This window comes from Cyanobacteria bacterium QS_8_64_29, assembly GCA_003022125.1.
Classification (GTDB): domain Bacteria; phylum Cyanobacteriota; class Cyanobacteriia; order Cyanobacteriales; family Rubidibacteraceae; genus QS-8-64-29.
In genome coordinates this window covers 1-56078 of sequence record PXQH01000064.1, presented here as the reverse complement: position 1 = coordinate 56078, position 56078 = coordinate 1, and the positions used below count along the sequence as shown (strand labels likewise).

Sequence of the window (56078 nt, the reverse complement as noted above, 5' to 3'; positions counted from 1 at the left end):
TCGGCTTGGGCGAGCGCTCGGAACGCTTGCTGGCTCCAGCGTGCGGCTCGCTCGGGCAATGGTGCTGCTTGCAAAAGGGCCGCGATTGCAGCCCAATCCCGTTCGTGCGTTTCCGCCTTGCCGACAGCGACCGTAACCTGGGTGGCGGCCTGCCCGCGGGCATGCGTCGTTTCGGCTCGCAGTTGCGGCGCCGCTGCCAGATTGAGCTGGCGCAACTGCGCGTTCAGATACCCCAGGGGCACGCCCGCATCGACGAGCGCCCCCAGGCACATGTCGCCGGCAATGCCGCTGGGGCAATCGAAGTAGGCCAACCGGGGCATGGCGAGACGGGCCGAGCAGCATCCCAGATTCCAGTAACTGCCCCAAGACTGGCACTGTCAACCGCGCAATCCCGCAAACGATCGAGCTCGCACGCACCCGGCGCGCGCCGCGTTCGCAATTCTTAGCGTTTGGCTGGACGCTGCAGGCGTTGGGGTTCAACCGCACCAGGGCAGCCTTCCGCCCGCTCGGATCGGGCCTGCCCCCAACGGCGATGCGGCTGTACTGAGCGGCGCTGCTGCCCGGCCGAGGCTGCGATCGCCGCACTGGCGCCTCAGTGCCCCTAGGTACGGAGTTTTAATTAAGATACGTAACAAAAATGCGGGCTCAACCCCCATGACGCCGTTGGACGCACCTCAATCGCGCCCCAAGCTTAAAATTTTTAAGCATTGACAACCCCACCCCGTCGCGGATGAGAATAGTTCGACCCATTGGCAACCCGCTCGTCTGAGCGCGAGCGCACCGGCTGGCAGATCGCCCGGCACGGGGGCATATTGGCTTTTGCCGAGCGGACGCGTCACGGCGCTATCCCGCGTGCGGGGTGCCGAGGCAAGCGCGACTGAGGCAACCAAGGTCATCATGAGTACCACTGTCAGCATCCTGGCCGAAATTCCGGAGGACCTGTACCACTCGCTCCAAAACTATTTGGAGGCCCAGCCCAACTGGGATCAAAACCGCGTTTTTGCTGCCGCGCTGTCGCTGTTTCTGCTCCAGAATGGCAACCGCCAAGCCGGCCAAACGGCCGAGAACTACCGGGCCTGCGCCGAGACCTATTTGGAAGCGCTGTTTCGCGAGGGCAACTGAGCTTGGGCCGGCGGCAATGGCTTACGATTGCCCTAGACGGCACCCGGAGGAACGCCCGTGCTGGATGCGTTAGTCGTGGGCGCTGGCATCAGCGGTTTGAGCTTGGGGCGCACCCTGCAGCAGCAGCAGCACTCGCTGCTCGTGGCCGAGCGCCAACCCCAGGTTGGGGGCAACATTACCACCAGCAGCACTGGCGAGTTTTTGTGGGAGGAAGGGCCCAACAGCTTCTCGCCGGCGCGAGAGCTGCTTGAGCTTGCCGTCGATGCTGGCCTGCGCGAGGAGCTCGTGCTGGCCGACCGACAGCTGCCGCGCTACATCTACTGGCGGGGGCGACTGCAGCCGGTGCCCATGCGCCCTTCGGCCGCGCTCAAAACGCAGCTGCTGAGCCCTAGCGGCAAGCTGCGAGCGCTGGCCGGGGCGCTGGGATTTGTCCCCCCGGCGGTGGGCGAGGCGGTATCGCAGCAAGGCGGCGAGGAAACGGTCGCGCAGTTTTTCCAACGCCATCTGGGGCGCGAGGTTACCGAGCGTTTGGTCGCCCCGTTCGTCTCGGGCGTTTACGCCGGCGACGTCCGCCAGTTGAGCGCCCAGGCCGCCTTCCGGCGCGTCACGCAGCTCGCCGATCGCGGCGGCGGCCTGCTCCCCGGAGCGCTTCTGGGGCGGCAGGCGGCCCCGCAACGCCCGGCTACCAGCCAGACGCAGCTCCCCCAAACCCAAAGTGGGGAGCTGGGCTCGTTCCGCACGGGCTTGCAGGCGCTTCCCAACGCCATTGCCGAGCGCTTGGGGGATGCCCTGCGCTGCAACTGGGCGCTATCGCAGCTGCAGCGCACCGAGCGCGACAGCTATTTGGCCACCTTCCAAACGCCCCAGGGGCCGCAGCAGGTTGAGGCGCGTGCGGTGGTGCTCACCACCCCAGCCTATACCAGCGCCGAGCTATTGCGCCCGCTGCACGCCCGCGCCAGCCAGCGGCTGGCTGCCATTCCCTACCCGCCGGTGGCTAGCGTGGTGCTGGCCTACCCGCAGCAGGCGTTGGGCGGGGCCCTGCGCGGCTTTGGCAACCTCAACCCGCGCGGTCAAGGCATTCGCACCCTGGGCACGATTTGGTCGTCGGCGCTGTTTGCCGGCCGCGCGCCGGCTGGTTGGGAAATCCTGACTAGCTTTATTGGGGGCGCCACTGACCCTGAAATCGCTCGCCTGGATGAAGATCGCATCGTGCAAGCCGTCCACGCCGATTTGCGCCAGGTCCTGCTGGCGCGCTACGTGGCACCCAAGGTGCTGGCCGTGCGGCTCTGGCACCGCGCCATTCCGCAGTACGCCATCGGCCACCAGGCCCAAATGCAAGCCCTCGAAGCCGAGCTAGCCGAGCTGCCGGGGCTGTTTCTGTGCAGCAACTACCTCGATGGGGTCTCGCTGGGCGATTGCATCCGCCGCGGCTTCGAGCGGGCGCACACGGTTTCGCACTACTTGCAAGCGCCTGCGGCAGCTCCAGCGGCCTGATGCCAGCTGAAGGTCCCATCCAGCTCATTGTCGGGTTGGGCAATCCCGGCCCCCGGTACGCGCGAACGCGCCACAACATTGGCTTTGAGGCTGCCGATGCGCTCGCGCGCGCCTGGCAAGCCCAGTGGCGCCACAGCCGCCGCTTCAAAGGTGAGTGGACCGAGCTACCGCTGGGCGAGTGCAAGTTGCGCTTGCTCAAGCCGCACACCTACATGAACCGCTCCGGCGAAGCCATACGCGCGGCCCTGGATTGGTACAAGCTGGCACCGCAGACCGTTTTGCCCATCTACGACGACATGGATTTGTCCGTGGGGCACCTGCGGCTGCGCCCGGCCGGCTCGGCGGGCAGCCACAACGGCATGAAATCGGCGATCGCCCATTTGGGCACGCAACAGTTCCCGCGCCTGCGCTTGGGCATCGGTTCCCCCAGCCCCGGGCAAGACAGCGTGGCCTACGTCCTGGGGCGCTTCTCGCCCCAGGAAATCCCGCGCATGCGCCAAGTCCTCGATCGAACGGTGGCGCTGGTGGAGCTCGCGCTCGAGCGGGGCTTGGAGCCCGCCATGAGCCGCTACAATGGTCCTGTTGCCGACGCCTAGGCCCAGCCCATGGCCTGCCAGCTCTCGCTGCAACAGCTCAGCGCCATCCTGGGGACCGCGCCCGAGCGCTTCGATCCCGATGCGATCGCTACCGGCGTCACCACCGATACCCGCCAGCTGCGCGGGGGCGAGCTCTTTATCGCACTGACCGGCCAGCGCTTCGACGGGCACGCCTTTCTCGCCCAAGCGGCGCAGCGCGGTGCTGTAGCGGCCGTCGTCGCGCGGCCTGTCTCAGTGGAGCTGCCGCAGTTTTGCGTGGGCAATACGCTCGCGGCCTATCAGACGCTCGCCCGCTGGTGGCGCGATCGCTTTGCCATCCCCGTCATCGGCATTACCGGCTCGGTGGGCAAAACCACCACCAAAGAGCTGCTGGTCGCAGCGCTGGCCCAGCACGGCACCGTGCTCAAAACCGCTGGCAATGACAACAACGAAATTGGGGTCCCCAAAACGCTGCTAGCCCTAGACAAGCACCACGAGTTCGCGGTCATCGAGATGGCGATGCGCGGGCGCGGCGAAATTGCGCAGCTGGCGCGGATCGCGCGCCCCACGGTTGGCACCATCATCAACGTGGGCACCGCGCACATCGGGCGCTTGGGCTCTGAGGCCGCCATTGCCGAGGCTAAATGCGAGCTGCTGGCGCAGCTGTCGCCGCAGCAAGGCTTGGCCGTTCTCAATCAGGACAATGCTCGCCTGATGGCGACCGCTGCCCGGGTGTGGCAGGGCCCGACGCTCACCTACGGCCTGGAAGGCGGCGATGTCTGCGGCACCCTGGTTGCGGGCGACGAGGCGATCGCGGTGGACGGCCGGCAGTTTCCGCTACCGCTGCCGGGGCGCCACAATGCCCGCAATTATTTGGCTGCGCTGGCCGTCCTGCGCGGTTTGGGGTTGGACTGGCAGCCGCTGGCAGCGGGCCTATCCGTGGATTTGCCCGGCGGGCGAGCGCAGCGCTACCAGCTCCCCGGCGATATCATCCTGCTCGATGAGACCTACAACGCCGGGGTGGAGTCCATGGTGGCGGCCCTGCAGCTGCTGCGGGACACCCCTGGGCAGCGCCGCATTGCCGTGCTGGGGCGCATGGCGGAGCTGGGCGAGCGGGGGCCTCAGCTGCACGCGCGCGTGGGCGAGGCCGCTAGCGAGCTGGGACTGGACGCGCTGCTGGTGCTGGCCGACGGAGCCGAGGCGCGCAACTTGGCAGCAGCCGCGGGCGGCGTTGCCACCGAATGCTGGCCGGACCGGCAATCACTGCTCGAGCGCCTGCAAGGGCTGCTCCAGCCTGGTGATCGGGTTTTGCTCAAGGCCTCCCACTCGGTGGGGTTGGGGGAAGTGGTGGCGGCGCTGCGCCAGCCGGCCGACTCGCATCGCTAACGCGCGATCGCGCGCGCGATCGCCGCTTGCAAGCCCTCGCGGCTCAGCTCGGTTACGATAAAAACTTCCTGAACGCTTTTGCCGTTGCGCGCGATCGCCTTGAAACCGCCGTGGATGGGGACCGAGACCTTTAGCTGCAGCTTGGGGCGGTGCCCTTTGGCGCAGCCGAGCTCGCCCGGGGTTACGGTCCGCACTCCCTCGCAAGCCGCCAGCCGCTTGAGCACGGGGACTAACTCCGACAGGTGCGTGGAGTGGTTCCAGACAATGCGGCCGCCCTCCCCCATGGGATCAAGCTTCCTCCAGCGGCGCCATGGTCAGGCCTTCGCGGCGAAGCTGTTGGTGGTAGAGCTCGGCCGCCTCTTTGGGCCCCACCCAGACGATCGCCTGGCCTTCGTAGTGGACTTGCTCGGTCAGCTCCCAGGCGCGATCGCCGGTCATGCCGGGAATGTATTTCTGCAGGCAGTTGGCGACGTGCTGGAAGGTGTTGACGTCGTCATCGAGCACGATCACTTTGCAGTTGGGATAGGGCTGGCGCTCGGTCGCGCGCTGCTGGGCCGGCAGGGCCGGCGCCGTAGCGGTTTGGTGGGAACTCGCCCAAACGACCATGTCTCCCCCTGGCAAACGCCGCGTGCATCCCATTCAGTAAGGTATTTTAATGCAGCGGCAGCCGGCTTTTGCTGGTTGGGCCCGCTGCGGCAGCGATAAGCTTGAGTCGAACTGCCGGCGACCGCCCGCGCTCCCATGGCAACCGCTCTGGATTTTCTCCACCAGCTCAACCCGGCCCAGCGCCTTGCGGTCGAGCACTACTGCGGCCCCCTGCTGGTCGTTGCCGGGGCTGGATCGGGCAAAACGCGGGCGCTGACCTATCGCATCGCGCACCTGATCCTGGCCCACCAGGTCCAGCCCGAGACCATCCTGGCGGTCACCTTTACCAACAAGGCGGCGCGGGAGATGAAAGGGCGCATCGAGGGCATCTTTGCCCAATACCTAGCCCAGCAAGCGCACGGTCAGCCGCTGGAGAGCCTGTCCGAGGGCGAGCAAACGCGGCTGCAGTCGCGCGCGTACAAAACTTATACCAAGCCGCTCTGGATCGGCACCTTCCACAGCCTGTTCGCGCGGCTGCTGCGCTTTGACATCGACAAGTACCGCGACGAGCGCGACCGGCAGTGGCGCCGCAACTTCACCATCTACGACGAATCGGACGCCCAGGGCCTAGTCAAAAGCATCGTTACCAAGGAACTCAACCTGGACGAGAAGCAGTTCAACCCGCGCAGCGTCCGCTACGCCATTGGCAACGCCAAAAACCGCGGCCTCTCTCCTCACGAGCTGGAGCGGGAGCAAGCCAACTACCGGGGGCGGACCATCGCCGAGGTCTACAGCGCCTACCAGGCGCAGCTTGCGGCCAACAACGCCCTGGATTTCGACGACCTCATCTTGGTGCCGGCGCGCCTGTTCCAGCAGAACGAATCCGTGCTGGGCTACTGGCACCGGCAATTCCGCCACATCCTAGTCGACGAGTATCAAGACACCAACCGCATTCAGTACCAGCTCATCTCCCAGCTCGCCACCAACGGCGAGCCTGATCGGTGCGCGTGGGACTGGCGCGATCGCTCCCTGTTTGCCGTGGGCGATGCTGATCAATCCATCTACTCGTTCCGCATGGCCGATTTCACCATCCTGCTGGATTTCCAACAGGACTTTGGCGACGGGCTGCCGGACCAAGACACCCGCACCATGGTCAAGCTGGAGCAAAATTACCGCTCCCGCGCCCACATCCTGCAGCTGGCCAATGGCTTGATCGCGCACAACACCGAGCGCATCGACAAAGCCCTGCGCCCCACGCGCGAGCCGGGCGAGCGCATCGACTGCTACCGGGGGGATAACGAGCTCGCCGAGGCCCGCTTCGTGCGCGATCGCATCCTGGCGTGGGTGCAGCGCTACCCTGAGCTGGATTGGGGCGACTTTGCCGTGCTCTACCGCACCAACGCGCAATCGCGCGCGCTGGAGGAAGCGCTGCGCAACGACATCCCCTACACCATCATTGGCGGGCTCAAATTCTACGACCGCAAAGAGATCAAAGACCTGCTGGCCTACCTGCGCGTGCTGGTCAACCCGGCCGATACGATCGGCCTGCTGCGCATCATCAACACGCCCCGGCGCGGCATCGGCCAGACCACAGTGGATGGCTTGGTGGGCGCGGCCCAGGAGCTGGACGTGCCGCTGTGGGAGATCCTCAAAGACAAAACCGCCACCGATACAGTGGCCGGCCGCTCGGCCAAGGCCGTGCAGCGCTTCGCCGCGCTGATCGCGCGCTGGCAAGCCCAGCTGCAAGCCCAGTCCGCGACCCAGATCCTGCAGGGGATCGCCAACGAATCGGGCTACGTCGCCGAGCTGCAAAAGCAGGGGACCGACGAGGCAGCCAACCGCCTGGAAAATATTAAAGAGCTATCCAGCGCCATGGTCCAGTTCGCCGAGGAAAGCGGCGATGGCAGCCTGGAGGCCTTTTTGGCCAACGCCGCGCTGGCCTCGGATCTGGACAATTTGGCCCAGCAGCGGGCCGTGTCGCTGATGACGCTGCACGCGGCCAAGGGGTTGGAGTTCCCGATCGTGTTTTTGGTGGGGCTGGAGCAGGGGCTGTTCCCCCACGCGCGCACTCTCGACGACCCGGCAGCGCTGGAGGAAGAGCGCCGCCTCTGCTACGTGGGGCTCACGCGCGCCCAGGAGCAGCTGTGCCTGACCCACGCCCAAGAGCGCCGGCTTTGGGGATCGCGCGAGCCGGCGGTGCCGTCGCAGTTTTTGCAAGAGCTGCCCGAGGAGCTGCTGGCCGACCATACTGAGCCGGTTGCCGCGCCGCGCCCGCACCGCGATCGCATTGCCGCTGCCACCTCGCGCCGCAACGATGCCCAGGTCTGGGACGTTGGCGATCGCATCTACCACCCCAAATTCGGCCGCGGCGAAATCACCCACGTCCTGGGCTCGGGGGCCAAAACCACCCTGGCGGTCAAATTCCCGGGCCAGGGCAAAAAGATCCTCGACCCGCGCGTGGCGCCGCTGGAGCGCGCGGATTAGGGCGCTAGCGGTCCGCCTCTAGCGGCACCGCATGCACCCAATCGCGGTACGCAGCGTCGCGGTTTTCCATCACGGCCTGGAGCTTTTGGCGCAGCTGCTCGGTGAGCGGGTTGCGCTCGGGCAGCGGATAGTTTTCCACGCTCTTGACGGGGGTAATGCGGGCGGCCGTACCGCTTAGGAATAGCTCGTCGGCCACAAACAGCTCGGATTTGTCGATGGCGCGCTCGCGCACCGGAATGCCGGCATCTCGCGCCAGGTGCAGGATGCTATTGCGGGTAATGCCCTCCAGAATGTCCTGGTCGAAATCCGGGGTCAGCAGCTGCCCCTCCCGCACCAGAAAGACGTTCATCCCCGAGGCTTCGCTGACTTTGCCCTGGGCGTTGAGCAGGATGGCCTCGTCAAAGCCCGACTCGACCGCCTCGGTTTTGGCCAACGAGGAAGCAATGTAGGCGCCGCTGATTTTGCCGCGCAGCGGCAGGCTGCGGTCCTCTTGCCGGTGCCAGGAGCTGATGCGGCAGCGCACGCCCTCGGTGGGCAGGTAATCGCCCAGCGCCAGGCCGTAGACAAAAAAATCCTTTTCCACGTTGTGGAGGCGCGGCGAGATGCCCAAATCGGAGGTGTAGACAAACGGGCGGATGTAGAAGGGGGCGCTGGGCTGGTTTTGCTGCACGAAGCGCACCAGGATGTCCTGGATGCGCTCGGCGGAGAGCGCGTAGTGCAGCAACCGGGCGCTGTTGCTCAGGCGCTGGCAGTGCCGCTCCAGGCGAAAGAGCAGAATGCGCTGCGGATCCTGGGGATCGGGGATGCCGCGCAGCCCGCCAAAGGCCCCCGTGCCGTAGTGCAGCGCGTGCGTGGCAATGGAGAGCTTGGCCTCGTCAAAGGGTACGAACTGCTCGCGAAAGTACGCCACCGGCAAAAACTCTGGCATGGGCCGCGCGCGATCGCTGCTGGGCGACCACTATAGGCCCGCACTCGCGCTGGGTCAAACCGCCCCGGGCAGCGGGCAAGCCGCGAGGGCGGCCCTCGCGCTGCTAGGCTTTAGACACACGCCCGCCCCCGATGCAAGGAGGGTCGCTTGTGGGAGACGCCCCCACCGTTGCCGCCGAGCGATTGGACCGGCAGAGCACGGACGCGCTCAAAGCGCGGCTGCTCGAGCTCACCCGCCATCGGGACAGCGAGCCGGTAGCCGCCAAGGTCAAGTTCGCCCAGCGCGAGCTCATGCCGTGGTTCCAGGAGCTGAGCCGGCGCAATCCCTACCCGCAGCCGGCCGATCAAGCCGCCCTTGCCGTTGGCATCTGGCAACCAGTGTGGTCCACGATCCCGTTTCAGGACATCCTGCCGGGCCGACAACGCCAGCAGTCCTACCAAATCTTTCGCCCGGATGGGCGCTACGCCAACATTGCCCGCTACGCGCCGGGCAATGAACTGCCGCTTTTGCGGCGGCTGCCGGCGATGCTGCTGGCCTACGACCTCATGCTGGTGCAGCAATACGACACGCAACAGGGGAGTTGGGCGATCCAAAACGTGGGCATCCAGCAGTCGCTGCGGTTGGGGACAGCCCCACTGACTGGGGAGCGGGCCCAGCGCTGGTTCGATCGCGTCGCGCGCCCCCAAGCGACCCAGCCGACGGCCGGAGCTGCCCGGTTCCGGTTGCCGCTGCCCAAAAAACTGACCCAAAAGGCCACCAAGCAGCTGCAAGGGGCTTCCCAAGCCACCCCCCAATTCGAGCACCTCTACTGCGATCACGAGTTTCGGCTGGTCAAAACCAAGCGCGATCCCAAGCAGCGCCCCTCCTACACCATTGCCGTGCGCTATGCCGAGCAGCACTGACCCCTGCAGCCGCCCGTCCCGCCGTTGCGCTCGGGGGGCATGTTAGGCTCGAGCCGCTTTGCGCAGGGGAGGTCTATGGCCGGGACGCCCGATGAGTACGCCGTTCACCTGTTCCTGAGCAGCGGTGATCGCGAAGAGATCCGCTTCGACAGCCTGCAAGCCTTCCAGCAGTGGTATGCCAAAGAACTCAAACCCAACGCCAGCTCCCAGGGCTTTATCAACGTGCCCATCCGCGAACGCCAGGGCGAGTACATGGTCGTGCGGCCGGCTAGCGTAATCGCCATTCGCGTGGAACCGTTGTTTGCTGGCAGCGTCGAGCGCTATTAACCATGAGCAAGCTAGCTAGCACCATCGCCCAACGCGCGCTGCTATCGCTGGGCGTGGGGATGCTCGCGATCGCCGGCAGCGCGATGGCAGCCCCCACCCAACCGCTGCAGCCGGTCCCGGCGGAGCGCGAGCGCGAGATCCTGGGCCGCGATCCGCAACTGTGGCGCGATCGCCAGCCGCTGCTGCAGGCCATCAGCCACAGCTTAAGCTATATCGAGACCTCGAAGGCAGCCCAGGACTATCCCATCGCCGGCATCAGCCGCGATCTGGTCCGCCGTTCGCTGCAGCGCCTGCAAGCGCTGGTCCGCCAGGCCGAGAGCTCGCAAGCCCTACAAGCGGTGATCGCGCGCGAGTTTGCCCTCTACCGGGCGGCCGGTACTGACGGCAAAGGTCGGGTCGAGTTTACCGGCTACTACCAGCCCATCTATCCAGCCAGCCGCACCCGCACAGCCGAATTTCGCTACCCGCTCTACCGCCTCCCGCCTGATTTCGAGAACTGGGACAAGCCCCACCCCACGCGGGCGGAGCTGGTCGGCCGGGACGGCCTGGGGACCGACAGCCCCATTGCCGGCAACGAGTTGGTGTGGCTGCGCGATCGCCTCGATGCCTTTTTGGTCCAGGTGCAAGGCTCGGCCCAGCTGCAGTTGCGCGATGGCAGTACCCTGGCCGTGGGCTTTGCTGGCAAAACTGATCGGCCCTACACCAGCATTGGTATGGAGTTGGTCCGCGATGGCAAGTTCTCGCGCGAGAACTTATCGCTGCAGCGGGTCCTGGCCCACTTTCGCCAGCATCCCGAGCAACTGAGCGAGTACTTGCCGCGCAACCAGAAATACGTCTTTTTCCGCGAGCGGGAGAGCGCTCGACCGCGCGGAAGTTTGGGCGTTCCCGTCACGGCGGGACGCTCCATTGCCACCGATCGCTCGCTCATGCCGCCCGGCGCGCCGGCGCTGATCCGCACCCAGATTCCCTACGTGGGCGAGGCGGGCAAACTTACCAAACCCACCGAACACCGCTACGTCCTGGATCAGGACACGGGCAGCGCCATCCAGGGACCCGGCCGCGCCGATCTGTTTATGGGAACCGGCGAGCGCGCTCGCAAGCGGGCTGGGGCCATCGATTGGCCGGGGTCGCTGTACTACTTGCTGCTGGAGTCGTGCCCGTAGCGGTCCCCGAGCGGCTTAAGGCGCAACCCCAAACTCGGGCAGCGAGGCCGGCGCGTCGCATTCCTCGGTGGGGGCCGTGGAGACCATGGCAGCCGTTAGCTGCTCTGGGGTAACGGCAAACGGGAGCTCGTGCAGGCTGGAGTCCGGCCGGCAGGCGATCGCGGCAGCACGGCGCAGCTCCCGCAGCGGCACTTGGGCTAGGCCCAGCTCCTCCAGCGAGCAGGGCAGGCCCATGTCGCCGTAAAACGGCAGCAGCTGCTGCCGCGCCGAAGCTGCCAGTCCGTCGCTGCGAACGGTTTCCTCCAGCCGCAGCTGCACCAGAATGCCGTACGCCACCTTTTCCCCGTGTAGGGAGCCGCGTGCCGCCGGCAGGTGGGTTAGGCCATTGTGTACCGCGTGCGCCGCCACTGTCCGGCAGCGGGCACCGCCCAAGCCGCCAACGGCCCCCGCCAGCAGGACCGTGGCATCGACGGTATCCTGCCAAGCCTGGCTGCCAGGGGCCTCCAGGGCAGCGCTCGCTTTTTGCAGCAGAATGTCGCGCAGGACGCGCGCTTGCTGCACGGCTGCCACCGTTAGCGTGTCGGTGGCCTCGCCACCGCTGACTGAGGCTTCGTACCACTTGGCCAGCGCGTCACCAATGCCGGCGACCAGCGTCCGCTGCGGCGCCGTGCGGATGGCGGCGTAGTCCAGCACTACCCCATTGGGGCAGCGCTCGAGCGGCACGTCGTAGCGAAACGCGCCCCGGTCGGTGTAGACATTGGCCAGCGCTGTCCAGGCGGCACAGGTCGCCGCCGAGGTGGGGACAGTTACCACCGGCAGCTGGCGGCGTTGGGCCAGCAGCTTGGCAGCATCGAGCGCCTTGCCCCCGCCCACCCCGACAATGCAATCGGCGCCGTGCTGGCTGGCGCGTTGCTGCAGGGCGGCCAGCGAGGTCTGGGAGCTATCAGGGCGGTAGTCGGCCTGCTGCCACGCCAGGCCCTGCTGCTGCAGGCTCTCGGGCAGGGCCGGCGAGGCGGCGGCGAGTGCAGTTTCGCCAGCCACCACCAGCGGCCGCTGGCCCAGCGGCGCAATCGCCTCCCCCGCTCGGGCGAGCGCGCCCTCGCCGCGCAAGACTTGCGCCGGCGCGACCAGCAGCGGCGCTGCCGCCACCGTGCTGTCAGCAGCAGGGGCTCGTTCGGACATGGCCGGATGGCAGTTACGGTGCAGCCTCGCCCGTGCGGTAGTCGGCAAGGCGGGCGAGCGGTTGGGCAAAGACCTCAACTTGGGTGCTGGTGCCCTCGCGCTCGCTCAGCGATCGCGCGGCCCGCCCCAAATACAGCGGTTCCGAGAGGTCGGGTTGGGGATGGATGACCGTTCGAGCGCGCACTATCAGGTGATCGTCGCCGCCGCGACCCAGGCGGCCGTAGGAAAACAGATCGGCGGCTGCCTTGCGCAGGGTTGCTTCAACCTCCGACTCGTCCACCTCAGATGGCAGGACAATCACGGCGCGATTGGCGCCGTCGTCGTAGGCCAGCGTAAAGTTGACGGCGCCCGGAACTTGGGTGTAGTTAAACACGCCCAGGCTGAGGCCAAACAGGCCCACTGCTAGCACGCCCATAAAGCCGGTGATGCCCACCAGGCGGAAGCGGATGCCCCAACGCCCGACAAAGCCCAACGCGGCCAGCACGGCCGCAACGGTAGTCAGGATGCCGGCCCACTGGGCAAAAGGGGCAAATTCGCTGGGAGATGGCATGGCGGCGCGCGCTTGCAGCAGGGGCCTCAGCACGAGGCCTTCCGTCGCGATCCGATTATAAGCGCTAGTGTCCCCGTTCCGACAGCGAGGCGGCCCCGCTCGAGCGCCGGGACCGCGCCAGGGGAACGACATGGGCCTCGCTCCCCTCACGAGCGGCGCGCACCAGCAGCCCAGCCAGGACCAAGCTCGCCACCATGGCATTGCTGCCATGGCTGACGAACGGAAACGGCAAGCCGGTGGTGGGCAGCACTCCCAGCGCCACGCCCATGTTGATCAGGGCTTGGCCCACTAAAAACAGCGTGGCGCCCACAGCCACTAGCGCCACGACCGGCGAGCGCGCCTTGGCTGCAACGTGCAACCCCAACCCGGCATAGCTCAGCAGCAGCAGCAGCAGCAGCAGCGTTCCGGCCAGTCCGCACTCCTCGGCAAAAACGGCAAAGATAAAGTCCGTGCTTTGGATGGGCAGATAGGATAGCTTTTGTTGGGAGAGCCCCAGGCCCGTTCCCCACGTTCCGCCCGAGCCCACTGCCAGCAAGCTCTGCACGAGCTGGTAATTATCGCCTTGGGGCTGTTGCCAAGGCTGCAGGAACCCCAACATGCGCTCTTGCTGGTAGGGATTGCGCCAGAGGCTGACTAGCGCCACGGCTGCGCTGGCGAGGGCCGCACCGCCCAAAAAGCGCGCCGGCAGCCCCGCAACCAGCGCCAGCGACCACAACACCAGCCCGCACAGGGCTGCCGTGCTCAGATCGGGCTGGGCCAGGATGGCAACGAGCGCCCCTACAAAGACCGCCAGCCAACCCATGCGAACGCCCGCTCGCAAGCGCTGCCATCGGCCGAACAGGCAAGCCCCTTGCAGCACCAGAAAGGGCTTGATGGCCTCTGAGGGTTGCAGCGGCCCCAGCCAGCGCGAGGCGCCGCCCACCTCGCGTCCGAGGCCGGGCAACAGCAGCACGAACAACAGCAGCAATAGCAGCAGCACCGCCCAGGGTGCCAGGCGCAGCCATCGGCACAACGGCCACTGCAGGGCGATGCCAAACCCAAGCCCGCCCAGCGCGATCGCCACGAGCTGCTGCCGGATGGCGCTCAACTCCTCGGTGGGATAGGAGGCCGAGAACAAAACGACCGCCCCGATCGCGACCCACAGCAGGGTCAGCCAGCCCAGCAAGCGTGCCTCTAGCGCCCAGCTGCTGCGCTCGGGGATCAGTAGCGGAACGACCGTTTGGCGGATGGGACGCACGGCTGCGCTCCCCTGCGATGTTCCCTACATCCCGTCATAGCACTTGCCCGAGCATAAAAAAAGAAGTCGCAAGCGACCTCAGCCAGGCGAAGGTCAATGGCGTATGGGGTAAGGATTGCCGCCGCGATCGAACTACGACAGGCCCGCGTTAACGCCCTGCTTGCCCGTTGCCAGCTCGACCTTGACGATCTTGCCGCCCATTTTCATGATCCGCTGCTGCTCGCTAAACCAATTGTTGTAGGGAACGAGCTTAGTGAAGTAGGTATTTTGCAGCTCGCGTTGCGTCCGGATGCGCGTCTGGCTGGGCACGCAAGCTGTGATTTTAAACATCCGCATGGTATTGCCTCCCAATCGGCCCACTCTGGCGGGCAGGTGCCGAACTCGGGGAGGCCGCGCAGGGGGGGCGGCCTCCCCGAGTTCGCGACGCGAGCGGCTTAGCTCAAGCCGGAGCAGATGTAGTCGAAATACACGCCCATTTCCTTGCCGGCTTCCGGACCGACGAGGCCGGAGGTGACCTCCTTCATGGCCTGAATGGCCTGGACGGTGGCGTTGATGGGCACGCCGAGCGAGTTGTAGGTCTCTTTGAGGCCATTGAGGACCCGCTCGTCCAGAATGGAGGGATCGCCGGCCAGCATGGCGTAGGTGGCGTAGCGCAGGTAGTAGTCCAAATCGCGAATGCAGGCGGCATAGCGGCGCGTGGTGTACATGTTGCCGCCCGGACGCGTAACGTCCGAATACAGTAGCGATTTGGCAACGGCTTCCTTAACGATGTTGGCCGCATTGGCGCTAATGATGCTGGCGGCTCGGACCCGCAGCTGGCCGGTCTGGAAATAGCTCTTGAGCTTTTCCATGGCATCGTCATCCAGATATTTGCCCTGGACGTCAGCGGAGTTGATGACGGAAGTGATGGCGTCTTGCATGGCTTTGTGTCCTTCTCTGCCCTAAGGTCGGTACGTTGGTTTGGCGCTGCGAGCAGTGCCTACGACTGCATTGCCCCGATGACGTAGTCAAAATAGGCGCCGGCTTCGGCGGCATCGTCGCTCGACATCATCGAGCAAGCGATGTCTTTCATGCAGCGGACGCTTTCGGCAACGGCATTAATGGGCGTCCCTAGCGAGTTGTACATCTCGCGCACGCCCACTAGGCCGATCTCCTCGATGGGAGTGACATCGCCGGCGACCACGCCGTAGGTGATCAAGCGCAAGTAGTAGTCCATATCGCGCAAGCAGGTCGCCGTCATCTCCTCGCCGTAGGCATTACCGCCCGGCGAGACAATATCGGGCCGCTTTTGAAACAGCTGGTCGCCCGCCTGCTTGACGATACGCTCCCGCGACTGGGTTAGCGTTTGGGCGATGCGCAGTCGGCTCTCCCCGGTATCGACGAATGCTTTGATGCGATCAAGCTCGCCGGGGCTGAGGTAGCGAGCCTCAGCATCCGCATTGACGATCGACTTGGTGACAATACTCATTAAAAGCTTCCTCCTAAATCAAACGGGACAAATGCGCGAACGCGCGAGGCTGATGGATGGCTGCAACGGGCGGCAAACTCGCCTGGCGATCGTTGCGTGGTTGCGCGCTGGGAGTGTATTGAAAATTACGCGAGCGCGCCAAACCGCGATCGCCTCCCCGCGAAACATTCTGTGCCATTGGAGCTAGCTGCGCTGAGGGTGCTTAACATTTTGTCATTCTGAAAGCTCAAATTCGGCTGCTGGTGGGGACGAGCGCCCGTTACAGTTCTGCCCTCGCAGCACCTAACGCAAGCCCCAGCAAGCATGCCCCCTCTAGGGGAGAGCACCTAGAGGGGGCAGCCGCCATACCCCTTCACTGCAGGCCACTAGTTCCAGAGTTGCGTTAAGGCCGCGTATAAACAGCAACGTCGCTGCTGGCTGCTTGGCCGGCGCCATCGGCCGCCGCCTCCCAGCTCATGGTGATGGTGCGGCCGCTGAGGCCCCGCTGGGCCGGCTCAAAGCTGGGGACCACCAGCTCGCGATTCTGTTTGGTCTGCTTTTCGTACAGGCGCTGGGTATTGGGAAAATTGCCAGCCGGCAGCGTTGGGAAGCGCCGGTAGGGCACCGTGTACTCGCCAAAGGTTTGGACGTACTCCATGTTGTTGACTAGCGTTTGGACGAAGGCGCGGACCCCCCGCTCGGCCAGGATTTGATTGTATTGCTGGATCTCGCGCTGGTTGAGCGGCGCGCGCCCCAGAAAGTGCTTGGTGCCCAACTCAATGACTTGGGTATTGGGGTAGGGCATGTAGAACTCTTTAATGTAGAGCTCGGAGCAGCCCAGCGCCTCGACGAATGCTTTGACGGTAATTTCGCCGTTGCTTAGCTTGCTCTCCAATCCCGTAAAGGCGTTGCTGACAACATAGGGGTCGATATCGCGCTCGAAGACCTGCCGGTAGGTCGCGCGAATGACCTTGCTGACGGCCACTTTGTCGGCTGGGGTCTCGAGCTTGAATGGCTGTAGCTGCTCGCGCTTTTTGGAGACGCCCTGGCGGATGCGAAAGCGCACGTCGGGCTCGCTGCGCTGCTGCGCCACCGTACCGAGCTGGGCGAAACGCGGCGCCTCTTCCCGCTCGACTTGCTTGCCATCATCCGGGCGCAGGTTGCCCACCCGGGTGCGCAGTTGCAATCCTGCCGGGGTGATGTAGCGCTCGTAGGGGACCGTGTCCTCGCCAAAGGCCGTCTCGTACTCTTTGCTGTCGATGAGGGTATCGACTAGGGCATAGAAGCCTTGCTTGGCGCAGATATCGAAGTAGCGGTTGGTGTCGGCGCGCCCGTAGGTGGGGCGGCCCAGCAGGCGCCGGTGGATGCATTCGATCGCTTTGGTGACATAGAGCGAGCTCCAGTACAGGTCCCGGAACAAGTTGGATTTGGCTAGGGTGCGCACGAACTCGCGCAGGGTAATCTCGCCATTTTCCAACTTGATTTCGGCGCGCGTCTGGCGCTGGCGCTGGTAGACATCGCGCCCGAACACCTGCCGGTAGCAAGCCAGGATTACTGCCTGCGAGGAACTCTCGCTGTACTTGACACTGGCGCCTTGGTTGCGGCGTGCCCCAATCCCGGCGTAGGGGGACTGAGTCCAGCGGAACACTTTGGGCCCTAGCGAGCTGGGGAAGCGCCCGCGCGCCGCTGGATTGCCGATTTGGTTGTTGGTGGGCGGGCCGCGCCCGATCAGGATGCGGCGCGTGTCTTTACCAAAGGGAGCAGGACTGCTGCTGGGATTGCGGCGCTCTTGCGGGAAGATGGCGCCAAATTGGATCTCGAGCGGATCGTTGCCCGAGCCGTAGGGATGCTGGTCCGGTAGCGGCCGGTCGTAGCGCGCGAAGGTGGTCAGAAACTGCGGCACCTTGCGAAAGGGGGCGCTGTAGTTAAACAGATCTTGCTGCATCCCCCAATTGCGGCACTCTTGGGCTTCCTCGCCCAGGCCGCGCAAGTAGGGGACCGTTTCCTCGCTAAAGTAGTCCGCGTACTCGGTAGAGTCCACCAGGGCATCCACCAGAGCGGGCAATCCCCCTTGCGAGACGATGGCAAAGTACTCGCGCACTTCCTCGCGCGAGCTGGGACCGCGACCGAGGAAGTGCCGGAAGGCCAGCTCCAGGGCGCGACTGTTGATATAGGGCTGGAAAAACTGCTGCCGGTAGAGCGCCGTTTTGCCCAGCTGGCGCACGAACTCCTTCATGGAGATGTCGCCGTTTTTGACCCGGGACTCCAGATAGGAGACCGACTGGCTGTAGGCACGCTGGATGTCGCGCTCGAAGATCTGGCGGTAGGCGGCTTTGATGGTGGCCTGCTTCTCCAGTTCGGAGAGTCCCGGCTTCATGGCAAACTTTTGCCGCCGCTCGGCAGCGTTGAAATAGCTCTGCGGCAGCTGCAGTCCTTGCTGGTCGTCGCTGGGACGCTGCCGGATCTTGTCTGAGGGGCTAGGCGACCGGAACTCGTTTAGAATCGTCTCGAAGTACTGCCGAACGGTCTCGCGTGCCTGCTCGTCGTTGCGGAAGTAGCGCAGCGTGGCTTGCTCCATCTCTTGCAGCGCGACGATGGTGGCATCGATGGAGCAAGCCCGCTCGATCACCTCGCGCAGGCCGCGCACGTTGACGGTGATGATATTGGGATCGCCGGCAACGATGGCATAGCTGACATAGCGCAGCATCCAGGCCAAATCGCGTAGCGATTTGCGCATGTTCTGTGCACCGTAGCGCGAGATGTTGATGGGCCGAAAGCCCGGGGGTGGGCTTTCGTTGCTCCCGGCGACACCAATCAGCGAGCGCAGCCCTTCCCAAAAGCCGCCGCCGCTCTCGACGTAGGTCACCGTCCCGAGCTGGCGTTCGCGGGCGCTGCTCTCGGCCGTTTCGCCTTCGGCCTGCGGCGGCTTTTCCAGATAGGCCATGGGGGAGCCGCCGGTGAAGATGCGATTGGCCGCGCGCGAGACGATCGCTTCGTAGTTGCGCGTAATGGTCTCGGCGATGGCCAGGCGCTGGCTCCCCGATTCGAAGTAGCGCTGCAGCTGTTGCAGTTCCCCGCGCTCGAGGTAGCGGTCCTGCTGCTCGGCTTGCGCGACCGTCGCTAGCGGGACGGTCCGGTAGAACTGGGGACGCGCGACAGAACTTCCCCCGCTTGCCTTAACACTCATGGGCTGGTTGCTCGACTCTCCCGCTCGACAGTGGCGCATACGGTCTGGGGCCGATGGGCTGGCGCCCAAAGCCCCACTTGGACGGCCGTAGCGCGGCTACGCTGCCTAGGCTAAATCCTTTTGCGATCGCTGCGCGCGCTTCTGTTACAAACTGTGTCGAACGCGACACACAGGTTTACAACTGGGCGGGCCGAGCTGGCCCCTATGATGGAGGCACCCGGGCTGCCGCCGTTTATGACCGATCGCAACGCCGCTCGCGAGGACCGCACGCACCGCATCCAACAGGCGGTGCAGCAGCTATACGATGCCTACCCCTTCCCGCCCGAGCCGCTGCTGGACGAACCGCCGCCGGGCTACAACTGGCGCTGGAGTTGGGTTGCCGCCCACAGCTTCTGCAGCGGCCGCAAGCCCCAACGGCAAGCCATCCGCATCTTGGATGCCGGCTGCGGGACTGGGGTCGGGAGCGAGTACTTGGCCCACCTCAACCCCCAAGCTCAGGTCCTAGGCATCGATATCAGCGAGCGGGCGCTGGCGATCGCGCGGCAGCGCTGCCACCGCTCGGGGGCCGAGAATGCCACCTTCCAGGCGCTGCCGCTGGGACGGGCGGCGGAGCTGGCCGGGCCGTTCGATTTCATCAACTGCGTGGGCGTGCTGCACCACCTGCCCGACCCGGCCGCCGGGTTGCAGGCGCTGGCTGCCCAGCTGGCGCCGGGGGGGTTGCTGCATGCTTTTGTTTATGCCGAGTTGGGGCGCTGGGAGATCGGGCTGGCGCGCGAAGCGATCGCGCTGCTGCAAGGCGACCGGCAAGACTACCGCGAAGGCCTCGAGCTCGGGCGCCAGCTGTTTGCCACTCTCCCTGAGGACAACCGCCTCGCCCAGCGCGAGCGCGAGCGCTGGTCCCTCGACAACCAGCGGGACGCTTGCTTTGCCGATATGTACCTCCATCCCCAAGCGATCGAGTACACCATCGAGACCCTGTTCGAACTCATCGATCGCTCCGGGCTGCGCTTTGCCGGGTTCTCCAATCCTGGAGTTTGGCAGCTAGAGCGCTTGGTAGGGCAAGCCTCGGCGTTGCTGGAGCGCGGGCGTTCCCTGCCCGAACGCCAGCGCTACCGCCTGATCGAGCTGCTCGATCCCGACATTGCCCACTACGAGTTCTTTTTGGCCCAACCGCCGCTGCCAGATTGCGACTGGGCCGATGCGGCCGAGTTGCTGGCTGCCGTTCCCGAGCGCCATCCCTGCCTGGAGGGCTGGCCCAGCCAGACCCTGTTCGATCGCGACTACCAGCTCGTGCGCCTGAATGACGCTGAATACGCCTTTTTGCGCGCCTGCGAGGCCAATCCCGAGCGCGGTGCCACAGTGGCCGATCTGCTGGCCGAGACCGAGCTCGATGCGGCCGGGGTGCGATCGCTGCTCGAGCGCCACCTGCTCGTGCTGTCGCCCGGCAATGGCGGTGCGCCGTAGCGGGCCCCACCCCCTCGCCCGAATATCCACCCAGGGGTTTTAAGTATTGTTACTGATGCGTGGTAGGATTTGGCTGGCTTGCCAAGCGGCAAGTTGCTAGCGTTCGAGTTCTGCCCAAGCCGGCGCGCACGATTGGCCCATCGGGTCCCAGAAACAGAAACACCAGCCCCTGCCGAGCCACCCGCCGTCTCGGCAGGCTCCATGCAGGAGTACTATCGCCTGCAGCAGACGTTGCTGTTCGTTTCGCTGGGCCTGACGGCCATTGCGTTCGCCTCGGTATGGTGGGCTTATTCGCTGGCGATCGCGCTCAACTACCTATTGGGCGCCTGCTTTGGCATTGCCTACTTGCGGCGCTTGGCCAAAGACGTTGAAGGACTGGGAAGGGGCAAGCAGCGCCTGGGGATGGGCCGGCTCGCCCTATTTGCGGGCGCCATCATCTTGGCGATCCAGCTGCCCTCGCTGCAAGTGCTGCCGGTATTTTTAGGGTTTATGACCTACAAAGCCGCCGTTTTGGCCTACACCATCGAAACGGCCCTACAGCCTCGCTCGGATTGAGCCTGCCCTAGCAGGCCCCGCGGGCGCTGGTACGAGCGTTGGGAGCAAGCGGAGCGCAATGACTGTTACGCCCTATTGGGAGGGGGTCGGTGCCCCTATACTAGCCGAGGCCGAGCTGGAGGTGGGCGAGCACCTCTATTGGCAAATCGGCAACGTGACGGTCCACGGTCAGGTCTTTATTACCACCTGGATCGTCATGGCGATTCTGATCGCCGCCGCCTGGATCGCCACGCGCAACCTCCAGCGCGTCCCGAGCGGTTTCCAGAACTTCATGGAATACGCGCTGGAGTTCGTTCGCAACATTGCCCGAAACCAAATTGGGGAGAAAGAGTACCGTCCCTGGGTGCCTTTTGTCGGGACGCTGTTTCTGTTCATTTTCGTGTCCAATTGGTTGGGGGCGCTCGTTCCGTGGAAGCTCGTCGAGCTGCCCGAGAGCGAGCTGGCTGCCCCCACCAACGACATCAACACCACGCTCGGGTTAGCCTTGCTGACCTCGCTGGCGTACTTTTACGCCGGTTTCAGCAAACGCGGGTTGGGTTATTTCAAAAAGTACATTGAGCCTACGCCCATCTTGCTGCCCATCAACATCCTGGAGGAGTTCACCAAGCCCATCTCGCTGAGCTTCCGCCTGTTTGGCAACATCCTGGCCGACGAGCTGGTTGTTGCCGTTCTGGTACTGTTGGTACCGCTGTTCGTCCCGCTGCCTGTCATGGCATTGGGGCTGTTCACAAGCGCCATTCAGGCTTTGATCTTTGCCACGCTGGCGGCTGCCTACGTTGGCGAAGCGCTGGAAGTTCCCGGCGAGGCCGAGTGAGCGCAGCTGCGATGGTGCCATCGGCCGATCGATTGCGCCATTGGGCTTTCCAAACGCCCCGTTTTAGCGTTCAATGAACGGGCGTGCTATCTGTCGTTACGCAATTTGATTCGAGGATACCCGTCATGGATATTACTGCTGCTTCCGTCGTTGCTGCGGCCCTCGCCGTTGGCCTGGCTGCCATCGGGCCGGGTGTGGGTCAAGGCAATGCCGCCGGTCAAGCCGTGGAAGGCATTGCCCGCCAGCCCGAGGCTGAGGGCAAGATTCGCGGCACCTTGCTGCTGAGCTTGGCCTTTATGGAGGCGCTCACCATTTACGGACTCGTTGTGGCGCTGGTGCTGCTGTTTGCCAATCCCTTCGCCTAATCCCGTCTGCCCCGGCCCTTGGGCCGGGGCAGCTAAACCCCATACACCTTCAAGCGAACGAATGATGGGAATGGTTCTGCTAGCCGCTGAGGCGGCGCCGGCATCGGAAGCGGGCCTGTTCAATTTCGATGCCACCTTGCCGCTGATGGCAATCCAGTTTTTGATCTTGGTCGCCATCCTCAATGCCGTTTTCTACAAGCCCCTAACGCAGGCGATCGACGGGCGCGCCGAATACGTCCGCCAAACGCTGGAAGCGGCGCGCGAGCGCGAGCAGCAAGCGCAACAGCTCGCCCAACAGTACGAGGATCGCCTCAAAGAGGCGCGCCAGCAGTCGCAGCAGATTGTTGCCGAGGCCCAGGAGCAGGCCCAGCAGCAAGCTAGCGACAAAATTGCCCGCGCCCAGCAGGAAGTGCAAAGCCAGCGCGAGGAAGCTGCTGAGGAAGTCAGGGCCCAAAAGCGCGAAGCGCTCCAGTCGCTGGAGCAGCAAGCTGATGCGCTCAGCGGTCAAATTCTGGCGAAATTGGTTCCCGAGTGGGGGAACGGGCAACGCACAGGTAAAGGATGATGGCAAACCTAGAAGCGTACGCACCCACATTGGTGGCAGCGGCCGAAGGCGGCGGCCTCCACTTCAACTTCGATCCGCTCGAGACCAACGCGATCAACCTGCTCCTCATTCTGGGCATCCTGTATTACTTCGGCCGCCGGTTTTTGGGCAACATCCTCAGCCAGCGGCGCTCGCGCATTGAGGGCGACATCCAACAAGCCGAGCAGCGCGCTTCGGATGCTGCCGCCACGCTGGCCGATGCCCAAAAGAAGCTCGAGCAAGCCCAAGATGAGGCCCAGCGCATCCGCGAATCGGCCCAGCAAAGCGCCCAAAACGTCAAGCAGCGCATCCTGGACGAAACCGATCGCGAAATCGAGCGCATGCGGCAGTCGGCAGTGCAGGATGTGGATGCTGAGCGCGATCGCGCCGTTCGCGAGATCCGCGAGCGGGTCGCAGCGCTGGCCATGGAGCGGGCGGAGCAGCAGCTGCGGCAGCGCCTGGATGCCTCGCTCCAACAGAAACTGATCGATCGCTCGCTAGCGCAGTTGGGAGGCAAGCAATGACAAGCAGCCGCTTGAGCGCCGAGGTTGTCGAGCCCTACGCCGACGCCCTGATGTCGCTGGCGCGCGCCCATAACCTGACCGAGTGCTTCGGTCAGGACCTGCGCAGCTTGCTGGAGCTCCTGGAGGGCTCCCAAGAGCTGCAGGCCTTTTTGGCCAATCCGTTGATCGCGGCCGGCGACAAACAAGCCGTCCTGCAAAGGATTGCCGGTGACAGCACCCATTCCTACCTGCAGAACTTTCTGCGGCTGCTGGCCGATAAAAAGCGCCTAATGTTCGCCGCCGGCATTGCCCGCCGCTACCTGGCGCTGCTGCGCGAGCTCAATCAGACGGCCCTGGCGCAAGTAACCGCAGCTGCCGAGCTGAGCGAGTCCCAGCGCCAGCAGGTCACCGAGCGCGTCAAGGCCATGACCGGTGCGCGCGATGTCGAGCTCGAGCTCAGCTACGATCCCGAGCTCATTGGCGGGGTGATCGTGCAGGTGGGCTCGCAGGTGCTCGATGCCAGCCTGCGCGGGCAGCTGCGCCGCATGAGCCTGCAGATGAGCGGCGCCGTCGGCTAGTCCCAACGACCGTTACGCTTGCAGCAACAACGCACATCCAGACTCCAGCAACACCATGGTTAGCATCAAACCGGACGAAATCAGCAGCGTCATTCGCCAGCAAATCGAGCAGTACGACCAGCAGGTCCAGGTCTCCAACGTGGGGACAGTCCTGCAAGTAGGCGATGGCGTCGCCCGCATCTACGGCCTGGATCAGGTCATGGCGAGCGAGCTGCTCGAGTTTGAAGACGGCACGGTGGGCATTGCGCTCAACCTGGAAGAAGACAACGTCGGCGCCGTGCTCATGGGCGATGGCATCGGCATTCAGGAAGGCAGCTCGGTGACCGCTACCGGCCGGATCGCTCAGGTGCCGGTGGGTGACGCCCTCATCGGCCGGGTCGTCGACACGCTGGCGCGCCCCCTCGATGGCAAGGGCGAGATTCAAACCAGCGAGAGCCGGCTGATCGAGTCGCCAGCACCCGGCATTATCGATCGGCAATCGGTTGACGAACCGCTCCAAACCGGGATCACGGCCATCGACACCATGATCCCCATCGGGCGAGGCCAGCGCGAGCTCATCATCGGCGATCGCCAAACCGGCAAGACGGCCATCGGCATCGACACCATCCTCAATCAGAAAAACGAGGATGTCATCTGCATCTACGTTGCCATCGGCCAGAAAGCCTCGACCGTGGCGCAAATCGCAAGCCAGCTGGAGGAAGCCGGCGCGCTGGACTACACCACCATCGTGGCGGCCAATGCCAACGACCCGGCCACGCTGCAGTACCTGGCCCCCTACGCGGCCGCCAGCATGGCCGAGCACTTTATGTACCAGGGCAAATCCACCCTGGTGGTGTTCGACGACCTAACCAAGCAAGCCCAATCCTACCGGCAGCTGTCGCTGCTGCTGCGCCGCCCGCCGGGCCGCGAAGCCTACCCGGGGGACGTGTTCTACCTGCACTCGCGCCTGCTGGAGCGGGCCGCCAAGCTCAACGACGAACTGGGCGGCGGCAGCATGACGGCGCTGCCCATCATCGAGACCCAGGCCGGCGACGTTTCGGCCTACATCCCCACCAACGTCATCTCCATTACTGACGGCCAGATCTTTCTGTCCTCGGATTTGTTCAACGCCGGCAATCGGCCCGCCATCAACGTGGGCATCTCGGTCTCGCGGGTGGGCTCCTCGGCCCAAATCAAGGCCGTCAAGCAGGTAGCCGGCAAGCTCAAACTGGAGCTGGCCCAGTTTGCCGAGCTCGAGGCCTTTTCGCAGTTCGCCTCCGATCTGGACAAATCCACTCAGCAGCAGCTAGCTCGCGGCCAGCGGCTGCGCGAGATGCTCAAGCAGTCGCAGAACAACCCCCTCTCAGTCCCCGAGCAGATTGCGGTGGTCTATGCCGGTACCAATGGCTACCTCGATGACTTGCCCCTGGAGCAGGTGACCGACTTCATCTCGGGGCTGCGCCGCTACGTCACCGACAGCAAGCCACAATTCGGCGAGGTCATTACCAGCGAGAAAAAGATGACCGACGAAGCCGATCGGCTCGTGCGCGAGGCCATCAGCGAGTACAAGCAAACCTTCCAGGCCTCGGCCAGCTAAGCCGCCAGTCGCTCGGGAGCGGGCAGCCGCTCCCGGGCGCTTTGCCCACTCCCTCCTGCCGCCGTCGCGCGCGAAACCATGGCGAATCTCAAAAGCATCCGCGATCGCATCAGCTCGGTCCAAAACACCCAAAAAATTACAGAAGCCATGCGCCTGGTCGCTGCGGCCAAGGTGCGGCGCGCCCAAGAGCAGGTCACCTCCACGCGCCCCTTTGCCGATCGCCTGGCCCAGGTGCTCTACGGGCTGCAAGCGCGCCTGCAGTTCGAGGACCTGGATCTGCCGCTGCTGCAGCAGCGGGAGCCCAACACGGTGGCGCTATTGGTGGTCTCGGGCGATCGCGGCCTCTGCGGTGCCTACAACAGCAACATCATCAAGCGCGCCGAGCGCCGCGCCCAACAGCTGCAAGCTGAGGGCATCAACTACCAATACGTGCTGGTGGGCAGCAAAGCCATCCAGCACTTCCAGCGGCGCAACGCGCCCATTGATGCCACCTACGCCAACTTAGAGCAAATTCCCACTGCGGGCGAGGCCTCCCAGATCGCCGACGAGCTGCTGTCGCTGTTTCTGTCGGAGTCCGTCGACCGGGTGGAGCTGATCTACACCAAATTCGTTTCGCTGGTGAGCTCGCGCCCGGTGGTCCAGACCCTGCTGCCGCTCGATCCGCAAGGGCTGGAACCCTCGGACGACGAGATCTTTCGCCTGACCACACGCGGCGGCGACTTCCAGGTGGAGCGGGAATCGGTCAGCGCCGAGGTGCGGTCGTTCCCGCAGGATATGATCTTCGAGCAGGATCCCGCCCAAATCCTGGATGCCCTGCTTCCGCTGTATCTCAACAACCAACTGCTGCGGGCGCTGCAAGAGGCAGCCGCTAGCGAGCTCGCCGCTCGCATGACTGCCATGAACAACGCCAGCGACAATGCCCAAGAGCTGATCCAAAACCTGACCGTGCAGTACAACAAGGCGCGGCAGGCAGCCATCACCCAAGAAATTCTGGAGGTCGTCTCGGGGGCCGAGGCCCTCAACGAATGACCGCTGCCCCGGGATCGAGACCGCTCGCTCGGGGGCCAAACGGATGCCGAGGGGGTTGACGTTCGCGGCCCCAGCGCGTCCCAATACAAGCAGTGCTGAGCGAGCGCTCCTATGTCCGCAACCCATACGGTCGAGCTCTACCACCGCGGCGAGACCTACACCCTCGCGGTGCCGGAAGACCAAACCATTTTGGAGGCCGCTTACGCGGCCGATATCGATCTGCCCAGTGCCTGCCAGTCTGGGGTGTGCACGACCTGCGCCGCGCGCGTCCTGTCGGGGAGCGTCGACCAAAGCGAGGGGATGAGCGTCTCGCCCGAGCTGCAGCAAGAGGGCTACGCGCTGCTGTGCGTCGCTTACCCGCGCTCCGAGCTCGCCATTGAGTCCGAGCACGAAGAGACGGTCTACCAGCGGCAGTTCGCTCAACCCTCCTGATGGAAACGCACTGGGTCGAGACCGAGGTGGCGCTTGCCGGGCGCAGCGGCGCACAACTGCGCTCAGCCGTTGAGGCCGAGCTGCGCCGCTACGGCCGGCCGCTGCGTTGGGCCATTGTGGCGGTCTCGGCCGATCGCCAGCGCGGGCGCGTCGAGGCCATCGTAACCGCAGGCGACTAGTCCGTGCCGCTCGCGCGCCCCTACACGGTCGTTGCGATCGTGCCCACCGGCGTGGGGGCTGCCATCGGCGGCTACGCCGGCGATGCCCTGCCGATGGCCCGCGCCATCGCCCAGGTTGCTGATCGCGCCATTACTCATCCCAACGTCCTCAACGGGGCCCAGCTCTACTGGCCCGAGCCCAACCTGCTCTACGTGGAAGGGTACGGCCTGGACCGCTTTGCCGCCGGCGAGTGGGGCCTGCGCCCGGTCCGCCGCAACCGGGTCGTGCCCGTGCTGGATGCCGGCATGGAACCCGAGCTGCGCTGGCGGCACGCCCAAGCCGCCGACGCCGCGCGGGCCACCCTGGGCCTGGAGGTGGACGAGTGCCGGGTGACGGACGCGCCGCTCGAGGTGACGCTGCGGCAGGCCCCCTCTGGCGCCAGTTGGGGCACGTTGGGCAATCCCGATAGCCTGCTGCGCGCGGCCGAGCGCGCCATCCGCGATGACGGTGCCGAGGCGATCGCCGTGATCGCCCGCTTTCCCGACGGCGCCCATGGCCCCCAGGCGCAGGCCTACCGCCACGGCCAGGGAGTGGATCCGCTGGCGGGGGCCGAGGCGGTCATCTCGCACTTGGTCGTGCACACCTTCGGCCTCCCGTGCGCCCATGCCCCCGCCCTGGCGCCGCTACCAGTGGACGCGCAAGTGGCGCCGCGCGCCGCCGCCGAGGAGCTGGGCTACACGTTTTTGCCCAGCGTGCTGGTGGGCCTGGCTCGGGCACCGCAGTTTGCCACCCAGCGGACGGCGGGCGCCGCCGAGGCCATCTGGGCGGATGCGGTCGATGCGGTGGTGGCGCCGGCGGATGCCTGCGGCGGAAGCGCCCTGCTGGGCCTCAGCGATCGCGGCGCCCGCATTGTGAGCGTGGCCCAGAACGCCACCCGCATGCAAGTGCCGCCCGAGCGCTTGGGCATGGCTGCCATTCCAGTACACTCGTACCTAGAGGCGCTGGGGGTCTTGGTCGCCCAGCGCGCTGGCTTGGACGAGACCGCCCTGCACCTTCCCTAGAACGCGCTCACACGCTTGGCTCGTGCCTGACTCCAACACCCCCGAGATCGATCCGCTCACGCGCCCGCAAGTCCTAGCCGTCATGGGCATGACGGCCGTGCTGTTGCTGGCAGTAACCAAAGCCTGGCAGGCGCTGGGCTCGCCGGCGCTGCTGCCGTGGCGCGCGAGCGCGCCGGCGCTGGGCTTGGGGCTGGCACTGGCGCTAGCAATCGCGGGGGCGAGCAGCCTGCTCTATCGCTGGTGGCCGGCTTACCGCCGCAGCGCCCGCGCCTACCTGACGCTGGTGCTGGAGCCGCTGGTGTGGCCGGATCTGATCTGGTTGGGGCTGCTGCCGGGCCTGAGCGAGGAGTTGCTATTCCGGGGCTTGATGCTGCCGGCGCTGGGCGGCGATGCCGCCGCCGTGGCCGTCACTAGCTTGCTGTTTGGCAGCCTGCACCTGGGCGGCATCCAACAGTGGCCCTACGTCGTCTGGGCCACCTGCGTGGGCGCGCTGCTGGGCACAGCTGCCGTCCTGAGCGGCAACTTACTGGTGCCCATCGTGGCGCACGTGACCACCAACTGGATCTCCAGCGCGCTCTGGAAGCTCAACCGCTAGCCTCCTGCTGCTGCCGGGCGCGCTGCAGCATGTCAATGAGGGTGTAGTGGGCATCCTCAGCCCCCTCGAGGGGATGGTCGAAGGTAATGCGGAGCGGAACCTGGCAATCGCCGAGCTGCGCCGCCAGATCCATGCCGTTGCGGTCGATGGAGACCAGGCGCGCCGATTCAGTGGCGGGGGCATCGCCGAAGGTTTGCGCGTAGAGCACCAGGGCATCGCCGTGGTCCTGGTTCATGTGCTGGCAGATGCGATCGCGCACCTCGGGCGGGAAGGCTTCGGGCATGGCAGGTGCCATTGCGTTGCTGCTGCCTTTATGGTGCTAGCTGGCGGCGGCAAAAGGCCACCACTTCCTGCAGCTCGCTCGTTTGCTGCGGGTAGGCTAGCTGCGGCCGCGCGATCGCGATCAGCGGCACGCCCAGCTCCGCGGCAACGCGCCGTTTGATGGCTTCGCCGCCAGTACTACCCGAGGCTTTAGTTACCACCAACGAAACCTGCCAGTGCCGCCAGAGCGCCCGCTCCAGCTCGGCACCCAGCGGCGGCCGCAGCGCCACGATGCGATCCGGGCTAAAGCCTGCTTCTTGTGCGGCTTGCAGCGATGGCGCCCTGGGCAGCACCCGCGCGAACAGCGTTGCTGCCTCTTGCCAGGGGGCAAAGCGCGCCAGGGGGCGATACCCTACCGCCAGCAGCACGCGCTCGCCCCGCAGGCGATCGCTGGCCAGGAGCGCCTCGAAGTTGGGGAACTCGCTCGTGCCAGCGCCCGCGGGTAACTCGGGGCGCTCGTAGCGCAGGTAGGGAACCCCCTGCCGCGCTGCCGCTGTCATGGCCCCCTGCGAGATGGCGCTGGCATGGGGGTGGGAGGCATCGACCACCGCCGCGATGCCCGCCTGCTGCAAGAACCCATCCAGCGCCTCTGGCGCCATGCGGCCCACGCGGACCTGCAGGTAAGGGGTCTGGGGGTAGAGGGCTGCTGCCGGTGCGCTCGCCACCGTGACGGTGCAGGGGAGGCCCAGGGCTGCGATCACCTCGGCTGCGCGGGCGCTATCGCGGGTGCCCCCAATGAGCCAGATGCGTCCCATGGCAGCCGGCGGCAGCGCGCTCAGCCTTTGAGGGCCTTGGTGAAGTTGCGGCGGTAGCGCCCGTTCCAGATCAGGGCCGGCCACAGCAGCGAGAGGCCCAGGCGATTGGCCAGCGTGGGGTCAAAGTTGGTGCGCTCGAACCCGCGCCAGAAACGCCAAACGCCGGCGCCGTAAGCGACCAGCAAAACGATCCCCAACAACGTTCCCATGGTTCGCGTGCTCCCAACGCAGCGCGGCTGGCCCGCTTTTGAGCGAGCGGATGAGCCGATGTTAAAATCCGTTTGGATTGTCCAATCTATCACTAGCGCCCATGGCGCGTCCCACCGGCAGAAGTGGGCTGCCAGCAACGATCCGCCCGGGCGGATGCAGCGAGCGCATCCCGCAAGCGCGTGCGTAAGGAGGCTCTATGCGGGCAGTGTTGATGGCGGGCGGCTCGGGGACAAGGTTGAGGCCGCTGACTTGCGATTTGCCCAAGCCCATGGTGCCGGTGCTCAACCGCCCCATTGCCGAGCACATCATCCGCTTGCTCAAGCGGCACGGCGTTGAGGAAATCGTTGCAACGCTCCACTACATTCCCGATGCCATCCGCGACTACTTTCAGGATGGCAGCGAGTTTGGAGTCTCGATGACCTACGCCATCGAGCAAGACCAAGCGCTGGGCACGGCCGGATCGGTCAAAAACATCAGCAACTTGCTCGATGAGAGTTTTATCGTCATCAGCGGTGACAGCATCACCGATTTCGATCTGAGCGCGGCCCTCGCCTTTCACCGGCAAAAGCAGTCCAAGGCAACGCTGGTGCTCGCGCGCGTGCCCAATCCGGTGGACTTTGGCGTCGTCATTACCGATAGCGACTACCGCATCAACCGCTTCCTGGAAAAGCCGGCTAGCAGCGAAATCTTTTCGGATACGGTCAACACCGGCACCTACATCCTAGAGCCCGAGGTGCTGGACTACCTGCCCGAGGGCGAAGAGAGCGACTTCTCCACCGATCTGTTCCCGCAACTGCTGGCCCAGGGCGACCCCATGTACGGCTTTATTGCCGACGGTTACTGGTGCGATGTCGGCCACCTCAACGCCTATCGCGAGTCCCAGTACGACGCGCTCAACGGGCAGGTGGCGCTCGAGTTTGACTATCCACAGCGTGAGGCGGGACTCTGGGTGGGCGAGCGCACCGCTATCGATCCCAGCGCCCAGATTGAGGGCCCCGTTGCGATCGGCAATAACTGCCGCATTGGCCCCAACGTCAAAATCGGCGCCGGAACGGTGTTGGGGGACGACGTCACAGTAGGCGCCGAAGCCGATCTCAAGCACCCGGTGGTCTGGAGTGGGGCCACCATCGGCGAGCAGGCCAGCCTGCGAGCTTGCACCATCGCGCGCGGCTGCCGCGTCGGCCGCCGCGCCCAAGTCCTGGAAGGGGCGACGGTGGGCACGCTCTCGACAGTGGGCGAGGAAGCCCTGATCGCCTCCAACGTCCGCGTCTGGCCCAACAAGCGCATCGAGTCGGGGGCCATCCTCAACATCAGCTTGATTTGGGGCAACATGGCCCAGCGCAACCTGTTCGGGCAGCAGGGGGTGACCGGCATTGCCAACATCGACATCACCCCTGAATTCGCCGTCAAGCTGGGGGCGGCTTACGGTTCCACCCTGCCGCCGGGCGCGAGCGTGACAGTCTCGCGTGACCAGCGCAGCGTCTCGCGCATGGTGACGCGCTCGCTGGTATCGGGGTTGATGTCGGCTGGGGTCAACATTCAAAACCTAGAGGCCACGGCCGTTCCCATTGCACGGACCTTGGTGCCGCAGTTGGGGGTCTGGGGCGGCATTCACGTACGGCTCCATCCCAGCCGAACCGACAGCATGCTGCTGGAGTTTTTTGACGCCAGCGGCATCGATTTGCCCAAGGCCAAAGAAAAGAAATTGGAGGGCACCTACTTCAAAGAGGATCTGCGGCGCGTGCAAATTCCCGATATTGGGAACATGACCTATCCCAGCCAGATTCTGGATGCCTACAGCCGCGGGTTTGAGGCCAACCTCAACGTCGAGGCGGTGCGCAACAGCCGCGCCAAGGTCGTCATTGACTATGCCTATGCGGTCTCGGGGGCCGTCCTGCCGCGCCTGATGGCCAAATTCGGCTGCGATGCCGTGGTGCTCAACGCCACGCTCAGCCAGACGGCCCTCTCGGCCCAGGAGCGCGAGACCCTGCTCGGCCAGCTGGGCCAGGTGGTGGGGGCCCTGAGCGCCACTTTTGGCGCGCAAGTGGCAGCCAACGGCGAGCAGCTAACGCTGGTGGACGAGACCGGCACGCCCATTCGCGGCGAGCTGCTGACGGCGCTGATGGTGGAGACCCTGTTGGCCTCGCACCCGCGCCGCACGGTCGTGGTGCCGGTGCATGCCGCCAGCACGGTCGAGCGCATTGCCGAACGACACGGCGGCAATGTCGTGCGCACCAAAGCCAATCCCACGGCCCTGATGGAAGCCATCCAGCAGCGGCCCAATGCCATTTTGGGCGGCAGTGGCGAGACGGGCTTTATCTTTCCGCAGCTGCATCCGGGCTTCGATGCCATGTTCTGCATTGCCAAGCTCATCGAGCTGATCACCGTGCAGGAGCGCTCGCTGGCCGAGATCCGCAAGGGGCTGCCCCAGGTCTGCCACCAATCCCACACCATGCACTGCCCCTGGGCCGTCAAGGGCAGCCTGATGCGCCACTTGGTTGAGACGCACGCTGCCGATCACCTAGCGCTGATCGATGGCGTCAAGATCGCCCACGGGAGCGGCGACGACTGGGTGCTGGTGCTGCCGGATGCCAGCGAGCCGCTGGTGCACGTCTTTGCCAACGGTGAGGACCGCGACTGGGTGGAGCGGATACTGCAGGATTACTGCCAGCGCGTGCAAGACTTCATCGAGCGCGAGCAGGCGGTTGAGGTGGGCAGCGCCTGAGGGTTCCCAGCGCGGCTAAGCTAGAGCCGACCCGATTCTACGCCGCTGCCATGAATAGCTGCATCCTGATGGCGCAGGTCGCCAGCGCACCGGAGCTGCGCTACACCCAGGACAACCAGACCCCGGTGGCCGAGATGCTGGTGGAGTTTCCGGGGTTGCGCCAGGACGATCCCCCGGCCACGGTCAAAGTCGTTGGCTGGGGCAACTTGGCCACCCGGATCCAGCAGGAGCGCGCCGTTGGCGATCGCCTCATCATTGAGGGGCGCCTGCAAATGAACGCCATCGACCGGCCGGAGGGATTTAAAGAGAAGCGGACCGAGCTGATTGCCTACCGCATCCATCCCCTAGCGGCGCTGGCCAGTGCCTCAGCGGGCGAGGCCGAAACCGGCGCCACCGGATCGAGCGAGGCCGGTACAGCCGCCCGAGTGCCCGAGACCAGTGCCGCTGCCGAGTCCGAGGCCAACCTCGACGACATCCCCTTCTAGCGCTGGCCCATCAAGGCAGCCGCCCGCGCGCTAAAGCCCATGGCGTTGAGCCGCTCCACGGCCTCGCCATCGTCGGGCACCCAGTAGCGGGGCCCAAAGCGCACGAATTGCTGGCGGCTGCCATCGCCAATGGCCCCTACTACCGGGACGCGCGCCGGGGCGCGCTCGCCCGATTGCGACTGTAGGGTATCTTGCAACCGGCGCAAGGCTTGCCGGTCGGCTGCCTGCTGCGGCGTGAGATCCACCACCACCATGCGGACGCGCTCCACGGTCTCGGCATCGTCGACCAGCAGCTGCGGCTGCTCGTTGCGCCAATCGACTTTGCCCCAAACGATCAGGCGTGCGTCCGCCTCCAGCAGCGATCCGATGCGCTCGTAGGCATCCGGAAAGACCACACCCTCGGCCTGCCCGGAGAGATCCTCGAGCGTGACGAAGGCCATGCGATCACCTTTTTTGGTCGTGACGGGCTTGGCTTCGGCCACTAGGGCGAGCGCGCTGACCGCTTGCTTGGCCTCGTAGCCCCCCAGCTCGCCCAGGCTGACGGGGGCAAACACCCGAGCGGCCTGGCGGGTGGCTTTGAGCGGATGGTCGGAGACGTAGAATCCCAGCAGGTCCTTTTCTTGCTTGAGCTTATCCGCCGGCGAGAAATCGGCGACGTTTTCCAGGACCGGGGCATCGGCGAAGCCATCCGTCTCCGAACTCGAGGCATCGGCCTCAAATAAGCTAAACTGCCCGCTATTGCGCGCGCGCGCCCGGCCCTGGGCCCACTTCAGCATGGGCTCGAGGCTGCAGATGAGCTGGTTGCGGTTGCTGCCCAGGCAGTCCAGGGCACCGCAGTAGATCAGCGATTCCAGGGCGCGGCGGTTGACTGTTTGCAAATCGACGCGCGCGCACAGATCGGCGAGCGACTGGAAGGCCCCGCCGGCTTGCTCGCGCGCTGCCAGGATATTTTCGATGGCGCTGTGACCCACGTTGCGCACCGCCGAGAGCCCAAACAGAATGGCATCGCCCACAGGGGTGAAGCTCACCTGCGAGCGGTTGATATCGGGCGGCTCGACCGCGATCGCCATCCGCTGGCAGGTTTCGATGTATCTTTCGATTTTGTCGGTACTGTCGCTGTTGGCCGATAGCAGCGCGGCCATGTACTCCACCGGGTAATTGGCCTTGAGGTACGCCGTCTGGTAGGTAATGTAGGCGTAGGCGGTGGAGTGGGACTTGTTAAAGCAGTTTGAGGCCACCGACCCATCGGCCAGGACGAAGTTGTGGTCCCGGGCAACGCCGATGTCATAGACCGGCTGCTGGCCCAGCGGGCGGCGGCTGACGATCTTGGCCATGGCGACTCCAACGAGCGGGCGCCTGCATTTTAACGGAGGATGCTCAGGTCAGCAGCAGCGCGATTAGCCCGCACAGGGCAATGCCATCGAACACCCCGGCACCGCCAATGCTGAGGACGCCGCCGCTAGCGTCGTTCAAATCCTTGAGGTGGAGCAGGTCCGCGCCCAACAGGGTGCCCAGGATGCCGCCGGCAAAGGCAACCGCCGAGGGATTGCTTACTGCCACAGGCGCTGCATCTTGCAGGATCAGCGCGGCCGCCGCCGCGGTTAGCGGCGCCAGCAGCGGGTTCATCTGAATGCCGATGCCGGGCACGACCTGGGCGGCAAAGTAGCTGACAGCCGTCACGAGCGCCGTCACGGCCAAAATGGCGGCGGCATTGGCTTGCTGCAGCTGGTAGAGCGCCAGCAGGGTGGGAATGAGGCCGCCGCCAACATTGAGCGCCACCACCATCGAGCGCTTGATCCGAGGCAGCGGGATGCCCCAGAACTGGCGCTGGAACAGCGCCGCGATGTCATCGACGAGCTCCACCTCAGCCTCTTTGCGGTAGAGCGGCAGGTTGATGGTGCTGCCCAGCACGATCGCCAGCAGCAGCGGCACGGCCACCTCGGGGGCAAAGCCCAACTTGGTCGCTGCGATGCGGACGATGTCGATGGCCAGCGCCGCCCACAGTAGCGGCACCAAAACCAGCAGCAGCAGGAACAGCAGCGACGAAACTGGCAGATAGATCATCGGGCCATCGAGGAACGGAAAACCCTACTGCCCCAGTAGGGCTCGCAGGCCAGAAACTGGGCTGGCGGCTCACTAAAATTAAAGCAAACCCAACCAGTCGCAGCGACCCATTGGGCAGCCAGCCGTTAGGAGGGATCCGGTATGCAACCCACCAACCCCAATCAGTTCACCGAAAAAGCTTGGGAAGTCATCGCCAGCGTCCCCGAGCTGGCCAAGCAAAACCGCCACCAACAAATCGAGACTGAGCACCTGTTCAAATCGCTGCTTGAGCAGCGAGGGTTGGCCGCCAGCATTTTCGATAAGGCTGGCGTTGAGATTGATCGGTTGCACGAGCGCACCGATGCCTTTATCAAGCGCCAGCCCCAGGTCTCCAACGTGGAAGGCTCGGTGTATTTGGGCAAAAGCCTGGACGCGCTGCTGGACCGGGCCGAGCAGCAGCGCCAGGCTTGGGGCGATGACTACATCTCCGTCGAACATTTGGTTCTAGCCTATGCCCAGGACGAGCGCTTCGGCAAGTCGCTGCTGTCGGACCTGGGCCTGCAGGAGAGCCACCTGCAGCAAGCTATCCAGCAGATCCGCGGTTCCCAGCGCGTGAGCGATCCCAACCCCGAAGGCAAGTACGAAGCGCTGGAGAAATACGGCCGCGACCTGACCGAGTGGGCGCAGCAAGGCAAGCTCGATCCGGTCATCGGGCGCGATGACGAAATCCGCCGCACGGTGCAGATCCTCTCGCGCCGCACCAAAAACAACCCTGTGCTGATGGGCGAGCCCGGGGTGGGCAAAACGGCCATTGTCGAGGGGCTGGCCCAGCGCATCGTCAACGGCGACGTCCCCGAATCCCTGCGCGATCGCCAAGTGATCGCGCTGGATATGGGCGCGCTGGTGGCGGGTGCCAAGTACCGCGGCGAGTTTGAGGAGCGCCTCAAAGCGGTCCTCAACGAGATTAAAGACTCCGAAGGGCAGATCGTTACCTTTATTGACGAGATCCACACCGTGGTGGGCGCAGGCGCCACCGACGGCGCCATGGATGCCAGCAACCTGCTCAAGCCCATGCTGGCGCGCGGGGAGCTGCGCTGCATCGGCGCCTCGACCCTGGATGAGTACCGCAAGTACATCGAAAAAGACGCCGCGCTGGAGCGGCGCTTCCAGGGCGTTTATGTTGATGAGCCCAGCGTGGCGGACACCATCTCCATCCTGCGCGGACTCAAAGAGCGCTACGAGGTCCACCACGGCGTCAAGATCGCCGACACGGCGCTGGTCTCGGCGGCGACGCTCTCCGATCGCTACATCAGTGATCGCTACCTGCCCGATAAAGCCATCGACCTCACCGACGAGGCAGCCGCCAAGCTCAAAATGGAGATCACCTCCAAACCCGAAGAGCTGGATGAAATCGAGCGCAAGATCCTGCAGCGCGAGATGGAGCGGCTCTCGCTGCAGAAAGAGAGCGATTCGGCCTCCCAGGAGCGCCTCGAGACCCTGGATCGCGAACTGGCCGATCTCAAAGAGCAGCAAAACCAGCTCAAGGCGCAATGGGAGTCGGAGAAAGAAGTCATCGACGAGCTGCAGTCCATCAAAGAAACGATGGACCAGGTCAATCTCGAGATCCAGCAGGCCGAGCGCGCCTACGACCTCAACCGCGCCGCTGAGCTGCGCTACGGGCGCATGAACGAGCTGCAGCAGCAGCGCGAGGCGGCCGAGGCCAAGCTCGAGCAGATGCAGCGCTCGGGCAGCACGCTGCTGCGCGAGGAGGTCACCGAGGCCGACATTGCCGAGACCGTCTCCAAATGGACCGGCATTCCCATCAGCAAGCTCATGGCCTCGGAGAAAGAAAAGCTGCTGTACCTAGAAAACGAGCTGCACCAGCGCGTGGTGGGCCAAGACGAGGCCGTGCGCTCGGTCGCCGAGGCCATCCAGCGCTCGCGCTCGGGCTTGGCCGATCCCAACTGCCCCACGGCCAGCTTCATCTTCCTAGGCCCCACTGGGGTGGGCAAGACCGAGCTGGCCAAAGCCCTGGCCGAGAACCTGTTCGATACCGAGAGCGCGCTGGTGCGCCTGGATATGTCCGAGTACATGGAGAAGCACTCCATGTCGCGCCTGATCGGGGCGCCGCCGGGCTACGTGGGCTACGAGGAAGGCGGCCAGCTGACCGAGCCCATCCGGCGCCGGCCCTACTCGGTGATCCTGTTCGACGAGATCGAGAAAGCGCACTACGACGTTTTCAACATCCTGCTGCAGGTACTCGATGACGGCCGGCTGACCGACGGCCAGGGCCGGGTGGTGGACTTTCGCAACACCATCATCATCATGACCAGCAACATCGGCTCGCAGCTGATCCTGGATGTGGCCGGCGATGAGAGCCGCTACGAGGAGATGTGCACTCGCGTGCTGGAGGCCATGCAGGAGCAGTTCCGGCCCGAGTTCCTCAACCGCATCGATGAGACGATCATCTTCCGGGCGCTGAGCCAAGCGCAACTGCGCCAGATCGTCCGGCTGCAGGTACAGCAGCTGGAGCAGCGCCTGCAGGAGCAAAAGCTCTCGCTGCGCCTCTCGGAGGGGGCACTGGACTTTCTGGCCGAGGCGGGCTTTGACCCGGTCTACGGCGCTCGCCCGCTGCGGCGGGCCGTGCGGCGCCACCTCGAGACCAGTATCGCCCAGGGCATCCTGCGCGGCGACTACCACGACGGCGACACCATCTACATCGATGTCGAGGCCGAGCGGCTGACCTTTAAGCGGCTCTCGGTGGAGATGCTGGCCTCCTAATCCCCGCCCAATCCCCGAGATCGCGAAAGGCCCCCTGCCAGAAGGCAGGGGGCCTTTTTGGGGAGCGCGACGGTCAGGCAAGCGGCGCTAGCCGAACTTGCTGGCCGTCGAGGCGATCAGGAAGGCGGCGTAGGTCAGGATGTAGCCGACGGTGAAGTGGGCCAACCCGACCAGGCGGCCTTGAACGATGGACATGGCCACGGGCTTGTCCTTCCAGCGGACGAGATTGGCCAGCGGCGTCCGCTCGTGCGCCCAGACCAGCGTCTCGATCAGCTCCTGCCAGTAGCCCCGCCAGGAGATCAGGAACATAAAGCCCGTCGCCCAGATGAGGTGGCCCAGCAGGAACATCCACGCCCAGACCGAGAGGTTGTTCATGCCAAAGGCGTTGTAGCCGTTGATGAGCTGGGCGGAGTTGAGCCAGAGGTAGTCGCGCAGCCACCCCATCAGGTAAGTGGAGCTCTCGTTGAACTGCGCGACGTTGCCCTGCCAGACGCCCAAGTGCTTCCAGTGCCAGTAGAAGGTCACCCAGGCGATGGTGTTCAGCATCCAGAACATGGCCAGATAGAAGGCGTCCCAGGCCGAGATGTCGCAAGTGCCACCGCGGCCGGGGCCATCGCAGGGGAAGCTGTAGCCGAAGTCTTTCTTGTCCGGCATCAGCTTCGAGCCGCGGGCGTCTAGGGCGCCTTTGACCAGGATCAGGGTCGTGGTGTGCAGGCCCAGGGCAATGGCGTGGTGGACCAGGAAGTCACCGGGCCCGATGTTCAAAAACAGCGAGTTATTGCCGCTGTTGATGGCCTCCAGCCAGCCCGGCAACCAGGCACCGCCGGCGTTGGCAGCGATGCTGTCGGGGTTGGATAGCAACGTCTCCATCCCGTAGAGGGCTTTGCCGTGGGCGCTCTGGATGAACTGGGCAAAAACCGGCTCGATCAGGATTTGCTTTTCGGGGGTGCCAAAGGCCACCACCACATCGTTGTGCACGTACAGGCCCAGGGTGTGGAACCCGAGAAACAGCGACACCCACGACAGGTGGGAGATGATGGCTTCTTTATGCTGCAGCACCCGATCCAGCACGTTGCCTTTGTTCTGCTCGGGATCGTAGTCGCGGACCATGAAGATGGCCCCGTGGGCAAAGGCCCCCACCATCAAAAAGCCCGCAATGTACTGGTGGTGGGTGTAGAGCGCCGCCTGGGTGGTGTAGTCCCGCGCCAGGAAGGCGTAAGGCGGCAGCGAGTACATGTGCTGGGCCACCAGCGAGGCGGCCGTCCCCACTGCCGCTAGCGCGAGCGCCAGCTGGAAGTGCAGGGAATTGTTGATGGTGTCGTAGAGGCCCTGGTGCGGCAGGTTGAACTGCCCCTGCACGTTGCGACCGAAAAAGGTCTTGGCATTGAGCATCTCTTTAATGCTGTGCCCGATGCCAAAGTTGGTCCGGTACATGTGGCCGGCGATGATGAATATGACCGCGATCGCCAAGTGGTGGTGGGCCATATCCGTCAGCCACAGGGATTCGGTCTGGGGATGGAAGCCGCCCAAAAAGGTCAGGATGGCCGAGCCGGCCCCTTCCGAGGTGCCAAAAACGTGCTCGGCCGTGTCCGGGTTTTGGGCGTAAACGCCCCAGTTACCGGTAAAGAACGGGGCCAATCCCTCCGGGTGCGGCTTGACCGAGAGGAAGTTGTCCCAGCCCACGTGCTGCCCGCGGGACTCGGGAATGGCCACGTGCACCAGGTGCCCGGCCCAGGCCAGCGAACTAACGCCGAACAAGCCGGCTAGGTGGTGGTTGAGGCGGTGCTCGGCGCTTTTGAACCAGGACAGGCTGGGCCGGAACTTGGGCTGCAGGTGCAGCCAACCGGCAAACAGGAAGACGGCCGATAGCAGCAGCAAAAAGACAGCGCCCTGGTAGAGGTCGCTGTTGGCCGTCATGCCGATGGTATAGAACCAGTGATAGACCCCGGAATAAGCGATGTTAACCGGGTTGGACGCGCCCGCTTGCGTGAAGGCATCCACGGCGGGCTCGCCAAAGTGAGGGTCCCAAACCGCGTGGGCGATGGGACTGACATTGAGCGGATCTTGGATCCAGCGCTCGAAGTTTCCTTGCCAGGCAACGTGGAAAAGCGTACCCGAGGTCCACAGGAAAATGATGGCCAGATGGCCGAAGTGGGAAGCAAAAATCTTTTGATAAAGATTTTCCTCCGTCATGCCATCGTGGCTTTCAAAGTCGTGGGCCGTGGCAATTCCGTACCAGATCCGGCGTGTTGTCGGATCTTGAGCGAGGTCCTGGCTAAATTTGGGGAATTTGGTAGCCATAGGCTAAAAACTCTCCTCGCTGCAACGACTCGTTCGGAGGCAGCGATTCGCGGGCCGGCGCTCAGCCCGCGAATCGCCATCGCATCTATCCCTGCGCCAGGATGCGGGCGAGGAAGAACGCCCACGTCGTCACGATGCCACCCAGCAGGTAGTGGGCGACACCCACAGCGCGCCCCTGAATGATGCTGAGGCCGCGGGGCTGGATGGCGGGCGCCACCTTGAGCTTGTTGTGGGCCCAAACGATGGACTCGATTAGCTCCTGCCAGTAGCCGCGGCCGCTGAACAGGAACATCAAGCTGAAGGCCCAGACAAAGTGGGCGCCCAGAAACAGCAGCCCGTAAGCAGACAGGGCCGAGCCGTAAGAGTTGATCACCTCGGTGGATTGCGCCCAGAGAAAGTCGCGCAACCAGCCGTTGATGGTGATGGCCCCGCTGGCAAAGTTGCCCGAGGTGATGTGAGACACCGAGCCGTCCTGGGCCACCGTGCCCCAAACATCGGACTGCATCTTCCAGCTGAAGTGAAAGATGACGATGGAGAGGGCGTTGTACATCCAGAACAGTCCCAAAAAGACGTGGTCCCAACCTGAGACCTGGCAGGTCCCGCCGCGGCCGGGGCCGTCGCAGGGGAAGCGGAAGCCCAGCTCGGATTTATCCGGAATCAGGCGCGAGTTGCGGGCGAACAGCACGCCCTTGAGCAGAATCAGGACGGTGACGTGGATGGTGAAGGCGTGGATGTGGTGCACCATAAAGTCAGCCGTGCCCAGCTCGATGGGCATCATGGCGACTTTGCCACCGACCTCAACCACGCCACCGCCAAAGGCAACGCTGGCCGGCTCGGTTGCGGTGGGGGCGGTACCGCCCGGTGCCGCTGTATGGAGGTTTTGGATCCACTGAGCAAAAACGGGCTGCAGCTGGATGGCCGAGTCCGAGAACAGGTCCTGGGGTCGGCCCAGGGCCCGCATGGTGTCGTTGTGAACGTAGAGGCCAAAGCTGTGGAAGCCCAAAAAGACGCAGACCCAGTTGAGATGGGAGATGATGGCGTCGCGGTGGCGCAGGACGCGATCAAGCACGTTATTGACGTGATTGGCAGGGTCGTAGTCCCGCGTCATGAAGATGGCGCCGTGCGCGGCTGCCCCCACGATCAAAAAGGCACCAATCCACATGTGGTGGGTAAACAGCGATAGCTGCGTGGCGTAATCGGTCGCCATGTAGGGATAGGGGGGCATGGCGTACATGTGCTGAGCCACGATCACAGTCACCGAGCCCAACATGGCCAGGTTGATGGCCAGCTGGGCGTGCCAGGACTGGGTCAGCGTTTCGTAGAGGCCCTTGTGGCCTTCCCCGGTCAGGGGGCCTTTGTGGGACTCCAGAATTTGCTTGATGCTGTGACCGATGCCCCAGTTGGTGCGGTACATGTGGCCCGCAATGATGAACAGGACCGCGATCGCCAGGTGGTGGTGAGCGGTATCGGTCAGCCACAGTCCCCCCGTTTGGGGATTGAGGCCGCCTTTGAAGGTCAAAAAGTCGGCGTACTCGCCCCAATTGAGGGTAAAGAAGGGTCGCAGCCCCTGCTCGAAGCTGGGGAACAACTCCGCCATCCGCTCGTTATCGAACAAGAACTTGTGCGGCAGCGGAATCTCATCGGCCGGTACGCCCGAGTTCAGCATTTTGTTGACCGGCAGGGCCACATGGATTTGGTGGCCTGCCCAACTCAGCGACCCCAGGCCGAGCAGCCCGGCGAGGTGGTGGTTCAGCATCGACTCCACGTTCTGGAACCATTCCAGCTTGGGAGCCCGCTTGTGGTAGTGGAACCAGCCGGCAAACAGCATCAGCGCGGCCATGACGAGCGCGCCGATGGCCGTGCAGTAGAGCTGGAAGGTGTCAGTGAAGCCAGCGGCCCGCCACAAGTAAAAGAAGCCAGAGGTGATCTGGATGCCTTGGAAGCCACCGCCAACATCGGCGTTGAGGATGTCTTGCCCCACCACGGGCCAGACCACTTGTGCGCTGGGATCGATGTTGGTGGGATCGCTCAACCAAGCTTCGTAATTGGAAAAGCGAGCGCCATGGAAGTACATGCCGCTCAGCCAAATGAAGATCACCGCCAGGTGACCGAAGTGAGCGCTAAAGATTTTGCGCGAAACTTCTTCCAGATTGCCTTGGGTGTCGAAATCGTGAACGTTTGCGTGCAGGTTCCAAATCCAGGTGGTGGTTTTGGGACCCTTGGACAGGGACCGGTCGAACCAACCCGGTTTGGCGAACTTCTCGGTTGAAGTTGGAACCGGGTCTTTATCGACTTGTACCCTGACTTTTTCCTCTTGCTCGGGAGGACTGTTAGTCATAAGGCTCTTCTCTCCAGACAGTGAAACCCATTGCCATCGGGAATCCGACCAAACCCGCGCAAGCTAGCCAAGGCTGTTAGGCACAGCTAGCGATTGCCACTCGCGCGTGCAGCTAGGTTGCCTTATTTGCCAATCATAGAGGGCGGTCGCAGCGCTGTAGAGGCGCTGTAACAATATTTAAGACCCCCAAACGCTTGACGAGCGCCTGCCCCTGGTTGCCTTGGCGTTGCCCCTGGACTGGCATGCAGTCCCGATAAGTTTACAAAATTTAACGCCCCAGTCCCGCTTGGGGCAGCGCGCTTGTGGCCCCTCCCGAGCGGTCCGCAGGCGTGCAACAATAGCGCCTGTCGCCCGAGCGGAGAAGCGCGTTGACCGCGATCGCCATCCGGCCGCTGCTGCGGCGGGGCTTGCCTTACTTGCTGGCGCTGGTACTGGGCTGGGCAACGCTGGGATGCGCCGAGAGCGATGCCCGCGCCCCGGGAAGTGAGCCCGAGGCTAGCACGCCGCCGCCCGCCGAGGCCGAGCCCGCGATTGCTGAGGTGGCGCCGCCCGCAGCCATCCGAGAGCTACGCCGGCAGCTGGCCGCTCGGCAGCCGCAGGTAACCATTACCGCCCCTGAGCCGGGCCGGACGCTGCAGGAGCCGCGGCTGGCGCTGCGGGTCCGGGTGCAAGACTGGCCGCTGTTTGCCGATCCGGAATGGGGCTTGGGGCCGCACCTGCACGTCGCGCTTGATGGGCGACCCTACCGCACGGTCTACGACACCAGCGACCCGATTGTTTTTGCGGATCTGGCCGGGGGCAGCCACACGGTACGCGCCTTCGCTGCCTACCCCTGGCACGAGAGCGCCAAAAACGAGGGGGCCTACGCCCAGACCCGCTTCCACGTCTTTACCGACACGGGCGAGCGCATGCCCGATCCCGACCGGCCGCAGCTGACCTACAACCTGCCGCAAGGGCAGTACGGCGCCGAGCCTATCTTGCTGGATTGGCACCTCAGCGGCCTCGAGCCATCGGCGGCTGGCAACCCGTCCGAGTGGCAGCTGCAGGTGACCCTCAATGGCGAGCGCTTTCGCCTCCAGCGGTGGATGCCTGTTTACTTGAGCGGCTTGCGCCCGGGCCAGAACTGGATCCGCCTGCAGCTGCTGGATGGGGCGGGCGAGCCCGTTGCCAATGCCTTTAACGATACAGTGCGCGGCTTTGCTTACCAACCGGGCGGCCAGGACGCACTCTCGCGCCTCAAGCGCGGCGACCTTTCGCCAGCGCAAGCGCGCCGCCTGATCGATCCCCATGCCCGCCCGCCGAGCGAGCCTGAGCAAGCAACCGGCTCGCCCCAGTCCGCTGCAGAGGACGCCCAACAGCCGCCCGCCGAGCGCACTCAGCCCGAACCGAGCGAGGCCGAGGAGGCATCCCCGCCGCCAGCGGCATCGGGTAAGGCAGCCGAGGAGCAGGCAAACGGGGAAAACTCGCCTCAAAAGGTGCCAGCGCCCGAGGACACCGAGGCTACCGGATCGGCTCCTGAGGGCGACCCGTAACGCGCTCAGCCATTTTGGCCACTGCCCGATGACGATGTACGACAAGATTGAACCGCCAACCACCGGGAGCCGCATTCGCTACCAGGACGGTCAACCGGTGGTACCGGATGAGCCCATCATCCCCTTCATTCGCGGTGATGGCATTGGTGCCGACATTTGGCCGGCCACCCAGCGGGTGCTGGATGCGGCCGTGGCGGCTGCCTACGGGGATCGGCGCCGGATTCGCTGGTTCCAGGTTTTTGCCGGCAGCGAAGCCTGCGATCGCTACGGCGCCCAGCAGCACCTACCGGCCGATACCCGCAACGCCATCCGCGACTGCGGCATCGCCATTAAAGGACCGCTCGCGACGCCCGTAGGCGGCGGCATCCGCTCGCTCAACGTGGCCCTGCGGCAGCAAAACGATCTCTACGCCTGCGTCCGCCCGTCGCGCCACTACCCGGGGGTCCCTTCGCCCCACAAGTACCCGGAGCGGCTGGATGCCATTGTCTATCGCGAAAACACCGAAGACCTCTACCTGGGCGTCGAATGGGCCCAGGGCAGTGAAGTTGGCAGCGAGCTCATCCGCCAGCTCAACGAGAGCCTCATTCCGGCCACAGCCGAGCAACAAGGCTTGCAGATCCCGCCTGATGCTGGCATCGGCATCAAGCCCATTAGCAAAACCGGCTCCCAACGCCTGGTCCGCCGCGCCATCCGGCACGCGCAGCAGCTGCCCCCCGGCAAGCGCACCGTCACCCTGGTGCACAAAGGCAACATCATGAAATACACCGAGGGAGCCTTTCGCGACTGGGGCTACGAACTGGCCACCACTGAGTTTCGCCACGCCTGCGTCACCGAGCGCGAGTCCTGGATCTTGGGCAACCAGGAGGCGGATCCCGAGCTGTCAGTGGCGGGCAACGCCCGCCAGCTCGAGCCGGGCTTTGACGTGCTCCCGGCCCAGCAGCGCGATGCCTGCGCTCGCGAAGTCCGAGCGGTGCTGGATGCCATTGGCGAAACCCACGGGGGCGGCCAGTGGCGCGATAAGGTCCTGGTCAACGATCGCATTGCCGATAGCGCCTTCCAGCAGATCCAGACCCGCCCCGAGGCCTACTCCATTTTGGCCACGACCAACCTCAACGGCGACTACCTCTCGGACGCGGCAACTGCCCTGGTTGGCGGCCTAGGCATGGGGCCTGGCGCCAACATTGGCGATCGCTGCGCCATCTTTGAGGCCACCCACGGCACGGCCCCGCGGCACGCCGGGCGCGATCGCGCCAATCCCAGCTCGCTGATTCTCTCAGGGGCCATGATGCTGGAGTTTTTGGGCTGGCAGGAGGCCGCTAATGCCATCCATCGCGGCGTGGGCAGCGCCATTGCCGCCCGCGAGGTCACCTACGATTTGGCCCGCCTGATGGAGCCGCCGGTGGAACCGCCGCTGTCGTGCTCGGCGTTTGCCGAGGCGATTGCGGGGCACTTTGAGGCAGGGAACGGCTAGCGAGCGGCCCGAAGCAGCAAGTAGCCGCCGCTGCTCAGGCCCAGCAAGTTGGGCACCCAGCCCCCTAGCAGCGGCGGAATCGTCCCCACCTGCGCCATGGCGCCAGTTAGCGAAAAGACGACATAGTAGCCAAACACCACCAGGATGCTGATGCCGAAGCTAGTGCCTCGGCCGGCGTGCGGCGGCTTGACGCCCAAGGCAGCGCCCAAAAAACCAAAAATGAGGCAGGCAAAGGGCAGCGATACTTTCTGGTGGATGCGCACGCGCAGCTTGCGCAGCTCGCGCTCGCTGCCGTGCCCGCGCAGCGTTTGCAAGCGCTCGCGGGCCTGCGCCCAGCTCATCTCGTCGGCATCGCGATCCGTTTGGGCCAACTTGAGCGGCGTCTTGGGCAGATCCAGCGCTTGGTGCTCGAAGCGAACGATGTTGCGAAACGACTCATCGGCGGCAATCAGGTAGTTGGTGCCGTTGTAAAAATCCCAGCGGTTCTGGGCGGGATTCCAGGTGGCGGATTGGGCGGAGACGATTTGGCGCACCGACTGTTGGGAGCGATCGAGGACCGTCAGCCCGCGCATGCGCTCGCCGTCGAAGCGCTCGGCATAAAACAGGCGCGATAGCACTTTGCCCTGCCCGCCATCCCCCACCTCGCGGTATTGAGCAAACAGGATGTTGCGCTTTTGGAGCCCCGGATCCTCGCGATCGAGCGCGCGCTCCAGCGTGGTGGAGGCTTGCTGGTTGGCCGCCGGGACGATCAGCTCGTTAAACAGAAACGTCAATCCGGTCACGATCAGGCCCAAGGCAATAGCCGGCGCAATCAGGCGAACCGTGCCGATGCCAATGCTGCGCATGGCCACGAGCTCGCTATCGCTGCTCAGGCGGCTGTAGGCCATCAAGCTAGCCAGCAGCGTGGCCATGGGGAAGGCATAGGCCACAAACTGCGGCACCCTGAGCAGCAGAACTTCGGCGGCAACTTGCCACGGCAGCCCCGAATCGGTAACGCGGCGCACCAGCTCGAACAGGCTGCCCACCGAGATGCCGATGGCAGCAAACAGGCCAATGCCGAATAAAAACGGCAGCAGGAGTTCTCGTAGCAGGTAACGGTCTAGCACGGAAGGCCCTAATGGCTTGCGTGACAGCGGCGATGGCAGGCCCGCCGCAAGGCGCTACCGGGGAGAAAGCCCCACTAGGGTTGGAAGCTCTCGCCCAGGTAATACTGCCGCACGAGGGGGTTGCGATAGAGCTCGCTGGCCGTGCCGGCTGCCAAAACCTCGCCGCTTTTGAGGATGTAGGCCCGATCGACGATAGCGAGCGTCTCGCGCACGTTGTGATCGGTGAGCAGCATGCCAATGCCGCGCTCGCGCAACCGCGTGATCGTGGCTTGCAGCTCGGTTACCGCAATGGGATCCACCCCCGCAAACGGTTCGTCCAGCAGCAAAAACCTCGGCCCCCGGCGGTCCGTTGCCAGGGCGCGCGCCAGCTCGGTGCGCCGCCGCTCGCCGCCCGAGACCTGCGTGCTCTGGCGCCGGGCGATCGCCGCCAAATCGAATTCGGCTAGCAACTCGTGCAAGCGCTCGCGCCGCTCGGAACGGGGCACTCGGCTGTGCTCGAGGGCCAAGCGCAGGTTATCGCCCACGCTCATGTGGCGGAAAATGCTGGGCTGCTGCGGCAGGTAACCGATGCCCAACCGCGAGCGTCGCTCTAGCGGTAGGGGCGTAATATTGCGCGCCCCCAACCAGACGCTACCGACATCGGGTTTGACCAGGCCAGTAGCGGTGTAAAACGTGGTAGTCTTGCCCGCCCCATTAGGACCCAGCAAGCCCACAATCTCGCCCGGCGAGACACTCAGATCGACACCGCCAACGACCGTGTGCCGGCCGTAGCGCTTGCGGACATCTTTCAGAACGACAGTCAAGCTGGCGGAGGGAACGGCGTTCGCGCAGCGGCGGTTACTGCTGAGCTTGCGACTGCTTGGGCAAAACGTAAGTGGCTTGCACTTGCTGCTTCTGGGCCGATTCGGCCACCAAGTGATCGCGATCAACCGAGTACGTGACGCGCTCGGCGCGCAAGCTGTTGCCCTCTTGCAGGACGTAGACGCCGCCGCTCAGAACCAGGCGCCGCTTGTCGCGGTAGTATTTGGCCTGCGCCGCTGTTGCCTGGATGTCGCGTGCTGGGTAGGCAATCCGAACGTTGCCTTCGGCCGTAATGACTCCAGTTTGGGAATTGGCGCGCTGGGTGTCCGCGCGGATGGTCAGGGCCGATTCGTTGCCGCCATTGCTGGTTTGGGTGCGTCCCGCCCCTGGCAGCGCCGCAACAGTTACGATGCCGGCCAGCAAGGCTGGGGCCCATCGCCAGCGAGGCTGGCGGTGGTGGCGGGGAAACTGGGCAACGGTCATGGGTAAAAAAGGTGAGGGAAACGGGCAAAGCCTCGAGCTATCCCCATCAGTGTAGCTGCGGGATAGCCTCTCTCTACCAAGACGCCTGAGGCAGCGCAACGTTCCCAGCCCCCGCAGGTGCTGCCGGGTCGGCCAGGGCGGCTTGCACGGACGCCAGCAATGCCTCCAAACCGGCGCCGCTGACTGCCGAGATGCAATGGATGGGCGCTTCGGTGCGCTCGGATAGCGCTTGGGCGATGGCGGATTGCATGGCCGAATCGAGGGCATCGGCTTTGGTGAGGGCAATGGCGCTCGCTCGCCGCGCGAGCTGCGGCTGGTACGCGGCCAGCTCGGCTCGCAGTGTTTTGAAATCGGCAATGGGATCGGGCGCGGTCATATCGATGGCGTGAACCAGCGCCCGCGTGCGCTCGATGTGGCGCAGAAAGTCATGGCCCAGACCCACGCCGGCATGCGCGCCCGCGATCAGCCCCGGAATATCGGCCCAGACCGCGCTATCCCCACCGGGATGGCGGACGACGCCCAGATTGGGCGCAAGCGTCGTAAACGGGTAATCGGCAATTTTGGGCCGGGCTTGCGATAGCGCGGCAATGAGGGTGGATTTGCCGGCGTTGGGCAGGCCCACCACCCCCACATCGGCCAGCAGCTTGAGCTCGAGCGCCAAGCGCCGCCTCTGGCCGGCACCGCCGGCGCGGGCCCGTTCGGGAGCACGATTGTGATTGCTCAAGTAGCGGCGGTTGCCCCAACCGCCGCGGCCGCCGCGCGCGACCGTTAGCGTTTGCCCGGGCGCGACCAGATCGCCTAAGCGCTCGCCTGTCTCGGCGTCGTAGGCGACTGTCCCGCAGGGAACGGCAATATGCCGGTCCGCCCCGCTGGCCCCGGTGCGATTTTTGGGGCCGCCTCGCTGGCCGCTGGCTGCCCTAAAGCTGGGCGAATATTGAAAGTCCAGCAGCGTTTGCAGGTTCTCGCTTGCCACCAGCGCGATCGCGCCGCCGTCGCCACCGCTGCCACCGGAGGGGCCACCGGCCGGCACGTATTTTTCGCGGTGAAAGGCCACGAGGCCGTCCCCGCCGCGGCCGGCTTCGACCTCGATTGTGGCGCGATCGACCAACGCCATAGGGCGCTCCTAGACGTATTGCGAGACGTCCTCGCCGCACTCATCGGCCAGGTAAGACAGGGCGCGAAAGCGCAGATCGACCAACTGCTCGTAGAGCGGGTTGAGCTTGCACAGCGGCGGGATGCGCACGATCTTGTACCCAAAGAGCTTAATTTCGCGCTCGAACGGGCACTGCGCCGGGATCATTCTACAAATAAAGCGCGCCAGGCGCGGATCGCGCACCTCGACTCCTTGCAACCATTCCTTGACCGGTTGCAGCAGATCCGTGTGGGGATAGGCGCTGCCATCGGATTGCTGCGATGCCGAAGCGGCACGAACGTCACCGCCACTAGCGGTGTCGTTTCCATCGCTGAGCGTTCGCTCCAGCGATTTGAGCGCCTCCAGCTCCAAACCCAGCGCTTGCGCGAAGGCATTCAGCAGCTGGGACTCGGCCGGGGTATAGAGCCCGTCGGCGATCGCCACCATCACGGCCGTGCGCATGAAATTCTCGGCGGTGGCGCGATCACCGCCCAGGACTTGGGCTAGTTCGGCCGGTTCGATGCGCTCTAGCTCGCCTAACTCTACCGTGGGTGCCAGCTCCTGTTGCGCGATGCGGCCGATCGCTTCCCGCTCGTCCGGGCTGAAATCGCCATCGGCCCAAGCAACCGCCAGCAGGCCGCGCAACCAGGTTGCGATTTGGGCGTCGGTATAGAAGGTCGCCGCCGTCGAGCGCGATTGAGTCCCTTTCATGGTCGAACCTGACAACTAACGGCACTCGGGAGTAGGCGCACCGCTCGCCTCCGCGACTCGAGCCTGCGCAAGGCGGGGGCGAGCGGTGCCTATTTAATAAGTGTAACGATCTTATTAAGATTCGTAAACTACTTGCCGCTTAGCGCGCGCGATCGCCGCTTCCTGCAGCCTCGGGGATTGCCTGCGAGTCGGTTGCCTCGCGCGCGGGTACAGCGATCGACAAGATCGTCCCGGCGATCGCGCTCAGGCCCATCCCCAGAACGAGCAGGCGGATGGCCCATCGCAGCACTCGCACGCTGGCAGCCGGCTGGGGCTGGTTGCTGTTGCGGCGGTGCTGTCGGGGGTGGCGGCGCTCGGATCGCGGCGCCGCTCGGGAGCGGTCGGCCGTGCGGCGTGATCGCGATGGCTTGCCCATGGACCGCAACTCCTTGCCGGTACTGCCAGACCGACCGCCACTCTAGCTGCTAGGGCCGCTGCCGGCAGAGGGGGGCTGCGAGATGGCCCATTCGGTTTGGCGCAGGGTACCGCGCAGCAAGGCGAGCTCCTCGCGCGTCAAACGCGCTCGGTTGTAGAGGCGCCGCAGCTTGAGCATGCGCGCTGGCGCCGTGTGCGGCGCCAAGTGCCCGATCTGCAGTAAAACCGACTCGAGGTGTTGGTAGTAGGCCTCGAGTTCCTCTAGCGGTGCCGCCTCGCCCTGAGGCGCCGGGATTGCGTCGCGAGCGGCCGGGGCTGGCGAACGGCGGGCCTGATAGAGCTCGTAGGCACAGACGGTAACGGCTGCGGCCAGGTTGAGCGAGGGATAGTCGGGGTTGCTGGGGATGGCGACAAAGCGCTGGGCGCAGTTGAGCTCGGCATTGCTCAAACCGCGCTCCTCGGGGCCAAAAACCAAAGCCGAGGGCGCCTCCAAAAGCCACGGCAGCGCCTCGCGCGGCGACTCCAGCGGCGCGTGGAACTGCCGGGGGCGAGCGGTTGTGGCGATCGCGCGCTGGCAGCCCTGCAGCGCTTGGGGCAAGCTGGTTGCCTGCCGGGCCTGCGCCAGGATGTCGCTGGCATGGACGGCCATGCGTTGGGCCGCTTGAGCTTTCGGATCGCAGTGCGGGTTGACCAGCACCAACTCGCGCAGGGCCATGTTTTTCATGGCGCGCGCGATGGCCCCGAGGTTGAGCGCACCGCTGGGCTCAACCAGCACGATTCGCGGTGTAGACAGCTCGCTCGGCACGGCGCTAGGACGGAGCCGATTCCTGCAGTTGCGTCAGCTGTTGGGGCCGGCAGCGCATGATCGTCGCGCTAACGATGCGGGCCCCTTCGGCCTCCAGGTCTTCAACGTAGCCAGGCTGCCAGCGCGCTGCCGCCCGGCGGCACAAAAACGGCCCGAAGTAGTAGGTGCAGTTCGGGCGCTCGGTGACAATGGCGACCCAGGCAGCGCAACCGAGCGCTTGCAATCCATCGATTAGGGCTTCTTGCAGGGAGCTGGCCCTAGCGCTGGTGCTCATGCCGAGCTGCCTCCGGCGGCATCGATGATGGGACGGCGGGCGCGGCGCTGGCGCTCGATCTCGTATAGGGCCACTGCGGCGGCTGCCGAGGCATTGAGGCTGGCGGTCTGCCCGATCAGCGGAACCGAGACCAGCACGTCGCAGCGGCGCTGCACCAGCAAGCTCAGGCCCTGGGCCTCAGAGCCGATCGCCAGTGCGATGGGGCGGTCGAACTCGGCTTGCTCCAGCGAATGGCGGCCGCCCTCAGCCGTTCCGTAAATCCAAAACCCGCTCGCTTTGAGCTGGTCCAGCGTGCGGGCAATGTTAGCCACCCGCGCCACGCTAATGCGCTCGAGCGCCCCGGCTGCGACTTTCATGGCCGTTGCCGTAATGGCGCTGGCGCGCCGCTTGGGCAAGACCAACCCTGCTGCGCCGAAGGCCTCTGCCGAGCGGGCAATCGCGCCCAAGTTGTGGGGATCGGTAATGCCGTCGCAGACCACCAGCGTGGCGCGATCACGTCGGGCCAGCGCCTGCTCGGTCAAGACCGCCAAATCGCAGTAGGCATAGGGCGAGACCTGCGCCGCGACCCCCTGGTGGTTGCCGCCTTTGACGATGCGATCCAAGCGGTGCGGCGGCACCTCCTCAATGGCTGCCCCGCGGCCCTTGGCCCGATCGAGCAGCGCGTGGAACGGCGCGCTGTAGCGCAAGCGCGGGGCGATCCAGATGCGATTGAGAGGCCGCTCGCTCTCCAAGGTCGCCAGCACGGTACGGCGGCCGTAGACGAGCTCCTCGGCGGCGCCATCCGGCTCCGGCTCGGCACTGCGCTTGGGCTTGGCCCGGTTGCTGGGAGGCGCTCCCTTGCGGTTGGGGCGCTCTCGGGCAGATTTGCGCTTGCGGGGCGCTGGTGTCGATCGCTCGCTCATGATGGCTACAGTTACTGCGACTCACCGCGATCGCGCTCTAGCAACGCTAGCAGCTGGCTCAAGCGTTGCGGGTCTTGCAGGAACAAATAGCCCATCAGCGCCTCCAGCCCAGTCGCGCGCTGGTAAACGCGGCGCGACAGCCGTCGGGGCCGGCCCGAGCTGGCATTGCGGCCGCGCTGCACCAGGGTGCGCTCGGCCTCGGTGAGGTGCGGCTCCAGCCAGTCCAGTTGGCGCGCCTGGTGCTCGGCCCGCACCTCGGCCACTACGTGCTGATGGTAGGTTTCGAGGCGCTTGGGCGGTAGTAGGTGACGGGCGCGAACGTGGGTTTCGTAAACGGCATCCCCCAAGTAGGCTAGGGCCGCTGGTGAGGCCCGCTCGAGCTGCGATAGCGCCTGCGGCGCTGCCCCCAGAACGCGCAAGCGCGCGGCAGCGTGCCCCAGATCGGCGTCGGCATCGGGCGCTCGGTCGCTCACCTGCGCTTGCCCCCAATGCTACGCCCCCACCTGCTCGAGCGCTTCATCCAGCGATGAGCGCAGCGATAGGAAGTTTTCCAAGCGGACGAGCTTCACCGTTTGCGTCACGCGGGCGTTGGTCACGATCTGCAGGGTACCGCCCACGTTCTGGACTTTTTTGACCAGCTGCACCAGGGCGCCGATGCCGGAGCTATCGATAAAGTCGATCTGCGAGAGGTCCAAAATCAGGTTGGGAGGGCCTTGCTCGAAATAGTTGCCGATTGTGGTGCGCAGCGCCGACTCGGAGAACGCATCCATTAGCCCGGTCAACCGGAAGATCTGGCAGTTCTCGCGGGCCTCTCGGGTCCCGCGCAGGCTGACCGTTAAAGCAAGCGGCTCAGGAATGGTGGCCTCCCTCCAAGCAGTTGATGGCGATTTTGAGTCAAGGCTCTATGCTAGCGCACCTCAGGTACCGAGCTGGGCTTCCGCTTGCGGGCCTGATCGGGCGCGCTGCAATCGCATCAGGGCGACAAAGCGCTCGAACAGGTAGTCGGCATCGTGGGGGCCGGGGCTGGCCTCCGGGTGGTACTGCACCGAGAACACCGGCAGGGATTTGTGGCGCAGGCCTGCCACCGTGCGGTCGTTGAGATTGCGGTGGGTAATCTCGATGTCATCGCGCCCCTGCAGCGAGTCAGCCGCGATGGCAAAGCCGTGGTTCTGGCTGGTGATCTCGACCTGCTGCGGCCGCCCGGCGGGCTGGTTGAGGCCGCGGTGGCCGAATTTGAGTTTGAAACTCTTGCCCCCCAACGACAATCCCAAAAGCTGATGTCCCATGCAGATGCCAAAGGTGGGGCAACCACCTTGATAGAGCTCGCGAGCGGTTTCGATGGTCTCGGTGACGGTTGCCGGATCGCCGGGGCCGTTGCTGAGGAACAGGCCATCCGGTTGGTAGCTGCGGATGGTCTGGGCTGGGGTATCGGCCGGCACGACAATGATGCGGCAGCCGTAGCTGGCCAGGCGACGCAGTTGGTTGCGCTTGAGGCCCAGATCGAGCGCTACGACCGTCAGCGGCTCGCTATCGCTGCCCCCTGCGGCCGGGCGGAACTCCCAGACCGGATCGCTGGGATCGGACCACTCGTAGATATGGGGCGTCGTGACCTCCCAAACCAAGTTGAGCCCCGCCATATCGGGGGCTTGCCGCACCTGCTGCAGCAAGTGCTCGGGGTCGCGGATCTCGGTGGAGATGCCGCCGTTCATGGCCCCCAACGATCGGATCCGGCGGACGATCGCGCGCGTATCGACCCCGTAGATCCCCGGAATGCCGTGCTGCTGCAGGTAGTTAGGAAGGGTATCGCGGGCGCGCCAGCTGCTGGGGGCGTAGCAGACGTTGCGCGCGATCGCGCCGCGCGCTTGGGGCCCGGCCGACTCGTCATCTTCGGGGGTGACGCCGGTGTTGCCCAGCTCAGGATAGGTAAAGGTGACGATTTGGCCGCGGTAGCTGGGGTCGGTAAGCACCTCCTGATAGCCGGTCATGCCCGTATTAAAAACCACCTCGCCCACGATCGTGCCGGGTGCGCCGAACGAGCGCCCCCAATACGTGCTGCCATCGGCCAGGACCAGCAGGGCAGGTGGGGCCTCTAGGGCAGAAAGCGACATGGGCGGTACGCCAGCATCGAACCGCTCTCCAATCTAGCAGCCCGCCGATCTCAGCGGCCCAAGAACTGCGCCAGGGCCTCCAGCTTGGCCCAACCTGCCCCGCTCTGGAGCACCTCGCGGGCGCAGTCTAGCCCGGCCTGGTGGGCCTCAAGCGGGACGATGCTGGCAACCTGCAGGGCTAGGGCGGCATTGAGCGCGACGGCATCCTGCTGGGCCTGCGTCCCGTGCCCCTGCAGGACCTGGCGCAAAATCCGGGCGTTCTCGGCCAGGTCGCCGCCGCGCAGGGCCGCGGTGGGGGCGGGCGCGAGCCCCAGCTGCTGCGGCTCGAGCTGGGCCTGCCAAACGCGCCCGCCGCTGGCAACGGCCAGATCGCTGCCGGCGGCCAGCCCGGCTTCATCCAGCCCTTCGCGCCCGTGCAGGGCGATGGCGCGATCGGCGCCCAACTGCTGCAGGGCCTGCGCCACAGTTTCAACCAGCTGCGAATCGGCGACGCCCACAACCTGACCGCTGGGGCACCACGGGTTGACCAGCGGCCCGAGCAGGTTGAACGCTGTCCGCACCCCCAGCGTGCGCCGCAGCGGCGCGACCTGCTTGAGGGCGGGGTGCCAGTGGGGGGCAAACGCAAAGGCAATGCCCACTTCCTCCAGGGCCGCCTGGCTGCGCTCGGCGGAGGCAGCCAAATCGATGCCCAGCTGCTCTAGCACGTCAGCCGAGCCAACGCGGCTTGAGGCCGAGCGGTTGCCGTGCTTGGCCACGCGGGCACCGGCAGCAGCCGCGACAAAGGCCACGGCCGTGGAGATGTTGAAGGTGGCCGCCCCATCGCCGCCGGTACCGCAGGTATCGATTAGAGGGGTGGCCAGCTCGCGGCTGCCGCCAGCGGATTGGGCCTGCAGCACTTGCGCCATGCCTGCCAGTTCTGCTGCCGAGATCCCCTTGAGTTCCAAGGCTGCCAGGATGGCACCTGAGAGCGACGGCGGAATAGCATCCTGCAACCACCCGCTCATGAGCTGGGCGGCTTGCGCCTGGGACAGCGACTGGCGCGCCAGCAACTGCTGCAGCAGCGCGGGCCAATCGGCGGTTGCGGTAGACGGCGAGGCTGTCATGCGGGGGCGGCGTCACCTCGGGCTAGCGAAGGCTCCCCTCAACGATACAGCTCGGCCACCCAGTCGGCATAGCCGTTGTAGAGCTGCGTGTCGCGCATCTCCCAGGAGAGCTCGGGGCCATGGGCAATGAATTTTTCGGTGGCTTGCGACCAGCGCGGGTGGGGCACGTTGGGGTTGACGTTGGCTTGGAAGCCGTACTCGTCGGGCGCCACCGTATGCCAGAACGTTGCCGGCTGGGTTGAGGTGAACTCGATGCCAACGATGGATTTGGCGCCTTTGAACCCGTACTTCCAAGGCAGTACTGCCCGCAGCGGGGCGCCGTGCTGCTTGGGCAGCGCGTGGCCGTAGATGCCGATGGCGAAAAAGGCCAGTTCGTTGGCCATTTCGTCCAGGCGCAGCGCTTCGGTGTAGGGCCAGGGCCGCGAGCCCAACTGAAACGTGGGGCCGGGCATGCGATCGCTGTCATAGAGAGAGGTGAAGCGGACGTAGCGCGCCCGCGCAGTGGGCTTAACATCGGCCAGGAGCGCACGCATGGGGAAGCCGATCCAGGGCAGCACCATGGACCAGGCTTCGACGCAGCGGAAGCGGTAGATGCGCTCCTCCAGGCGGAAGCGGCGCTTGAGATCGTCGAGGTCGTAGGTGCGCGGCGTTTTGACTTCCCCGCCCACGCTGACCTGCCAACCTTGGGTGGGGAGCTTTTGGGCCTGGGGCCAGATGGATTTGCCGCCGCCGAACTCGTAGAAGTTGTTGTACTGGCCGGCCAGGATCTCGTCGGTGGTGGGGCGATCTAGGTTTTGGAAAGCAGGCGGGGCCTTCTGGGCCGACAGGGGCGGCTGCTGCAGGGTCGAGCGCAGCTCCGCGTCATCCCACTTTTCATAAACTATGCACTTTATTAAACGTCCGGACCGCCCGGCGAATGAAGCTCCGGCTGGTCAGCGAACGAATCTCTCGGTTCGAGAGACTCTCTAGCTGGCGGAACAGCCACTGCTGCAAC

58 protein-coding genes (1 of these 58 running past the window's edge) are annotated in these 56078 nt (G+C 65.0%); 26 read left to right on the top strand and 32 right to left on the bottom strand.

The features are described from left to right. Nucleotides 1-320 carry the start of a nickel pincer cofactor biosynthesis protein LarC gene (locus tag BRC58_10580; protein PSP16008.1) on the bottom strand. Its footprint begins 886 nt before the window's first position, so the window shows 320 of its 1206 coding nt (coding positions 1-320); it begins with the start codon at nucleotides 318-320; its stop codon lies beyond the left edge, outside the window. 577 nt (nucleotides 321-897) lie between these two features. Between BRC58_10580 and BRC58_10575 the strand changes: the two genes are divergently transcribed. From BRC58_10575 to BRC58_10560, 4 genes are read left to right on the top strand one after another with little or no spacing between them, the layout of a single operon-like run. Next, nucleotides 898-1122, top strand: coding sequence for a hypothetical protein (locus BRC58_10575; GenBank protein PSP16007.1), 225 nt, complete (start codon nucleotides 898-900; stop codon nucleotides 1120-1122). Between the two features lie 57 nt (nucleotides 1123-1179). Further along, nucleotides 1180-2616: a protoporphyrinogen oxidase gene (hemG, locus tag BRC58_10570; GenBank protein PSP16006.1), complete on the top strand. Its 1437-nt coding sequence runs from the start codon at nucleotides 1180-1182 to the stop codon at nucleotides 2614-2616. After that, nucleotides 2616-3212: an aminoacyl-tRNA hydrolase gene (locus BRC58_10565; GenBank protein PSP16005.1), complete on the top strand. Its 597-nt coding sequence runs from the start codon at nucleotides 2616-2618 to the stop codon at nucleotides 3210-3212. Before hemG ends, BRC58_10565 begins: the two co-directional genes overlap by 1 nt. 9 nt (nucleotides 3213-3221) lie before the next feature. Further along, on the top strand, nucleotides 3222-4577 hold the full coding sequence (locus tag BRC58_10560) for a UDP-N-acetylmuramoyl-tripeptide--D-alanyl-D-alanine ligase (GenBank protein PSP16004.1): 1356 nt from the start codon (nucleotides 3222-3224) through the stop codon (nucleotides 4575-4577). Here BRC58_10560 and BRC58_10555 read toward each other — a convergent pair. Together BRC58_10555 and BRC58_10550 are read right to left on the bottom strand one after the other, a co-directional pair. Next, complete coding sequence (locus BRC58_10555) at nucleotides 4574-4861, bottom strand: metal-binding protein (GenBank protein PSP16003.1); 288 nt, start codon at nucleotides 4859-4861, stop codon at nucleotides 4574-4576. The genes BRC58_10560 and BRC58_10555 overlap by 4 nt on opposite strands. 4 nt (nucleotides 4862-4865) lie before the next feature. After that, complete coding sequence (locus BRC58_10550; GenBank protein PSP16002.1) at nucleotides 4866-5183, bottom strand: Clp protease ClpS; 318 nt, start codon at nucleotides 5181-5183, stop codon at nucleotides 4866-4868. A 135-nt stretch (nucleotides 5184-5318) separates the two neighbouring features. On the opposite strand from BRC58_10550, the gene pcrA reads away from it, so the two are divergent. Further along, on the top strand, nucleotides 5319-7646 hold the full coding sequence (gene pcrA, locus BRC58_10545; protein ID PSP16001.1) for a DNA helicase PcrA: 2328 nt from the start codon (nucleotides 5319-5321) through the stop codon (nucleotides 7644-7646). Between the two features lie 4 nt (nucleotides 7647-7650). Here pcrA and BRC58_10540 read toward each other — a convergent pair whose 3' ends face one another. Then, nucleotides 7651-8574: a branched chain amino acid aminotransferase gene (locus tag BRC58_10540; GenBank protein PSP16000.1), complete on the bottom strand. Its 924-nt coding sequence runs from the start codon at nucleotides 8572-8574 to the stop codon at nucleotides 7651-7653. Nucleotides 8575-8705: 131 nt separating this feature from the next. Between BRC58_10540 and BRC58_10535 the strand changes: the two genes are divergently transcribed. The 3 genes from BRC58_10535 to BRC58_10525 all read left to right on the top strand — a co-directional run bounded on the left by BRC58_10535 (nucleotide 8706) and on the right by BRC58_10525 (nucleotide 10966). Then, nucleotides 8706-9476, top strand: coding sequence for a hypothetical protein (locus BRC58_10535; protein ID PSP15999.1), 771 nt, complete (start codon nucleotides 8706-8708; stop codon nucleotides 9474-9476). A 75-nt stretch (nucleotides 9477-9551) separates the two neighbouring features. Further along, nucleotides 9552-9803, top strand: coding sequence for a hypothetical protein (locus tag BRC58_10530; protein ID PSP15998.1), 252 nt, complete (start codon nucleotides 9552-9554; stop codon nucleotides 9801-9803). A 59-nt stretch (nucleotides 9804-9862) separates the two neighbouring features. After that, the gene (locus BRC58_10525) at nucleotides 9863-10966 is read left to right on the top strand and encodes a murein transglycosylase (protein PSP16036.1); all 1104 of its coding nucleotides are present in this window, start codon (nucleotides 9863-9865) and stop codon (nucleotides 10964-10966) included. 15 nt (nucleotides 10967-10981) lie between these two features. Here BRC58_10525 and BRC58_10520 read toward each other — a convergent pair whose 3' ends face one another. From BRC58_10520 to BRC58_10490, 7 genes are all read right to left on the bottom strand, one after another. Continuing rightward, nucleotides 10982-12148: an oxidoreductase gene (locus BRC58_10520; GenBank protein ID PSP15997.1), complete on the bottom strand. Its 1167-nt coding sequence runs from the start codon at nucleotides 12146-12148 to the stop codon at nucleotides 10982-10984. A 13-nt stretch (nucleotides 12149-12161) separates the two neighbouring features. After that, entirely contained in the window at nucleotides 12162-12698 is a 537-nt protein-coding gene (locus BRC58_10515; protein PSP15996.1) for a hypothetical protein, read from the bottom strand. 64 nt (nucleotides 12699-12762) lie between these two features. Continuing rightward, complete coding sequence (locus tag BRC58_10510) at nucleotides 12763-13926, bottom strand: cell division protein FtsW (GenBank protein PSP16035.1); 1164 nt, start codon at nucleotides 13924-13926, stop codon at nucleotides 12763-12765. Between the two features lie 141 nt (nucleotides 13927-14067). After that, nucleotides 14068-14271: a photosystem I reaction center subunit XII gene (locus BRC58_10505; protein PSP15995.1), complete on the bottom strand. Its 204-nt coding sequence runs from the start codon at nucleotides 14269-14271 to the stop codon at nucleotides 14068-14070. Between the two features lie 98 nt (nucleotides 14272-14369). Next, nucleotides 14370-14855, bottom strand: coding sequence for an allophycocyanin subunit beta (gene apcB / locus BRC58_10500; GenBank protein ID PSP15994.1), 486 nt, complete (start codon nucleotides 14853-14855; stop codon nucleotides 14370-14372). Between the two features lie 59 nt (nucleotides 14856-14914). Beyond that, nucleotides 14915-15403, bottom strand: coding sequence for an allophycocyanin (locus tag BRC58_10495; GenBank protein ID PSP15993.1), 489 nt, complete (start codon nucleotides 15401-15403; stop codon nucleotides 14915-14917). Nucleotides 15404-15785: 382 nt separating this feature from the next. Further along, nucleotides 15786-18569 carry a photosystem I reaction center subunit X gene (locus tag BRC58_10490; GenBank protein ID PSP15992.1) on the bottom strand — a complete coding sequence of 928 codons (2784 nt, stop codon included), beginning with the start codon at nucleotides 18567-18569 and terminating at the stop codon, nucleotides 15786-15788. A gap of 234 nt (nucleotides 18570-18803) precedes the next feature. On the opposite strand from BRC58_10490, the gene BRC58_10485 reads away from it, so the two are divergent. The 13 genes from BRC58_10485 (at nucleotide 18804) to BRC58_10425 (ending at nucleotide 28283) form a co-directional block, all read left to right on the top strand. Further along, entirely contained in the window at nucleotides 18804-20033 is a 1230-nt protein-coding gene (locus BRC58_10485; protein PSP16034.1) for an SAM-dependent methyltransferase, read from the top strand. A gap of 201 nt (nucleotides 20034-20234) precedes the next feature. Continuing rightward, entirely contained in the window at nucleotides 20235-20588 is a 354-nt protein-coding gene (locus BRC58_10480; protein ID PSP15991.1) for an ATP synthase subunit I, read from the top strand. Between the two features lie 58 nt (nucleotides 20589-20646). After that, nucleotides 20647-21402, top strand: a complete 756-nt coding sequence (locus BRC58_10475) for a F0F1 ATP synthase subunit A (GenBank protein PSP15990.1) — start codon at nucleotides 20647-20649, stop codon at nucleotides 21400-21402. Nucleotides 21403-21527: 125 nt separating this feature from the next. Then, the gene (atpE, locus tag BRC58_10470; protein ID PSP15989.1) at nucleotides 21528-21767 is read left to right on the top strand and encodes an ATP synthase F0 subunit C; all 240 of its coding nucleotides are present in this window, start codon (nucleotides 21528-21530) and stop codon (nucleotides 21765-21767) included. Nucleotides 21768-21828: 61 nt separating this feature from the next. Continuing rightward, entirely contained in the window at nucleotides 21829-22332 is a 504-nt protein-coding gene (locus BRC58_10465) for a F0F1 ATP synthase subunit B' (protein ID PSP15988.1), read from the top strand. After that, nucleotides 22332-22874 (top strand): ATP synthase F0 subunit B, encoded by a 543-nt coding sequence (gene atpF, locus BRC58_10460; protein PSP15987.1) that lies wholly within the window; start codon nucleotides 22332-22334, stop codon nucleotides 22872-22874. Before BRC58_10465 ends, atpF begins: the two co-directional genes overlap by 1 nt. Next, nucleotides 22871-23431, top strand: a complete 561-nt coding sequence (locus tag BRC58_10455; GenBank protein PSP15986.1) for a F0F1 ATP synthase subunit delta — start codon at nucleotides 22871-22873, stop codon at nucleotides 23429-23431. Before atpF ends, BRC58_10455 begins: the two co-directional genes overlap by 4 nt. A 55-nt stretch (nucleotides 23432-23486) precedes the next feature. After that, nucleotides 23487-25007, top strand: coding sequence for a F0F1 ATP synthase subunit alpha (atpA, locus tag BRC58_10450; protein ID PSP15985.1), 1521 nt, complete (start codon nucleotides 23487-23489; stop codon nucleotides 25005-25007). Nucleotides 25008-25085: 78 nt separating this feature from the next. After that, nucleotides 25086-26036: a F0F1 ATP synthase subunit gamma gene (locus BRC58_10445; protein ID PSP15984.1), complete on the top strand. Its 951-nt coding sequence runs from the start codon at nucleotides 25086-25088 to the stop codon at nucleotides 26034-26036. Between the two features lie 111 nt (nucleotides 26037-26147). Further along, nucleotides 26148-26468: a ferredoxin gene (locus BRC58_10440; protein ID PSP15983.1), complete on the top strand. Its 321-nt coding sequence runs from the start codon at nucleotides 26148-26150 to the stop codon at nucleotides 26466-26468. Next, on the top strand, nucleotides 26468-26647 hold the full coding sequence (locus tag BRC58_10435; GenBank protein PSP15982.1) for a hypothetical protein: 180 nt from the start codon (nucleotides 26468-26470) through the stop codon (nucleotides 26645-26647). Before BRC58_10440 ends, BRC58_10435 begins: the two co-directional genes overlap by 1 nt. A 3-nt stretch (nucleotides 26648-26650) precedes the next feature. After that, nucleotides 26651-27688, top strand: coding sequence for a hypothetical protein (locus tag BRC58_10430; protein PSP15981.1), 1038 nt, complete (start codon nucleotides 26651-26653; stop codon nucleotides 27686-27688). Between the two features lie 22 nt (nucleotides 27689-27710). Beyond that, a complete protein-coding gene (locus tag BRC58_10425; GenBank protein ID PSP15980.1) occupies nucleotides 27711-28283 on the top strand; it encodes a CPBP family intramembrane metalloprotease in 573 nt (190 codons plus the stop codon). On the opposite strand, the gene BRC58_10420 is transcribed toward BRC58_10425, so the two are convergent. Genes BRC58_10420 through BRC58_10410 form a run of 3 tightly spaced genes read right to left on the bottom strand, consistent with a single transcriptional unit; the run spans nucleotide 28273 to nucleotide 29568 of the window. Continuing rightward, complete coding sequence (locus tag BRC58_10420) at nucleotides 28273-28566, bottom strand: heme iron utilization protein (GenBank protein PSP16033.1); 294 nt, start codon at nucleotides 28564-28566, stop codon at nucleotides 28273-28275. The genes BRC58_10425 and BRC58_10420 overlap by 11 nt on opposite strands. A 28-nt stretch (nucleotides 28567-28594) precedes the next feature. Further along, nucleotides 28595-29359, bottom strand: a complete 765-nt coding sequence (locus BRC58_10415) for a cobalt-precorrin-6A reductase (GenBank protein ID PSP15979.1) — start codon at nucleotides 29357-29359, stop codon at nucleotides 28595-28597. Nucleotides 29360-29379: 20 nt separating this feature from the next. Beyond that, nucleotides 29380-29568 carry a hypothetical protein gene (locus tag BRC58_10410; GenBank protein PSP16032.1) on the bottom strand — a complete coding sequence of 63 codons (189 nt, stop codon included), beginning with the start codon at nucleotides 29566-29568 and terminating at the stop codon, nucleotides 29380-29382. A 197-nt stretch (nucleotides 29569-29765) separates the two neighbouring features. Here BRC58_10410 and BRC58_10405 point away from each other — a divergent pair, with 197 nt between their 5' ends. Both BRC58_10405 and BRC58_10400 read left to right on the top strand, forming a co-directional pair. Continuing rightward, a complete protein-coding gene (locus tag BRC58_10405) occupies nucleotides 29766-32294 on the top strand; it encodes a mannose-1-phosphate guanylyltransferase (protein PSP15978.1) in 2529 nt (842 codons plus the stop codon). Between the two features lie 50 nt (nucleotides 32295-32344). Then, nucleotides 32345-32779, top strand: coding sequence for a single-stranded DNA-binding protein (locus BRC58_10400; protein ID PSP15977.1), 435 nt, complete (start codon nucleotides 32345-32347; stop codon nucleotides 32777-32779). On the opposite strand, the gene BRC58_10395 is transcribed toward BRC58_10400, so the two are convergent. Beyond that, a complete protein-coding gene (locus BRC58_10395) occupies nucleotides 32776-34113 on the bottom strand; it encodes a trans-splicing intein-formed DNA polymerase III subunit alpha C-terminal partner DnaE-C (protein PSP15976.1) in 1338 nt (445 codons plus the stop codon). The two genes, BRC58_10400 and BRC58_10395, sit on opposite strands and share 4 nt — an antisense overlap. 43 nt (nucleotides 34114-34156) lie before the next feature. After that, complete coding sequence (locus BRC58_10390; GenBank protein PSP15975.1) at nucleotides 34157-34843, bottom strand: hypothetical protein; 687 nt, start codon at nucleotides 34841-34843, stop codon at nucleotides 34157-34159. Nucleotides 34844-34984: 141 nt separating this feature from the next. Between BRC58_10390 and clpB the strand changes: the two genes are divergently transcribed. Continuing rightward, the gene (clpB, locus tag BRC58_10385; GenBank protein PSP15974.1) at nucleotides 34985-37603 is read left to right on the top strand and encodes an ATP-dependent chaperone ClpB; all 2619 of its coding nucleotides are present in this window, start codon (nucleotides 34985-34987) and stop codon (nucleotides 37601-37603) included. An 87-nt stretch (nucleotides 37604-37690) separates the two neighbouring features. Here the strand turns inward: clpB and psaB are convergent, their stop codons facing one another. Together psaB and psaA are read right to left on the bottom strand one after the other, a co-directional pair. After that, the gene (gene psaB / locus BRC58_10380) at nucleotides 37691-39904 is read right to left on the bottom strand and encodes a photosystem I core protein PsaB (GenBank protein ID PSP15973.1); all 2214 of its coding nucleotides are present in this window, start codon (nucleotides 39902-39904) and stop codon (nucleotides 37691-37693) included. Between the two features lie 85 nt (nucleotides 39905-39989). Next, on the bottom strand, nucleotides 39990-42242 hold the full coding sequence (psaA, locus tag BRC58_10375) for a photosystem I core protein PsaA (protein ID PSP15972.1): 2253 nt from the start codon (nucleotides 42240-42242) through the stop codon (nucleotides 39990-39992). A 368-nt stretch (nucleotides 42243-42610) separates the two neighbouring features. On the opposite strand from psaA, the gene BRC58_10370 reads away from it, so the two are divergent. Further along, a complete protein-coding gene (locus BRC58_10370) occupies nucleotides 42611-43774 on the top strand; it encodes a hypothetical protein (GenBank protein PSP15971.1) in 1164 nt (387 codons plus the stop codon). 34 nt (nucleotides 43775-43808) lie between these two features. After that, entirely contained in the window at nucleotides 43809-45245 is a 1437-nt protein-coding gene (locus BRC58_10365) for an NADP-dependent isocitrate dehydrogenase (GenBank protein PSP16031.1), read from the top strand. Here the strand turns inward: BRC58_10365 and BRC58_10360 are convergent. From BRC58_10360 to BRC58_10295, 14 genes are all read right to left on the bottom strand, one after another. After that, nucleotides 45242-46378, bottom strand: a complete 1137-nt coding sequence (locus tag BRC58_10360; GenBank protein PSP15970.1) for a permease — start codon at nucleotides 46376-46378, stop codon at nucleotides 45242-45244. The genes BRC58_10365 and BRC58_10360 overlap by 4 nt on opposite strands. Before the next feature lie 47 nt (nucleotides 46379-46425). Beyond that, nucleotides 46426-47154, bottom strand: coding sequence for an LPS export ABC transporter ATP-binding protein (gene lptB, locus BRC58_10355; protein PSP15969.1), 729 nt, complete (start codon nucleotides 47152-47154; stop codon nucleotides 46426-46428). Nucleotides 47155-47188: 34 nt separating this feature from the next. Beyond that, nucleotides 47189-47575, bottom strand: a complete 387-nt coding sequence (locus tag BRC58_10350) for an OstA family protein (protein PSP16030.1) — start codon at nucleotides 47573-47575, stop codon at nucleotides 47189-47191. A gap of 133 nt (nucleotides 47576-47708) precedes the next feature. Further along, nucleotides 47709-48749 carry a GTPase ObgE gene (locus BRC58_10345; protein PSP15968.1) on the bottom strand — a complete coding sequence of 347 codons (1041 nt, stop codon included), beginning with the start codon at nucleotides 48747-48749 and terminating at the stop codon, nucleotides 47709-47711. A gap of 9 nt (nucleotides 48750-48758) precedes the next feature. Then, complete coding sequence (locus BRC58_10340; GenBank protein ID PSP15967.1) at nucleotides 48759-49478, bottom strand: nitrogenase; 720 nt, start codon at nucleotides 49476-49478, stop codon at nucleotides 48759-48761. Between the two features lie 139 nt (nucleotides 49479-49617). Continuing rightward, nucleotides 49618-49893 (bottom strand): hypothetical protein, encoded by a 276-nt coding sequence (locus BRC58_10335; GenBank protein PSP15966.1) that lies wholly within the window; start codon nucleotides 49891-49893, stop codon nucleotides 49618-49620. A gap of 42 nt (nucleotides 49894-49935) precedes the next feature. Next, entirely contained in the window at nucleotides 49936-50685 is a 750-nt protein-coding gene (locus tag BRC58_10330; GenBank protein ID PSP16029.1) for an RNA methyltransferase, read from the bottom strand. 16 nt (nucleotides 50686-50701) lie between these two features. Continuing rightward, the gene (locus BRC58_10325) at nucleotides 50702-50944 is read right to left on the bottom strand and encodes a hypothetical protein (protein PSP16028.1); all 243 of its coding nucleotides are present in this window, start codon (nucleotides 50942-50944) and stop codon (nucleotides 50702-50704) included. 23 nt (nucleotides 50945-50967) lie between these two features. Further along, a complete protein-coding gene (locus BRC58_10320; protein PSP15965.1) occupies nucleotides 50968-51873 on the bottom strand; it encodes a 23S rRNA (guanosine(2251)-2'-O)-methyltransferase RlmB in 906 nt (301 codons plus the stop codon). A gap of 11 nt (nucleotides 51874-51884) precedes the next feature. Next, nucleotides 51885-52313 carry a Mini-ribonuclease 3 gene (locus tag BRC58_10315; GenBank protein ID PSP16027.1) on the bottom strand — a complete coding sequence of 143 codons (429 nt, stop codon included), beginning with the start codon at nucleotides 52311-52313 and terminating at the stop codon, nucleotides 51885-51887. Between the two features lie 51 nt (nucleotides 52314-52364). After that, the gene (locus tag BRC58_10310; protein PSP15964.1) at nucleotides 52365-52730 is read right to left on the bottom strand and encodes an anti-sigma F factor antagonist; all 366 of its coding nucleotides are present in this window, start codon (nucleotides 52728-52730) and stop codon (nucleotides 52365-52367) included. A gap of 60 nt (nucleotides 52731-52790) precedes the next feature. Further along, entirely contained in the window at nucleotides 52791-53981 is a 1191-nt protein-coding gene (locus BRC58_10305) for a carbamoyl phosphate synthase small subunit (GenBank protein ID PSP15963.1), read from the bottom strand. 50 nt (nucleotides 53982-54031) lie between these two features. Next, nucleotides 54032-55084 carry an anthranilate phosphoribosyltransferase gene (trpD, locus tag BRC58_10300; protein ID PSP15962.1) on the bottom strand — a complete coding sequence of 351 codons (1053 nt, stop codon included), beginning with the start codon at nucleotides 55082-55084 and terminating at the stop codon, nucleotides 54032-54034. Between the two features lie 38 nt (nucleotides 55085-55122). After that, nucleotides 55123-55977: a protein-methionine-sulfoxide reductase catalytic subunit MsrP gene (locus BRC58_10295; protein ID PSP15961.1), complete on the bottom strand. Its 855-nt coding sequence runs from the start codon at nucleotides 55975-55977 to the stop codon at nucleotides 55123-55125. Between the last annotated feature and the right edge of the window lie 101 nt (nucleotides 55978-56078).

Bases quoted from the DNA above. Each gene is read 5' to 3' on its own strand.
- BRC58_10575 (PSP16007.1), top strand. From the start codon at position 898: ATGAGTACCACTGTCAGCATCCTGGCCGAAATTCCGGAGGACCTGTAC.
- BRC58_10565 (PSP16005.1), top strand. From the start codon at position 2,616: ATGCCAGCTGAAGGTCCCATCCAGCTCATTGTCGGGTTGGGCAATCCC.
- BRC58_10560 (PSP16004.1), top strand. From the start codon at position 3,222: ATGGCCTGCCAGCTCTCGCTGCAACAGCTCAGCGCCATCCTGGGGACC.
- BRC58_10555 (PSP16003.1), bottom strand. From the start codon at position 4,861: ATGGGGGAGGGCGGCCGCATTGTCTGGAACCACTCCACGCACCTGTCG.
- BRC58_10550 (PSP16002.1), bottom strand. From the start codon at position 5,183: ATGGTCGTTTGGGCGAGTTCCCACCAAACCGCTACGGCGCCGGCCCTG.
- pcrA (PSP16001.1), top strand. From the start codon at position 5,319: ATGGCAACCGCTCTGGATTTTCTCCACCAGCTCAACCCGGCCCAGCGC.
- BRC58_10540 (PSP16000.1), bottom strand. From the start codon at position 8,574: ATGCCAGAGTTTTTGCCGGTGGCGTACTTTCGCGAGCAGTTCGTACCC.
- BRC58_10535 (PSP15999.1), top strand. From the start codon at position 8,706: ATGCAAGGAGGGTCGCTTGTGGGAGACGCCCCCACCGTTGCCGCCGAG.
- BRC58_10530 (PSP15998.1), top strand. From the start codon at position 9,552: ATGGCCGGGACGCCCGATGAGTACGCCGTTCACCTGTTCCTGAGCAGC.
- BRC58_10525 (PSP16036.1), top strand. From the start codon at position 9,863: ATGCTCGCGATCGCCGGCAGCGCGATGGCAGCCCCCACCCAACCGCTG.
- BRC58_10520 (PSP15997.1), bottom strand. From the start codon at position 12,148: ATGTCCGAACGAGCCCCTGCTGCTGACAGCACGGTGGCGGCAGCGCCG.
- BRC58_10515 (PSP15996.1), bottom strand. From the start codon at position 12,698: ATGCCATCTCCCAGCGAATTTGCCCCTTTTGCCCAGTGGGCCGGCATC.
- BRC58_10505 (PSP15995.1), bottom strand. From the start codon at position 14,271: ATGCGGATGTTTAAAATCACAGCTTGCGTGCCCAGCCAGACGCGCATC.
- apcB (PSP15994.1), bottom strand. From the start codon at position 14,855: ATGCAAGACGCCATCACTTCCGTCATCAACTCCGCTGACGTCCAGGGC.
- BRC58_10495 (PSP15993.1), bottom strand. From the start codon at position 15,403: ATGAGTATTGTCACCAAGTCGATCGTCAATGCGGATGCTGAGGCTCGC.
- BRC58_10490 (PSP15992.1), bottom strand. From the start codon at position 18,569: ATGAGTGTTAAGGCAAGCGGGGGAAGTTCTGTCGCGCGTCCCCAGTTC.
- BRC58_10485 (PSP16034.1), top strand. From the start codon at position 18,804: ATGACCGATCGCAACGCCGCTCGCGAGGACCGCACGCACCGCATCCAA.
- BRC58_10480 (PSP15991.1), top strand. From the start codon at position 20,235: ATGCAGGAGTACTATCGCCTGCAGCAGACGTTGCTGTTCGTTTCGCTG.
- BRC58_10475 (PSP15990.1), top strand. From the start codon at position 20,647: ATGACTGTTACGCCCTATTGGGAGGGGGTCGGTGCCCCTATACTAGCC.
- atpE (PSP15989.1), top strand. From the start codon at position 21,528: ATGGATATTACTGCTGCTTCCGTCGTTGCTGCGGCCCTCGCCGTTGGC.
- BRC58_10465 (PSP15988.1), top strand. From the start codon at position 21,829: ATGATGGGAATGGTTCTGCTAGCCGCTGAGGCGGCGCCGGCATCGGAA.
- atpF (PSP15987.1), top strand. From the start codon at position 22,332: ATGGCAAACCTAGAAGCGTACGCACCCACATTGGTGGCAGCGGCCGAA.
- BRC58_10455 (PSP15986.1), top strand. From the start codon at position 22,871: ATGACAAGCAGCCGCTTGAGCGCCGAGGTTGTCGAGCCCTACGCCGAC.
- atpA (PSP15985.1), top strand. From the start codon at position 23,487: ATGGTTAGCATCAAACCGGACGAAATCAGCAGCGTCATTCGCCAGCAA.
- BRC58_10445 (PSP15984.1), top strand. From the start codon at position 25,086: ATGGCGAATCTCAAAAGCATCCGCGATCGCATCAGCTCGGTCCAAAAC.
- BRC58_10440 (PSP15983.1), top strand. From the start codon at position 26,148: ATGTCCGCAACCCATACGGTCGAGCTCTACCACCGCGGCGAGACCTAC.
- BRC58_10435 (PSP15982.1), top strand. From the start codon at position 26,468: ATGGAAACGCACTGGGTCGAGACCGAGGTGGCGCTTGCCGGGCGCAGC.
- BRC58_10420 (PSP16033.1), bottom strand. From the start codon at position 28,566: ATGCCCGAAGCCTTCCCGCCCGAGGTGCGCGATCGCATCTGCCAGCAC.
- BRC58_10415 (PSP15979.1), bottom strand. From the start codon at position 29,359: ATGGGACGCATCTGGCTCATTGGGGGCACCCGCGATAGCGCCCGCGCA.
- BRC58_10410 (PSP16032.1), bottom strand. From the start codon at position 29,568: ATGGGAACGTTGTTGGGGATCGTTTTGCTGGTCGCTTACGGCGCCGGC.
- BRC58_10405 (PSP15978.1), top strand. From the start codon at position 29,766: ATGCGGGCAGTGTTGATGGCGGGCGGCTCGGGGACAAGGTTGAGGCCG.
- BRC58_10400 (PSP15977.1), top strand. From the start codon at position 32,345: ATGAATAGCTGCATCCTGATGGCGCAGGTCGCCAGCGCACCGGAGCTG.
- BRC58_10395 (PSP15976.1), bottom strand. From the start codon at position 34,113: ATGGCCAAGATCGTCAGCCGCCGCCCGCTGGGCCAGCAGCCGGTCTAT.
- BRC58_10390 (PSP15975.1), bottom strand. From the start codon at position 34,843: ATGATCTATCTGCCAGTTTCGTCGCTGCTGTTCCTGCTGCTGCTGGTT.
- clpB (PSP15974.1), top strand. From the start codon at position 34,985: ATGCAACCCACCAACCCCAATCAGTTCACCGAAAAAGCTTGGGAAGTC.
- psaB (PSP15973.1), bottom strand. From the start codon at position 39,904: ATGGCTACCAAATTCCCCAAATTTAGCCAGGACCTCGCTCAAGATCCG.
- psaA (PSP15972.1), bottom strand. From the start codon at position 42,242: ATGACTAACAGTCCTCCCGAGCAAGAGGAAAAAGTCAGGGTACAAGTC.
- BRC58_10365 (PSP16031.1), top strand. From the start codon at position 43,809: ATGTACGACAAGATTGAACCGCCAACCACCGGGAGCCGCATTCGCTAC.
- BRC58_10345 (PSP15968.1), bottom strand. From the start codon at position 48,749: ATGGCGTTGGTCGATCGCGCCACAATCGAGGTCGAAGCCGGCCGCGGC.
- BRC58_10340 (PSP15967.1), bottom strand. From the start codon at position 49,478: ATGAAAGGGACTCAATCGCGCTCGACGGCGGCGACCTTCTATACCGAC.
- BRC58_10335 (PSP15966.1), bottom strand. From the start codon at position 49,893: ATGGGCAAGCCATCGCGATCACGCCGCACGGCCGACCGCTCCCGAGCG.
- BRC58_10320 (PSP15965.1), bottom strand. From the start codon at position 51,873: ATGAGCGAGCGATCGACACCAGCGCCCCGCAAGCGCAAATCTGCCCGA.
- BRC58_10305 (PSP15963.1), bottom strand. From the start codon at position 53,981: ATGTCGCTTTCTGCCCTAGAGGCCCCACCTGCCCTGCTGGTCCTGGCC.
- trpD (PSP15962.1), bottom strand. From the start codon at position 55,084: ATGACAGCCTCGCCGTCTACCGCAACCGCCGATTGGCCCGCGCTGCTG.